The sequence below is a fragment of the Ferrovibrio sp. genome, from assembly GCF_019636075.1.
Taxonomy (GTDB): domain Bacteria; phylum Pseudomonadota; class Alphaproteobacteria; order Ferrovibrionales; family Ferrovibrionaceae; genus Ferrovibrio.
On record NZ_JAHBYG010000008.1, the window covers coordinates 55,927 to 109,396 of the forward strand.

General features: G+C 62.2%; 55 protein-coding genes and 1 tRNA gene (1 of these 56 cut by a window edge). 42 read left to right on the forward strand and 14 right to left on the reverse strand.

Translation table 11 applies throughout. The features are described from left to right. From KF827_RS05645 to KF827_RS05740, 20 genes are all read left to right on the forward strand, one after another. A protein-coding gene (locus KF827_RS05645) for a hypothetical protein (RefSeq protein WP_291001624.1) crosses the window boundary here: on the forward strand, positions 1-47 show its 3' end. The gene continues 148 nt to the left of window position 1, outside the view; only the last 47 of its 195 coding nucleotides appear in the window; its start codon lies beyond the left edge, outside the window; its stop codon occupies positions 45-47. A 103-nt stretch (positions 48-150) separates the two neighbouring features. After that, positions 151-1,065, forward strand: a complete 915-nt coding sequence (locus KF827_RS05650; protein WP_291001629.1) for a branched-chain amino acid ABC transporter permease LivH — start codon at positions 151-153, stop codon at positions 1,063-1,065. 2 nt (positions 1,066-1,067) lie between these two features. Next, positions 1,068-2,363: a high-affinity branched-chain amino acid ABC transporter permease LivM gene (gene livM, locus KF827_RS05655; protein ID WP_291001639.1), complete on the forward strand. Its 1,296-nt coding sequence runs from the start codon at positions 1,068-1,070 to the stop codon at positions 2,361-2,363. Next, entirely contained in the window at positions 2,360-3,205 is an 846-nt protein-coding gene (locus KF827_RS05660; RefSeq protein WP_291001642.1) for an ABC transporter ATP-binding protein, read from the forward strand. Before livM ends, KF827_RS05660 begins: the two co-directional genes overlap by 4 nt. Beyond that, entirely contained in the window at positions 3,205-3,915 is a 711-nt protein-coding gene (locus tag KF827_RS05665) for an ABC transporter ATP-binding protein (protein WP_291001648.1), read from the forward strand. Before KF827_RS05660 ends, KF827_RS05665 begins: the two co-directional genes overlap by 1 nt. A 16-nt stretch (positions 3,916-3,931) precedes the next feature. Next, on the forward strand, positions 3,932-4,306 hold the full coding sequence (locus KF827_RS05670; RefSeq protein WP_291001651.1) for a DUF6867 family protein: 375 nt from the start codon (positions 3,932-3,934) through the stop codon (positions 4,304-4,306). Between the two features lie 71 nt (positions 4,307-4,377). Beyond that, complete coding sequence (locus KF827_RS05675) at positions 4,378-5,478, forward strand: branched-chain amino acid ABC transporter substrate-binding protein (protein WP_291001654.1); 1,101 nt, start codon at positions 4,378-4,380, stop codon at positions 5,476-5,478. A 189-nt stretch (positions 5,479-5,667) separates the two neighbouring features. Further along, positions 5,668-6,111: a ribose 5-phosphate isomerase B gene (rpiB, locus tag KF827_RS05680; protein ID WP_291001657.1), complete on the forward strand. Its 444-nt coding sequence runs from the start codon at positions 5,668-5,670 to the stop codon at positions 6,109-6,111. A 35-nt stretch (positions 6,112-6,146) separates the two neighbouring features. Further along, complete coding sequence (glyA, locus tag KF827_RS05685) at positions 6,147-7,454, forward strand: serine hydroxymethyltransferase (protein WP_291001660.1); 1,308 nt, start codon at positions 6,147-6,149, stop codon at positions 7,452-7,454. A gap of 27 nt (positions 7,455-7,481) precedes the next feature. Next, on the forward strand, positions 7,482-7,949 hold the full coding sequence (gene nrdR, locus KF827_RS05690; RefSeq protein ID WP_291001663.1) for a transcriptional regulator NrdR: 468 nt from the start codon (positions 7,482-7,484) through the stop codon (positions 7,947-7,949). Further along, on the forward strand, positions 7,942-9,057 hold the full coding sequence (gene ribD, locus KF827_RS05695; protein WP_291001666.1) for a bifunctional diaminohydroxyphosphoribosylaminopyrimidine deaminase/5-amino-6-(5-phosphoribosylamino)uracil reductase RibD: 1,116 nt from the start codon (positions 7,942-7,944) through the stop codon (positions 9,055-9,057). Before nrdR ends, ribD begins: the two co-directional genes overlap by 8 nt. 11 nt (positions 9,058-9,068) lie before the next feature. Further along, a complete protein-coding gene (locus KF827_RS05700; protein WP_291001671.1) occupies positions 9,069-9,662 on the forward strand; it encodes a riboflavin synthase in 594 nt (197 codons plus the stop codon). Beyond that, entirely contained in the window at positions 9,659-10,810 is a 1,152-nt protein-coding gene (ribB, locus tag KF827_RS05705; protein WP_291001674.1) for a 3,4-dihydroxy-2-butanone-4-phosphate synthase, read from the forward strand. Before KF827_RS05700 ends, ribB begins: the two co-directional genes overlap by 4 nt. 2 nt (positions 10,811-10,812) lie before the next feature. Further along, positions 10,813-11,394 carry a 6,7-dimethyl-8-ribityllumazine synthase gene (locus KF827_RS05710; RefSeq protein ID WP_367273121.1) on the forward strand — a complete coding sequence of 194 codons (582 nt, stop codon included), beginning with the start codon at positions 10,813-10,815 and terminating at the stop codon, positions 11,392-11,394. After that, complete coding sequence (gene nusB, locus KF827_RS05715) at positions 11,391-11,891, forward strand: transcription antitermination factor NusB (protein ID WP_291001677.1); 501 nt, start codon at positions 11,391-11,393, stop codon at positions 11,889-11,891. Before KF827_RS05710 ends, nusB begins: the two co-directional genes overlap by 4 nt. A 3-nt stretch (positions 11,892-11,894) precedes the next feature. Next, the gene (gene thiL / locus KF827_RS05720; RefSeq protein WP_291001680.1) at positions 11,895-12,881 is read left to right on the forward strand and encodes a thiamine-phosphate kinase; all 987 of its coding nucleotides are present in this window, start codon (positions 11,895-11,897) and stop codon (positions 12,879-12,881) included. Between the two features lie 56 nt (positions 12,882-12,937). Next, entirely contained in the window at positions 12,938-13,405 is a 468-nt protein-coding gene (locus KF827_RS05725) for a hypothetical protein (protein WP_291001689.1), read from the forward strand. 12 nt (positions 13,406-13,417) lie between these two features. Then, complete coding sequence (locus tag KF827_RS05730) at positions 13,418-14,620, forward strand: MFS transporter (RefSeq protein WP_291001692.1); 1,203 nt, start codon at positions 13,418-13,420, stop codon at positions 14,618-14,620. 158 nt (positions 14,621-14,778) lie between these two features. Next, complete coding sequence (locus KF827_RS05735; protein WP_291001695.1) at positions 14,779-16,863, forward strand: sodium-translocating pyrophosphatase; 2,085 nt, start codon at positions 14,779-14,781, stop codon at positions 16,861-16,863. Positions 16,864-16,943: 80 nt separating this feature from the next. Continuing rightward, positions 16,944-17,576: a glutathione S-transferase family protein gene (locus KF827_RS05740; protein WP_291001699.1), complete on the forward strand. Its 633-nt coding sequence runs from the start codon at positions 16,944-16,946 to the stop codon at positions 17,574-17,576. A 4-nt stretch (positions 17,577-17,580) separates the two neighbouring features. On the opposite strand, the gene KF827_RS05745 is transcribed toward KF827_RS05740, so the two are convergent. Together KF827_RS05745 and KF827_RS05750 are read right to left on the reverse strand one after the other, a co-directional pair. Beyond that, positions 17,581-18,453 (reverse strand): adenosylcobinamide-GDP ribazoletransferase, encoded by an 873-nt coding sequence (locus tag KF827_RS05745; protein ID WP_291001702.1) that lies wholly within the window; start codon positions 18,451-18,453, stop codon positions 17,581-17,583. A gap of 15 nt (positions 18,454-18,468) precedes the next feature. Next, positions 18,469-18,963 (reverse strand): outer membrane protein assembly factor BamE, encoded by a 495-nt coding sequence (locus KF827_RS05750; RefSeq protein WP_291001706.1) that lies wholly within the window; start codon positions 18,961-18,963, stop codon positions 18,469-18,471. Positions 18,964-19,113: 150 nt separating this feature from the next. Between KF827_RS05750 and KF827_RS05755 the strand changes: the two genes are divergently transcribed. The 12 genes from KF827_RS05755 to KF827_RS05810 all read left to right on the forward strand — a co-directional run bounded on the left by KF827_RS05755 (position 19,114) and on the right by KF827_RS05810 (position 26,986). Beyond that, the gene (locus KF827_RS05755) at positions 19,114-19,608 is read left to right on the forward strand and encodes a ubiquinol-cytochrome C chaperone family protein (protein ID WP_291001709.1); all 495 of its coding nucleotides are present in this window, start codon (positions 19,114-19,116) and stop codon (positions 19,606-19,608) included. Positions 19,609-19,685: 77 nt separating this feature from the next. Next, positions 19,686-20,252, forward strand: coding sequence for a DUF177 domain-containing protein (locus KF827_RS05760; protein WP_291001712.1), 567 nt, complete (start codon positions 19,686-19,688; stop codon positions 20,250-20,252). 189 nt (positions 20,253-20,441) lie between these two features. After that, positions 20,442-20,630, forward strand: coding sequence for a 50S ribosomal protein L32 (gene rpmF / locus KF827_RS05765; RefSeq protein ID WP_291001714.1), 189 nt, complete (start codon positions 20,442-20,444; stop codon positions 20,628-20,630). Between the two features lie 32 nt (positions 20,631-20,662). Continuing rightward, complete coding sequence (gene plsX / locus KF827_RS05770; RefSeq protein ID WP_291001717.1) at positions 20,663-21,775, forward strand: phosphate acyltransferase PlsX; 1,113 nt, start codon at positions 20,663-20,665, stop codon at positions 21,773-21,775. A gap of 41 nt (positions 21,776-21,816) precedes the next feature. Then, positions 21,817-22,788 carry a beta-ketoacyl-ACP synthase III gene (locus KF827_RS05775; RefSeq protein WP_291001720.1) on the forward strand — a complete coding sequence of 324 codons (972 nt, stop codon included), beginning with the start codon at positions 21,817-21,819 and terminating at the stop codon, positions 22,786-22,788. A 112-nt stretch (positions 22,789-22,900) separates the two neighbouring features. Continuing rightward, complete coding sequence (locus KF827_RS05780; protein WP_291001723.1) at positions 22,901-23,224, forward strand: integration host factor subunit alpha; 324 nt, start codon at positions 22,901-22,903, stop codon at positions 23,222-23,224. A 22-nt stretch (positions 23,225-23,246) separates the two neighbouring features. Next, positions 23,247-23,792, forward strand: coding sequence for a MerR family transcriptional regulator (locus KF827_RS05785; protein WP_291001726.1), 546 nt, complete (start codon positions 23,247-23,249; stop codon positions 23,790-23,792). A 120-nt stretch (positions 23,793-23,912) separates the two neighbouring features. Further along, a tRNA-Pro gene (locus KF827_RS05790) sits at positions 23,913-23,989 on the forward strand. Between the two features lie 90 nt (positions 23,990-24,079). Then, positions 24,080-24,949 (forward strand): amidohydrolase, encoded by an 870-nt coding sequence (locus KF827_RS05795; RefSeq protein ID WP_291001729.1) that lies wholly within the window; start codon positions 24,080-24,082, stop codon positions 24,947-24,949. Continuing rightward, positions 24,949-25,341 carry a hypothetical protein gene (locus KF827_RS05800; protein WP_291001732.1) on the forward strand — a complete coding sequence of 131 codons (393 nt, stop codon included), beginning with the start codon at positions 24,949-24,951 and terminating at the stop codon, positions 25,339-25,341. Before KF827_RS05795 ends, KF827_RS05800 begins: the two co-directional genes overlap by 1 nt. After that, positions 25,338-26,492, forward strand: a complete 1,155-nt coding sequence (locus tag KF827_RS05805; RefSeq protein ID WP_291001736.1) for a cytochrome c peroxidase — start codon at positions 25,338-25,340, stop codon at positions 26,490-26,492. The genes KF827_RS05800 and KF827_RS05805 overlap by 4 nt, the downstream gene beginning before the upstream one ends. A gap of 83 nt (positions 26,493-26,575) precedes the next feature. Next, positions 26,576-26,986: a response regulator gene (locus KF827_RS05810; RefSeq protein ID WP_291001741.1), complete on the forward strand. Its 411-nt coding sequence runs from the start codon at positions 26,576-26,578 to the stop codon at positions 26,984-26,986. Between the two features lie 22 nt (positions 26,987-27,008). On the opposite strand, the gene KF827_RS05815 is transcribed toward KF827_RS05810, so the two are convergent. Next, a complete protein-coding gene (locus KF827_RS05815) occupies positions 27,009-27,374 on the reverse strand; it encodes a hypothetical protein (RefSeq protein WP_291001744.1) in 366 nt (121 codons plus the stop codon). A gap of 157 nt (positions 27,375-27,531) precedes the next feature. Between KF827_RS05815 and yajC the strand changes: the two genes are divergently transcribed. From yajC to KF827_RS05835, 4 genes are all read left to right on the forward strand, one after another. Beyond that, positions 27,532-27,873 (forward strand): preprotein translocase subunit YajC, encoded by a 342-nt coding sequence (yajC, locus tag KF827_RS05820; protein WP_291001747.1) that lies wholly within the window; start codon positions 27,532-27,534, stop codon positions 27,871-27,873. 87 nt (positions 27,874-27,960) lie between these two features. Beyond that, positions 27,961-29,580 carry a protein translocase subunit SecD gene (gene secD, locus KF827_RS05825; RefSeq protein ID WP_291001750.1) on the forward strand — a complete coding sequence of 540 codons (1,620 nt, stop codon included), beginning with the start codon at positions 27,961-27,963 and terminating at the stop codon, positions 29,578-29,580. A 14-nt stretch (positions 29,581-29,594) separates the two neighbouring features. Next, entirely contained in the window at positions 29,595-30,554 is a 960-nt protein-coding gene (gene secF / locus KF827_RS05830) for a protein translocase subunit SecF (RefSeq protein WP_291001752.1), read from the forward strand. A 37-nt stretch (positions 30,555-30,591) separates the two neighbouring features. Continuing rightward, positions 30,592-30,966, forward strand: a complete 375-nt coding sequence (locus KF827_RS05835; protein WP_291001754.1) for an Mth938-like domain-containing protein — start codon at positions 30,592-30,594, stop codon at positions 30,964-30,966. A 64-nt stretch (positions 30,967-31,030) separates the two neighbouring features. Here KF827_RS05835 and KF827_RS05840 read toward each other — a convergent pair whose 3' ends face one another. Further along, the gene (locus KF827_RS05840) at positions 31,031-31,603 is read right to left on the reverse strand and encodes a urate hydroxylase PuuD (RefSeq protein ID WP_291001758.1); all 573 of its coding nucleotides are present in this window, start codon (positions 31,601-31,603) and stop codon (positions 31,031-31,033) included. Positions 31,604-31,727: 124 nt separating this feature from the next. Here KF827_RS05840 and KF827_RS05845 point away from each other — a divergent pair, with 124 nt between their 5' ends. The 3 genes from KF827_RS05845 (at position 31,728) to KF827_RS05855 (ending at position 37,063) form a co-directional block, all read left to right on the forward strand. Continuing rightward, positions 31,728-32,573: a squalene/phytoene synthase family protein gene (locus KF827_RS05845; RefSeq protein ID WP_291001761.1), complete on the forward strand. Its 846-nt coding sequence runs from the start codon at positions 31,728-31,730 to the stop codon at positions 32,571-32,573. A 247-nt stretch (positions 32,574-32,820) separates the two neighbouring features. Further along, positions 32,821-34,602, forward strand: a complete 1,782-nt coding sequence (locus tag KF827_RS05850; protein WP_291001764.1) for a PAS domain S-box protein — start codon at positions 32,821-32,823, stop codon at positions 34,600-34,602. Between the two features lie 16 nt (positions 34,603-34,618). Further along, positions 34,619-37,063: an EAL domain-containing protein gene (locus tag KF827_RS05855; RefSeq protein WP_291001767.1), complete on the forward strand. Its 2,445-nt coding sequence runs from the start codon at positions 34,619-34,621 to the stop codon at positions 37,061-37,063. Between the two features lie 8 nt (positions 37,064-37,071). Here KF827_RS05855 and KF827_RS05860 read toward each other — a convergent pair whose 3' ends face one another. Together KF827_RS05860 and KF827_RS05865 are read right to left on the reverse strand one after the other, a co-directional pair. Next, complete coding sequence (locus KF827_RS05860; RefSeq protein ID WP_291001772.1) at positions 37,072-37,581, reverse strand: hypothetical protein; 510 nt, start codon at positions 37,579-37,581, stop codon at positions 37,072-37,074. 129 nt (positions 37,582-37,710) lie between these two features. Beyond that, complete coding sequence (locus tag KF827_RS05865) at positions 37,711-39,735, reverse strand: PhoX family phosphatase (protein WP_291001775.1); 2,025 nt, start codon at positions 39,733-39,735, stop codon at positions 37,711-37,713. A 236-nt stretch (positions 39,736-39,971) separates the two neighbouring features. Here KF827_RS05865 and KF827_RS05870 point away from each other — a divergent pair, with 236 nt between their 5' ends. Both KF827_RS05870 and KF827_RS05875 read left to right on the forward strand, forming a co-directional pair. Beyond that, positions 39,972-41,804 carry a methyl-accepting chemotaxis protein gene (locus KF827_RS05870; protein WP_291001778.1) on the forward strand — a complete coding sequence of 611 codons (1,833 nt, stop codon included), beginning with the start codon at positions 39,972-39,974 and terminating at the stop codon, positions 41,802-41,804. 171 nt (positions 41,805-41,975) lie between these two features. Further along, positions 41,976-43,076, forward strand: a complete 1,101-nt coding sequence (locus KF827_RS05875; protein WP_291001781.1) for a TRAP transporter substrate-binding protein — start codon at positions 41,976-41,978, stop codon at positions 43,074-43,076. Between the two features lie 77 nt (positions 43,077-43,153). Here KF827_RS05875 and KF827_RS05880 read toward each other — a convergent pair whose 3' ends face one another. The 8 genes from KF827_RS05880 to KF827_RS05915 form a co-directional block, all read right to left on the reverse strand. Next, complete coding sequence (locus tag KF827_RS05880; protein ID WP_367273122.1) at positions 43,154-44,548, reverse strand: TRAP transporter large permease subunit; 1,395 nt, start codon at positions 44,546-44,548, stop codon at positions 43,154-43,156. 2 nt (positions 44,549-44,550) lie between these two features. After that, positions 44,551-45,099: a TRAP transporter small permease subunit gene (locus KF827_RS05885; protein WP_291001784.1), complete on the reverse strand. Its 549-nt coding sequence runs from the start codon at positions 45,097-45,099 to the stop codon at positions 44,551-44,553. A gap of 282 nt (positions 45,100-45,381) precedes the next feature. After that, a complete protein-coding gene (locus KF827_RS05890; protein WP_291001787.1) occupies positions 45,382-46,173 on the reverse strand; it encodes an arginyltransferase in 792 nt (263 codons plus the stop codon). A 119-nt stretch (positions 46,174-46,292) separates the two neighbouring features. Then, positions 46,293-46,784 (reverse strand): RDD family protein, encoded by a 492-nt coding sequence (locus KF827_RS05895; RefSeq protein WP_291001790.1) that lies wholly within the window; start codon positions 46,782-46,784, stop codon positions 46,293-46,295. 8 nt (positions 46,785-46,792) lie between these two features. Further along, positions 46,793-47,974, reverse strand: coding sequence for a flagellar motor protein MotB (locus KF827_RS05900; protein ID WP_291001793.1), 1,182 nt, complete (start codon positions 47,972-47,974; stop codon positions 46,793-46,795). Between the two features lie 18 nt (positions 47,975-47,992). Further along, positions 47,993-48,853, reverse strand: coding sequence for a flagellar motor stator protein MotA (gene motA / locus KF827_RS05905; protein ID WP_291001796.1), 861 nt, complete (start codon positions 48,851-48,853; stop codon positions 47,993-47,995). Between the two features lie 200 nt (positions 48,854-49,053). Beyond that, on the reverse strand, positions 49,054-51,498 hold the full coding sequence (locus KF827_RS05910) for a penicillin acylase family protein (RefSeq protein WP_291001799.1): 2,445 nt from the start codon (positions 51,496-51,498) through the stop codon (positions 49,054-49,056). 203 nt (positions 51,499-51,701) lie between these two features. Further along, on the reverse strand, positions 51,702-52,283 hold the full coding sequence (locus KF827_RS05915; RefSeq protein ID WP_291001804.1) for a hypothetical protein: 582 nt from the start codon (positions 52,281-52,283) through the stop codon (positions 51,702-51,704). A gap of 214 nt (positions 52,284-52,497) precedes the next feature. Here KF827_RS05915 and KF827_RS05920 point away from each other — a divergent pair, with 214 nt between their 5' ends. Beyond that, complete coding sequence (locus KF827_RS05920) at positions 52,498-53,379, forward strand: NAD(P)-dependent oxidoreductase (protein ID WP_291001807.1); 882 nt, start codon at positions 52,498-52,500, stop codon at positions 53,377-53,379. Positions 53,380-53,470 lie beyond the last annotated feature (91 nt).

The window sequence follows — 53,470 nt, forward strand, 5'->3', positions numbered from 1 at the left end:
CGCGCAAGCTGCGCTATGTGCTGGACAAGAAGGCCGGTAAGGCGTAGCCCGGCACAAAAATCCCTTAATGCTTGCAGGTCTGGACACTTGCAGCGCCTGGCGGTTTCGGGCCATGCTTGGTTCAACAACAGGGATTCATAACGGGGAAAAATGGAATATTTTCTCCAGCAGACCATAAACGGCGTAACTTTGGGCGCGGTTTATGCGCTGATCGCCATCGGATACACGATGGTTTATGGCATTATCGGCATGATCAATTTCGCCCATGGCGAAATCTACATGATCGGCGCCTTCATCGCGGTGATCTCGTTTTCCGTTCTGGGCCTGGCCGGCGTTACCTGGGTACCTCTGGCGCTGGTGATCGTGCTCATCGTTTCCATGACCATCACCGGTCTTTACGGCTGGACCGTGGAGCGCGTGGCGTATCGGCCATTGCGCGGATCGGTGCGCCTGGCGCCGCTGATCTCGGCCATCGGCATGTCGATCTTCCTGCAGAATTACGTGCAGATCGCCCAGGGCGCCAAGATCAAGCCGCTGCAGCCGATGATCCGCGGCGGCGTGCGCCTGATGGAAGGCGAGGGCTTTTCGGTCAATGTCAGCTATCTGCAACTGATCATCATCGCCATGACCATTGCTTTGATGGCGGGATTCACCTGGCTGATCGCGGCAACCTCGCTTGGCCGGGCCCAGCGCGCCACCGAACAGGATCGGGTGATGGCTTCGCTGCTGGGGGTGAATACGGATCGCACCATATCGCTCACCTTCGTGCTGGGCGCGATGCTGGCCGCCGTGGCCGGTGTGCTGGTGACGCTGTATTATGGCGTGGTGGATTTTTATATCGGCTTCCTGGCCGGCCTGAAGGCCTTCACGGCTGCTGTGCTGGGCGGCATCGGCAGCCTGCCGGGCGCCATGCTGGGCGGTTTGCTGATCGGCCTGATCGAATCCTATTGGTCGGCCTATTTCAGCAGCGAGTATAAGGATGTGGCCGCTTTCTCGATCCTGGTGATCGTGCTGATCTTCCGGCCCACCGGCCTGCTGGGTCGGCCCGAAGTGGAGAAGGTGTGAGCATGACGGTGCAGCAGCGGATGAAGGATGCCGCTCTGGCCGCTTTGGTGGCTGCCATTCTGGCTTTGCCGCTGCTGGGCTTTGAAACCGTGGATACCGGCGGGCCGCTGGGTATCAAGACACGCTGGCATTATGTGGGCTATGCCGCCGCCGCCGTGTTCATCGGCCGGCTGCTGCTGATGCTGTGGCGCGACCGCCGGCTTGGTGCGCAAGCCGATAGTCAGGCGGGCGGCAGCGAGGCCGGGCGCGCATGGCTGGCCAAGCTCAGCCGCAAAGCCGATAGCTGGTTGATGCCGGCGCTGATCGCCTTTGCCGTGGCATTGCCGCTGATGCCGTTCGCCGACCGCACGGTGGTGGACCTGGGCACCGTGGTGCTGATCTATGTGATGCTGGGCTGGGGCCTGAATATCGTGGTGGGCCTGGCCGGCCTGCTCGATCTCGGCTATGTGGCCTTCTATGCCGTGGGGGCCTATTCCTACGCATTGCTGTCGAAAAACTTCGGGCTGAATTTTTGGGAATGCCTGCCCTTGGCCGGATTGTTCGCCGCCATGTTCGGCGTGGCTTTGGGCTTTCCTGTGCTGCGACTGCGCGGCGATTACCTGGCCATCGTGACGCTGGGCTTCGGCGAGATCATCCGCATCGTGCTGTTGAACTGGCAGCCGGTGACCGGCGGGCCGAATGGTATATCCGGCATTGCGCGGCCGAGCTTTTTCGGCTTTCCGTTCACCGCCAATCCGCCCGAAGGCACCACGGCCTTCCACGAATTATTCGGCCTGGATTTCGCCTCCACGCACCGCATCGTGTTTCTGTATTACCTGATCCTGGCGCTGGCGCTGCTGACCAATCTGTTCACGCTGCGCATCCGCCGCCTGCCGGTGGGACGCGCCTGGGAGGCGTTGCGCGAAGATGAAATCGCTTGCCGCGCGCTGGGCATCAATCCCACCAACACCAAACTCACCGCCTTTGCCATCGGCGCGATGTTCGGCGGCTTTGCCGGCAGCTTCTTCGCCACGCGGCAAGGTTTCATCAGCCCGGAAAGCTTCACGTTCATTGAATCCGCGGTGATCCTGGCCATCGTGGTGCTGGGCGGCATGGGCAGCCAGGCCGGCATCGTGCTGGCCGCCGCCTTCCTCACGCTGCTGCCGGAACTGGCGCGCGAATTCTCGCTGTTCCGCATGCTGGCTTTCGGCCTGGCCATGGTGTTGATCATGGTCTGGCGGCCGCAGGGCCTGCTGTCGCATCGTGATCCCACCATCCGGCTGAAACCCGCCGCGCATGGCGGGGGAGGCGGCGGATGAGCGCCGTGCAGCCTCTTCTGCAGGTGGATCACCTCACCATGCGCTTCGGCGGCCTGGTTGCGGTGAATGACGTATCGTTCGTGGCGCGGCCCAACGAGATCACTGCCATCATCGGGCCGAACGGCGCCGGCAAGACCACGGTGTTCAACTGCATTGCCGGTTTCTACAAGCCCACCGTGGGCCGCCTGCTGATGCGCAGCCAGGGCCAGGAATTCCTGCTGGAGCGCATGCAGGGCCACGATATCGCCGCCCAGGCGCGGGTGGCGCGTACTTTCCAGAATATCCGATTGTTTCCCAAGATGACGGTGCTGGAAAACCTGATCGTGGCCCAGCATAACCGGCTGATGCATGCCTCGGGCTACACATTGCTGGGGCTGATCGGCTGGCCGGGTTATCGCCGTGCCGAGGAAGCGGCGGTGGAACGCGCACGCTATTGGCTGCAGCGCACCGCGCTGGAAGCGGAGGCAGATTCTCTCGCCGGCAGCCTGCCGTATGGCGGCCAGCGCCGGCTGGAGATTGCGCGCGCCATGTGCACCGAACCGGCCTTGCTCTGCCTGGACGAACCGGCCGCCGGCCTCAACCCGCGCGAAAGCGCAGAACTGAACGATCTGCTGCGCTTCATCCGGGATGAGCATGGCTGCGGCGTGCTGTTGATCGAGCATGACATGAGCGTGGTGATGCGGATTTCCGATCATGTGGTTGTGCTGGATTACGGCAAGAAGATCGCCGATGGTTCGCCTGATGCGGTGCGCAACGATCCCATCGTGATCAAGGCCTATCTGGGCGAGGAATTCGAGGAGCCAGTCTCCCAGGAAGCCACCGCAGTGCAGGAGCAAAGCTGATGCTGAGCCTGCGTGGCATCCATACCTATTACGGCGCCGTGCATGCCCTGAAGGGCGTAGACCTTGAAGTGGCGGAAGGCGAGATCGTGGCGTTGATCGGCGCCAATGGTGCCGGCAAATCCACTTTGCTGATGACCATCTGCGGCAATCCAAAGCCCCGGCGCGGCAGCATCGAACTGCGCGGCCAGAACCTGATCGGCGTGCCGACGCATAATCTGGTGCGGCAGGGCCTGGCCCATGCGCCGGAAGGCCGCCGCATCTTTCCGCGCATGACGGTGCTGGAGAATCTGCGCATGGGTGCGGTGGCATCCGATCCGGCGCATTTCGACGACGATCTGGAGCGCGCCTTCACGCTGTTTCCGCGCCTGAAGGAGCGCCGCGACCAGCGCGGCGGCACGCTTTCGGGCGGCGAGCAGCAGATGCTGGCGATTGCGCGCGCGCTGATGAGCCGGCCGCGCCTGCTGCTGCTGGACGAACCCTCGTTGGGCCTGGCGCCGCTGGTGGTGCGGCAGATTTTCGAGATCATCAAGGAGATCAATCAGCGCGACGGCGTGACCGTTCTGCTGGTGGAGCAGAATGCGTTTCATGCCTTGAAGCTGGCGCATCGCGGCTATGTGCTGGTGAACGGCACCATCACCATGAGCGGCAAGGGTGCCGACCTGCTGAACGACGAGCAGATTCGCGCCGCCTATCTGGAAGGTGGGCATTGATGGAAGGTTGGCATTGATGGAAGCGGCGGCCGATAGCAATTGGGGCATATTCATCGGCTTCACGGTGATCCTCACCGGCGGCTGCGCTTTCCTGATGGGGCAGGCGGTGGCCAATACCTGGCGGCCGTTCTGGCAGATTTATCCCTATAGCCTGTTGCTGGCGGCTGCCGACCGCTTTTTGATCTTCGCGCTATTCGAGGGTGAATTGCTCGCGGTGAAACCCTATCTGTTGGCTGTGGCCGTGGTGTTCGGCCTGGCGGCTTTGGGGTTCCGCATCACCCGGGTAGACATGATGGTACGGCAATACCCATGGCTCTATCGGCGCACCAGCCCGTTCAGTCTATCGGGCAGTCTATCGGGCAGTCTTTCAGACAGTAAAGGCCGGTCTTGAGCAAGCAGGTTGCTGCGGCCCGGCGAACCCTTTAGAGTTTTAGTCAACCGCAACCTTGGGAGGTTCAGACAATGCGTAAACTTTATTCCGGTCTTGCCATGGCGGCCGCTATCGGCCTGATGGCGGGCGGTGCGTCCGCCCAGATCAAGATCGCGCTGAATGGTCCGATCACCGGCCAGTTGGCCAGCTTCGGCGAGCAGATGAAGCGCGGCGCCGAAATGGCGGTGGCCGATCTCAACGCCAAGGGCGGCGTGAATGGCCAGAAGGTGCAACTGATCATCGGCGACGATCAATGCGACCCCAAGCAGGCCGTGGCCGTGGCCAACAAGGCCGCGCAGGAAAAAGTGGCTGCCGTGATCGGCCATTTCTGCTCGGGCTCGTCGATCCCGGCCTCCGATGTCTACAAGGAAGAGAATATCCTGCAGATTTCGCCGGCTTCGACCAACCCCACCTTCACCGACCGTGGCTATGCCAACGTGTTCCGCGTCTGCGGCCGCGATGATCAGCAGGGCGTGGTGGCCGGCGATTATCTGATCGAGAAGTTCAAGGGCAAGAAGATCGCCATCCTTCACGACAAGACCGCCTATGGCAAAGGCCTGGCCGACGAGACCAAGAAGCGCCTGAATGCCAAGGGCGTGACCGAGGCGCTGTATGAAGCCATCACCGCCGGTGAAAAGGATTATTCGGCGCTGATCTCCAAGATGAAGGCGGCCGGCATCGATGTGATCTATCTGGGTGGCTATCATCCTGAAGGCGGCCTGATCACCCGCCAGGCCAAGGAGCAGGGCCTGAATGCCCCGCTGATGGGCGGCGACGCGCTGGTCGACAAGCAGTTCTGGGCGATTTCCGGCGCCGCCGGCCAGGGCACGCTGATGACCTTCGATGCCGATCCGCGCCTCAACCCGGTGGCCAAGCCGATCGTGGACAAGTTCAAGGCCGGCGGCTACGACCCCGAGGGCTACACGCTGTATACCTATGCGGCGATCCAGGTCTGGGCCCAGGCCGCCACCACCGCCAAGTCGGTGAAGACCGCCGATGTGGCCAAGGCCATGAAGGCCGGCAAGTTCTCCACCGTGCTGAACGAAATCAGCTTCGACGCCAAGGGCGACACCACCACCCCGGCCTACAAGGTCTATGTGTGGAAGGACGGCTCCTACGGCTATGTGAACTAAGCTAGGTTCGCATTTAGTTCCAGAGAGACCCGGCAGGGCGACCTGCCGGGTCTTTTTGTGCCCTAATATTTACGCAGGGCAGCCATGCGGCTGCGCTTTTCCTTGCGGCTCGTATTGGCTAGACCCACCGGATATTGTAGGGTCCCGCCCGTTATACACCCCCGACGCCATTCCGAGGTTCCTCGCCCGATGAGCAAGCCCCGCATCGCCTTTGCGGCGGATCATGCCGGTTTCGTCCTGAAGGATCAGCTCAAGGCCGAGCTGGAAGCGCAGGGCTACCCTGTGGCGGATCTGGGCACCAATGGCCCGGACAGTGTGGATTATCCCGATTTCGGCCGCCGCCTGGGCGAATATGTCGCCGCCGGACAGGCCGATTTCGGCGTTGCGGTCTGCGGCAGCGGGATCGGTATTTCGATTGCCGCCAACCGGGTTCCCGGATGCCGCGCCGCCCTGGTGAACGAGCCGCTTTCGGCCCGCCTTTCGCGCCAGCATAACGATGCCAATGTGATTGCTTTCGGCGCCCGCCTGATCGGCCAGGATCTGGCCAGCGATTGCCTGAAGGCCTTTCTTGCCACCGCGTTCGAGGGCGGCCGCCATGCCAGGCGGGTGTCCAAGATAGACGCCAGCGAATAACTGTACCCGCGAATAACCGTATCGGAGTAGCAGCCATGTCCAGCAAAGCCGCCAATGCCACTGTAACCCATGCCGGTTTCTTCGAGCGCAGCCTCGCCGAGGCCGACCCGGACTTGTTCGGCGCCGTGCGCAACGAGCTGACCCGCCAGCGCGAGCAGATCGAGCTGATCGCTTCCGAAAACATCGTCAGCCGCGCTGTGTTGGAAGCGCAGGGCTCGGTGATGACCAACAAATATGCCGAAGGCTATCCGGGCAAGCGCTATTACAATGGCTGCGAATTCGTGGATGTGGCGGAAACCCTGGCCATCGAGCGCGCCAAAAAGCTGTTCGATTGCGGCTTCGCCAACGTGCAGCCGCATTCCGGCGCCCAGGCCAACCAGGCGGTGTTCATGGCCTGCCTGAAGCCGGGCGACACCTTCATGGGCCTGGACCTTGCCGCCGGCGGCCATCTCACCCATGGCGCAACCGCCAACCAGTCTGGCAAGTGGTTCAACGTGGTGAGCTACACCGTGCGCCGCGAGGATCAGCGCATCGACATGGAGCAGGTGGCCAAGCTGGCCGCCGAGCATAAGCCGAAGCTGATCATTGCCGGCGGTTCGGCCTATCCGCGTTTTTGGGACTTCGCCAAGTTCCGCGAGATCGCCGACAGCGTGGGGGCTATCTTCATGGTGGACATGGCGCATTTCGCCGGCCTGGTGGCGGGCGGCGTGCATCCCAGCCCGTTCCCGCATGCCCATGTGGCCACCACCACCACCCACAAAACCCTGCGCGGCCCGCGCGGCGGCATGGTGCTGACCAACGACGAAGCCCTGGCCAAGAAGATCAATTCGGCGGTGTTCCCCGGCTTGCAGGGCGGCCCGCTGATGCATGTGATCGCCGCCAAGGCGGTGGCATTCGGCGAGGCGCTGTCGCCGGAATTCCGCACCTATGCGGCGGCCGTGGTGGAGAATGCCAAGGCGATGGCCGGCGCGCTGAACGAGCGCGGCTACGATCTGGTTTCCGGCGGCACCGATAATCACCTGATGCTGGTGGATCTGCGCGGCAAGGGCCTGAAGGGCAATGTGGTGGTGGAGGCGCTGGAACGCGCCCGCATCACCACCAACAAGAATGGCGTGCCCTTCGACAACGAGAAGCCCACCATCACGTCCGGCGTGCGCGTGGGCAGCCCAGCCGGTACCACGCGCGGCTTCGGCGCCGCCGAATTCCGCCGCATCGGCCAGTTGATGGCGGAGGTGATGGATGGTCTGGCGCGCCAGACCAACGACAATTCCGATGTGGAAAAGGCGGTGGCTGAGGAAGTGCTGGGCCTGTGCAAGCGCTTCCCGATCTATCCGCTGGCATAATAGGGGCGTGAAGGGGGAGGACCGGATATGCGTTGTCCGTTTTGCGGCAATGACGACACCCAGGTAAAGGATTCCCGGCCCACCGAGGATAACTCGGCGATCCGGCGCCGTCGTTTCTGCCCCAATTGCGGGGCGCGCTTCACCACCTTCGAACGCATTCAGTTGCGTGAATTGACGGTGCTGAAGAAAAACGGCCTGAAGGTGCCGTTCGACCGCGACAAGCTGGCCCGCTCGATCCAGATCGCTACCCGCAAGCGGCCGATCGACCCGGACCGCATCGAGCGTCTGATCAATGGCATCGTGCGCCGCCTGGAAAGCATGGGCGAGAACGAAATCAAGTCAGACACCATCGGCGAATTGGTGATGGATGGCCTGGCAGCGTTGGACAAGGTGGCCTATGTGCGGTTCGCCTCGGTCTATCGCAATTTCCGCGAGGCGAAGGATTTTGAGGAATTCATCGGTTCGCTGAGCGGCAGCGGCGCCGACGATGACTAAAGCACAGCGCGCCGCCGACGAACGCTGGATGCGTCTGGCGTTGGGTCTGGCAGCGCGCGGCCTGGGCAACACCTGGCCCAATCCTTCGGTCGGCTGCGTGCTGGTGAAGGATGGCGCCGTGGTGGGGCGGGGCTGGACCCAGCCCGGCGGCAGGCCCCATGCCGAAACCCATGCCCTGGCGCAAGCCGGCGAGGCCGCGCGTGGCGCCACAGCCTATGTAACATTGGAACCTTGCAGCCATCATGGCCGCACGCCGCCCTGCGCCGATGCGCTGATCCAGGCCGGGATTGCCCGCTGCGTGGCGGCGCTGGAAGATCCCGATCCCAGGGTGAATGGCCAGGGTTTTACGATGCTGCGCGAAGCCGGCATCCAGGTGGATGTGGGGTGCCTGGGCGACGAGGCGGCAGAATTGCAACTCGGCTTTCTGCTGCACCGCAGCCAGGGCCGCCCGATGGTAAGCCTGAAACTGGCCACCAGCCTGGATGGCCGCATCGCCACCCATAGCCGCGACAGCAAATGGATCACCAATCCGTTGTCGCGCCAACGCGCCCATCTGCTGCGCGCCCGGCATGACGCCATCATGGTGGGCAGCAACACCGCCTTGCAGGACGATCCGGACCTGACCTGCCGTCTGCCCGGTCTGCCGCTGCGCCCCGCCATCCGGGTGATCATGGATGGCCGGCTGCGGCTTTCCCTCACCTCGAAACTGGTTGCCTCCGCCCGCCAGCACCCGACATGGATCGTCACCCGCGAGGATGCCGATCCGGTGCGTTCGGAAGCCTTTGCCGGTTGCGGGGTGGAATTGTTGCCGATTGTGGCCGGGGCGGATGGATTTCCCGATATCCGCCGGGCATTGGAAGCCCTGGCCGGGCGTGGGATCACCCGTTTGCTGGTGGAAGGCGGCGGCCAGTTGGCAGCCAGCCTGGTGCGGGCCGATCTGGTGGACCGCCTGCACTGGTTCAGGGCCCCGATTGCCATCGGCGGCGACGGTTTGCCCGGAATCGCCGGTTTCGGGGTGGATACCGTTGCGGAAGCGCTGCGCTGGCGGCGGGTCGGCAGCGATAATTTGGACGGCGACCTGCTGGAAACCTTTGCCCGCCCGCTTTAGTAATAGGCCCCATGTTTACAGGCATCGTTACCGATATCGGCACAATCCAGGCGCGGGAGCAGCGCGGGGATACCCGTTTCCGCATCCAGACCAGCTATGACACGGCCTCGATCGATATCGGGGCCTCGATCTGCTGTTCGGGCATCTGCCTCACCGTGATCGCTACCGGGGCCGACTGGTTCGACGTGGAAGCCTCCGCCGAAACCCTGGCCTGCACCAATGCCGGCGAATGGCAGCCGGGGCGGCGCATCAACCTGGAGCGCAGCCTCAAGGTGGGCGACGAATTGGGCGGCCATATCGTGTCGGGCCATGTGGATGGCCTGGCCGAGGTGGTGACGGCCGTGCCGGAGGGAGATTCCCTGCGGCTGGACTTCCGTGTTCCGAATGCCCTGGCCGGTTTCGTGGCCGCCAAGGGCTCGGTGGCCCTGGATGGCGTATCGCTGACGGTGAACGCGGTGCAGGGCAATGTGTTTGGCATCAACCTGATCCCGCATACCCAGCAGGTAACCACGCTGGGCAAGCTGGCGATGGGCGATAAGGTGAATTTCGAAGTGGACACGTTGGCGCGCTATGTCGCCCGCCTGCGCGATTGGGTGAATACGTGAGTGACGCTGATATTTTCGATTTGAAACGCTACATCGCCGGCGCCGAAGAGATCATCGACGAAGCCCGCAAGGGCCGTATGGTGATCCTGGTGGATGAGGAGGATCGCGAGAATGAAGGCGATCTCTATATCCCGGCGCAGAAATGCGATGCCGACGCGATCAACTTCATGGCCCGCTTCGGCCGTGGCCTGATCTGCCTGTCGCTGACCCGCGAACGCTGCGAGAAGCTGCAATTGCCGCTGATGGCGCAGAACAATTCCTCGCGCCACGGCACGGCTTTCACGATTTCCATCGAGGCGCGGGAAGGCGTGACCACCGGCATCTCGGCGGCTGATCGTGCGCGTACCGTTGCGGTGGCCATCGATCCCAGCTGTGGCGCCCAGGATATCGCCACGCCCGGCCATATCTTTCCGCTGATGGCCCGCGATGGCGGCACCCTGGTGCGTGCCGGCCATACCGAAGCCGCGGTGGATATCGCCCGGCTTGCCGGCTACGACCCGTCTGGCGTGATCTGCGAGATCATGAACGACGACGGCACAATGGCCCGGCTGCCCGATCTGGTGCGCTTTGCGCAATTCCATGGCCTGAAGATCGGCACCATCGCCGACCTGATCGCCTATCGCCGCCGCCACGACAACCTGGTGGGCCGCGTTGTGGAAGGCGAAATCCAGAGCATCTGGGGCGGCGAATTCCGCATGATCGTGTATCGCAACAGCGTGGAATATGCCGAGCATATCGCGCTGGTGAAGGGCGATGTTTCGCAGGTGGCCGCGCCGGGCAGCCCGCCGGTGATGGTGCGCATGCATGCGGTGAATGTGATCGAGGATCTGCTGGGCGACCATGGCGGCCGTTCCGGCGTGCTGCATGGCGCGATGCAGATGATAAGCCAGGCCGGCCGTGGCGTGGTGGTGCTGATCCGCGAACCGCGCCCCACCGCGTTGTCTGACCTGATGCGGCGCAAGCTGGGACAGCCGGTTGAAAACCCGGCCGATCTTCGGGATTATGGCATCGGCGCACAGATCCTGCTGGATCTCGGGGTGCGCGAGATGATCGTGCTGTCCAACACCGAACGCAATATCGTCGGCCTCGAAGGCTATGGTCTTTCGGTTATAGAGACCCGGCCTATTCAGGCCCAGAAGGAGGTTTGAGCATGGTTGCGCGCGCGCCCAAAAAGCTCGGCAAGAAGAACGCGGCTAAGAAGAACCCGGCCAAGAAGGCTGGAAAACCCGCAGCCCGGCTCAAGAAATTCTCCACCGCGAAAAGCCAGCTGGCCGGCCCGCTGAGCCTGGATATCCGCAAACCCCGCGTGCTGATCGTCGAAGCCCGGTATTACGAAGACATTGCCGATGCGCTGTTCGAGGGCGCCAAGGCAGCTATCGAGGCATCGGATTTCGAATACGACCGGATCGATGTGCCTGGTGCGCTGGAAATTCCCGCCGCCATCCGTTTCGCCATGAACCGCACCGGTTCCAAGGCTTATGACGGCTATGTGGCGCTGGGCTGCGTGATCCGTGGCGAAACCACCCATTACGACATCGTCACCAACGAAAGCGCCCGTGGCCTGCAGCAGCTTGCGCTGGATTTCCAGTTGGCCATCGGCAACGGCATTCTTACCGTTGAGAATGAGGACCAGGCCTGGGATCGTGCGCGTACCGATCGCCAGAACAAGGGCGGCGATGCGGCTCTGGCCTGCGTGGCGATGATCGGCCTCAAGCAGTTATTCGCGCTATGAGCGCTGGTGCCGCCGGCAGCAGCAAGGCGCCGAATCAAGGCAAGCATAAACCGGCCGGTCGCCGTTCGGTGGCACGGTTGTTTGCCGTGCAGGCGCTGTATGAAATCGAATTCTCCGGCGCGGCAGCAGAAGGCGTGATTCACGATTTCCGCAGCCACCGCCTGGAAGCCGAGCAGGAAGGCGAGAAACTGCGCGAGGCCGATGCCGATTGGTTTGCCGATATCGTGCGCGGCACCGCCAAGAAGCAATCCGATATCGACGAGAATATCCGCGCCGTGCTGCCGCGCGTGGAATCCTTCGATCGCCTGGAAGCCATTCTGCGCTGCTGCCTGCGCGCCGCCGGCTATGAATTGCTGATGCGCATAGATGTGCCGGCGCTGACCGTGATCGACGAATATATGGGCGTGGTGCGGGCTTTCTTCTCGGCCGGCGAAATCAAACTGGCCAACGGCGCATTGGATGCCCTGGCACGCCGGCTGCGGCCGAACGAGTTCTAGGCCATGCCAGGGCCGGAACGCCTTGGCGAATTTGCGCTGATCGCCAGGCATCTGGCTCCGCTCAGTCTGGGCCTGCCGGGTGCCTTCAATCTCACCGACGATGCGGCGCTGATTTCTCCGCCCCCCGGTTTCGACCTGGTGCTGACCACCGATGCGATGATCGAGGGCGTGCATTTCCTGGCCAGCGATGGCCCGGGCAATATCGCGCGCAAGGCATTGCGGGTGAACTTATCCGATCTCGCGGCCAAGGGTGCGAAACCCTATTGCTACCAGATGGTACTCGGTTTGCCGCAGGCCCCCGACGAGGCCTGGATGGCGGCTTTCGCGGCCGGGCTTGCCGCCGACCAGGCCGAATACGGCATCAGCCTGAGCGGCGGCGATACGGTGCGCCAGCCCGAGCGTATCCTGGTTTCCATCACTGCCATCGGGTTGGTGCCGAAAGGCTGCATGCTGCGCCGAAATGGCGCACAGGCCGGCGATGCCCTTTATGTTTCCGGCAGCATCGGCGATGCCGCGCTGGCTTTGCGTGCGCGGTTGCATGGTCAGGCATTCCCTGCCGCCGCCTTGGCTTATTTCGGCACACGGCTTGATTTGCCGTCGCCGCGCGTGAATCTTGGCCAGAGATTGCAGGGCAGGGTGCATGCCGCCCTCGATGTGTCCGATGGCCTGGTGCAGGATGCCGGCCATCTGGCGCATGGCGCGGGTTTGGCGGTACGGATCGACGCGGCGCGGGTGCCGCTATCGGCGCCGGCAGCCGAATGCGTGGCGCGGCAACCGGATTTGCTTGCCGGCATGCTGACCGGCGGCGATGATTACGAAATCCTGTTCGCCGCGCCGCCTGAACTGGATGCCGCCTTGCCAGATCTGGCCAACAGCAGCGGCGTGGCCATCACGCGGATCGGCACATTTCTGCCTGGTAGCGGGGTGCAGGTTATGGCGGCCGATGGCAACAGACTGGATGTGCCGGCGGGCGGCTTTCAACATTTCTGAACTGGGATTAAAATACCCCGTGCTTCCTGATTTAGAGTCGTTGAAAGAGGCTGGCTTTGGGCCGCAAGCTGATACTGATCATCATCGCTATTCTGGTGTTGCTGGCCTTGGCCGGCGGCGGTGTGGTGGCGTATCTGATCGTATTTGCCAAACAGCCCGAGACCGAGCATGCCGACGAGCCGCCGCCGCCGGCGCCGGTAAAACGTCCGGCCTTTATTCCGATGGATCCGTTCAGCGTCTGGGTTCAGCCCGAGGGGCAGAAGCAGCCGCGCGAAGTGATTCTGATCCTGCATCTGGAAGCACCGCCGGACAATGTGCCCGCGATCAATGCCAAGATGCATATCCTGCGCGACCGCTATATCCGCGAATTGCTGAAGAGCGAGCCATTGAAAGTGCCGGCGCGTTTCGAAGCCAAGGATCTGGCCGATATCAAGCAACGTCTGCGCGGCCCCACCGACGAGGTGATGGGCAAGGATGTGGTAACCCAGGTTCTGCTGCTGAATATCGTGGCGCCGCTTAAATAGGATTTGCAAACGATGTCTGCGGTGATGACTGAGGCCGGCGCCAAGCGCAATGTGTTCATTCTGGCTGTGTGCATGGCCTTGGGCAATTCGGCCACCACCTTGCAGGTTACGCTAGGCGGCCTAGCCGGATTCCTGCTGGTGGATGACAAGGCCTATGCCACATTGCCGGTTACCTTCGTGGTGGGCGGCACGGCACTGGCCACTATTCCGGCTTCGATGTTCATGCGCCGCTATGGCCGCAAGCTCGGCTTCATGATTGGCTGCTTGATCGGTACGTCGGGCTCCTTCATCGCCGCCACGGCGATTTATCTGCAGACTTTCTGGCTATTCTGCCTGGGCGCGATGATTTTCGGCGCTTCCACCGCCTTCGTACAACTCTATCGTTTCGCCGCTGCCGATATCGCGCCTCCGGCTTTCAAAAGCCGAGCGATTTCCTGGGTGATGGTGGGCGGCCTGGTGGCAGCCTTCATGGGGCCTGAAATCGCCAAGCATACCCGCGAGATTCTGTCGCCCTATCTGTTTCTCGGCTCTTACATCGCAGCCGGCATCCTGCCTTTGCTGGTGCTCTGCGTGCTGACCTTGGTGACCATTCCCAATCCGACCATGGCCGAATTGAAGGAAACCGGCCGGCCGCTATCGGAGATCGTGCGCCAGCCAACATTCGCGGTGGCCGCGCTGGCCGGCATGTTCGGCTATGGCGTGATGAACCTGATGATGACGGCAACGCCGCTGGCGATGCAGCTTTGCCAGCATCCGTTCGACGATGCCGCCACGGCGATTCAATGGCATGTCTTCGGCATGTTCTTCCCTAGTTTTTTCACCGGCCACCTGATTGCCCGTTTCGGCGTGCTGCGGGTGATCGTGGCCGGCGCCATACTCAATGTGATCTGCATGGCGGTGGCGCTGGCTGGCGTGGAGGTGATGCATTTCGTGGTATCGCTGCTGCTGCTCGGGGTGGGCTGGAACTTCATGTATATCGGCGGCACCACATTGCTGACCGAGACCTACCACCCGGCGGAGCGGGCCAAGACCCAGGCGCTGAACGATTTCCTGGTCTTCGGCACCGTAGCCCTGGCCTCGCTCGGTTCCGGCAAGCTGCTGTATCACTGGGGCTGGGAATGGATCAGCTATTCCGGTCTGCCCTTCGTGATCATGGCCGGGCTGGCGGCGATCTGGCTGTTGATGCAGCGCAACCGGCGCCCCGGCCTGGTTTAATCGGCTGGCTAAAAACCCCATAAAACCCGCCATCCGGACAGGGTAGGGGGCATTGCGCGGTATACGGCTATCTGGCATTGTCGCCACGGAATGCGGCCCGATGCAGAGTCGGACCGCCAAGTGCCAAACGTATAAATTGAGGAAACAAGGGGAACACCATGACCGAGTTGTGGTTTGCCATTGCTTGCGGCGTCATCGCCCTGGCCTATGGCTTCGTCACGTCGAAATCCGTGCTGTCGGCTTCGCCCGGCAATGCGCGCATGCAGGAAATCGCTGCCGCGATCCAGGAAGGCGCCTCCGCTTACCTGAACCGCCAATACCGCACCATCGCCCTGGTGGGCGTGGTGGTTTGCGCGATCCTGCTCTTCACCCTCGGCCTCAAGGTCGCCATCGGCTTCGTGATCGGCGCGGTGCTGTCGGGCGTGGCCGGCTATGTCGGCATGAACGTTTCCGTGCGTGCCAATGTGCGCACGGCCGAGGCTTCGCGTCAGGGCCTGGCGCAGGGCTTGGACCTGGCCTTCAAGTCGGGCGCCGTCACCGGCATGCTGGTGGTTGGCCTGGCCCTGCTGGGCGTGGCCATCTACTACATGGTGCTGCTGCAGACCGGCGCCGGCTCGCGCGAGATCATCGATGCGCTGGTGGCTCTCGGCTTCGGTTCCTCGCTGATTTCGATCTTCGCCCGTCTGGGCGGCGGTATCTTCACCAAGGGCGCCGATGTGGGCGCCGACCTGGTGGGTAAGGTGGAAGCCGGTATCCCGGAAGATGACCCGCGCAACCCGGCCGTGATCGCCGACAACGTGGGCGACAATGTGGGCGATTGCGCCGGCATGGCCGCCGACCTGTTCGAGACCTATGCGGTGACCATCGTCGCCACCATGGTGCTGTGCTCGATCTACTTCGTGGCCGATCCGGCCACGGCGGCGAAGTTCATGCTGTATCCGCTGGTGATCTCGGGCGCCTGCATCATCACCTCGGTGATCGGCACCTACTTCGTCAAGCTGGGCGCCTCGCAGAACATCATGGGTGCGCTCTACAAAGGCCTGATCGTTACCGGTATCCTTTCGGCCATCGCGCTCTATCCGATCACCGGCTGGGTGCTCGGCGGCATGGATGCCAGCTTCACCGTGTCGGGCAAGACCTTCACGGCGATGAGCCTGTTCTGGTGCGGCATCATCGGTCTGGTCGTCACCGCGCTGATCGTCTGGGCGACGGAGTATTACACCTCCACCGAATATCGCCCGGTGCGCAGCGTGGCGCAGTCGTCCACCACCGGCCATGGCACCAACGTGATCCAGGGCCTCGCGGTGTCGATGGAAGCCACCGCTCTGCCGGCTTTGTTCATCGTCGGCGGCATCATCGCCACCAATCTGCTGGCCGGTCTGCTGGGCATCGCAATCGCGGTGACCACCATGCTGGCTCTGGCAGGCATGGTGGTGGCACTGGATGCCTATGGCCCGGTTACCGACAATGCCGGCGGCATCGCCGAAATGTCGGACCTGCCGAAGGACGTGCGCAAGACCACCGACGCGCTGGATGCCGTGGGCAACACCACCAAGGCCGTGACCAAGGGCTATGCCATCGGTTCGGCCGGCTTCGGCTCGCTGGTGCTGTTCGCCGCCTACACGGAAGATCTGAAGCACTTCTTCAAGGGCGTGACGATCGACTTCTCGCTCAGCAACCCCTACGTCGTGGTGGGCCTGCTGATCGGCGGTCTGCTGCCGTATCTCTTCGGTGCCATGGGCATGACCGCCGTGGGCCGCGCCGCCGGTTCGGTGGTGGTTGAGGTGCGCCGGCAGTTCAAGGAGATCAAGGGCATCATGGAAGGTACGGCGAAGCCGGATTATTCCAAGGCCGTCGATCTGCTGACCGCTGCCGCGATCAAGGAAATGATCATCCCCAGCCTGCTGCCCGTGCTCAGCCCGATCGTGCTGTATTTCGTGATCAGCTGGATCGCCGGCCAGGCCGCTGCTTTTGCGGCAGTGGGTGCGATGCTGCTGGGCGTGATCGTCACCGGCGTCTTCGTGGCGATTTCCATGACCGCCGGCGGCGGCGCTTGGGACAACGCCAAGAAGTACATCGAAGAAGGCAATCATGGCGGCAAGGGCTCGGACGCCCATAAGGCTGCCGTGACCGGCGATACCGTCGGCGATCCCTACAAGGACACGGCCGGCCCGGCGGTGAACCCGCTGATCAAGATCACCAACATCGTGGCCTTGCTGCTGCTGGCGATGCTGGCGCACTAAGCTTCGCTGCAAATGCAACGGAAAAGGCCGGGTGCAAACCCGGCCTTTTTCTTTTGCGGCTTTCATGGCAGGCTGCCGCCATGACCATGATCCTGATCGGACAATACGACTCCCCCTTCGTGCGCCGGGTGGGCATTGCGCTCACGTTGTATGGCCTGCCATTCAAGCAGCAGCCATGGTCGGTATTCGGCGACCCCGACAAGATCCGGCCGTATAATCCACTGGTGCGCGTACCCACGCTGGTGCTGGCGGATGGCTCATCGCTGATCGAGAGCCACAGCATTCTGGATTATCTCGATAACCTGGCGCCGGCCGGAGAGCGGCTTTTTCCGGCTGCCGAACCGGCGCGGCATCTGGCGCTGAAGATTGCCGCGCTGGCCACCGGCATGGCGGAGAAGACCGTCAGCCTGTTCTACGAAAAGCGCCTGCACGATGCCGTGTCGGATATCTGGGTGCAGCGCTGCCGCCAGCAGATCGGCGGCGTGCTGGATGTGCTGGAGGCCGAGCGCGCAGCGAAGCCGACGCCGCATTGGTTCGGCGAGCGGATCGGCCATGCCGATATCGCGGTGACCGTGGCTTTGCGGTTTCTCAACGATGCCCATCCCGGGCTGTTCGACCTGAAGGAATATCCGGCCCTGCATGCGCATTGGCAGCGGCATGAGGCGCTGCCGGCGTTTCAAGCCATTCAGCAGGCTTTCAAGCCGTCGGCCTGATCGGTCAGACCGGTACGGCCATCACGCTCAGGCAGAGCAGCACGAAGATTTCCGCGCTTTGCTGCACGCCGCCCAATGGCTGAGCGGCCTGGCCGCCGAATTGCTGCCGCAGCAGGCCGATGGCGGCAAGCGTGAGCAGGGTGAGGCCGATGGCCATCACCACGAATAGCCGCCAGCTCAGCAGCAGGGCGGCCAAAGCCACCACGATGCCGGTTCCGATCAGCGCGGCGCGCAGGGTGACATGGCCGTCCAATTCGGCATCTTCTTCGCGCGCCGAGGGCAGCGCATTCCATACCCAGGCCATCACCACCCGCGAGGCGGCGCCAGACAGAATGAAGGCGATGGTGACAGCCACGCCATAGCTGGCCGTGGCCTCGAAATCATCGCCCACCGCGATCAGCTCGCTGGCCAGTTCGGCCAAAGCGCCATGGCGCAAGCTCAACACCGCGATCAAGGCCAGCAGGCCGGCGGCGGCCAGGCGGTTTTCGCTGAGTTGCGCTACCCGCTTCTGCACGGTATCGCCCAGCATTACGGCATCGGCGGTGGCTGCCAGGCCGCGTTCATGCAATGCGCCGGTGAGTACGATCTGGGCGCCGATGGCCAGAATCAGGCTCACGGTAACCCCCAGACCAAGCCAGGTTGCGGCAATGAAGACCAGGCCCGATACCAGGCCGATCACGGCGCCAACCGGGGCAAAGGCCCAGGCGGCTTCGGCCACGCCATCCTTGCCGGGATGTTCGGCCGGCAGCGGCAGGCGGGTGAGGATGGTCAGCGCCAGCAGAAATTCATGCCAGCGCGCGCGCAGACCATGCCGCGCGCTTGGGGATGCGGATTCGGGCGGCGTTTCGGATGGCGGTGGGGGCGTGTCGGGCGCCATGATGCGGCGGCTCGGTTACTTGGTGCTTGCGCCGGAATTATTGAATCGGCCGAAATTGCCCAGCAACTGCTCAAGCACGGTGATTTCCCGGCCTTTGGTGGGGGTCTCGCGGCTCACGAAGTCGACCTGGCGGCCATCCTTCATGCCATAGCGCTTCACTTCCTTCACCTTGCCTTCCTTATCGAAAGCAATCGACAGCACCTGCTGGTCGATGGTCTCGGGCGCCAGGAAGGCCACAGCCTCGGTTTCCGCCGAGATGTAATACCAAGTGGTGCCCCATTGATCGAAGGTGGAGGTGGTGGAGGGCGAGCCGAGCAGGGTGGCAATCTGATTCTGGTTGCTCACGCCGGCCTGAATGCTTTTCAGTGCGTCTTCATCGATCTTGGCGCCCCGGAAATCGACACGCGGCGCGCAGGCCGCCACACCAGCCGCCAGGGCCAGCACGCAGACCAGACTTTTCCAACGCGCCCGATTTTTCCAGCGCAGGTTATGGAAACGCGGCAACAGCATCGTCCGAGACTCGCTCTTAAGGGTGTGGGATATTATCCTGTTCATGCCCGGAAGGCAAACACACACCGCTATTTGGGCGTATGGAGATAGTTAAATCAAATGCTTAAGAATGTTTTCTCACTTTTTGGTCGAGGTGACGAGTCCGCTCCCGTGCGCGCATTGCATGCCGCCATCGTGGCGCAGGCGCGGCAACCGGCTTTTTATGCCGGCCATGGCGTGCCCGACAGCCTGGATGGCCGGTTCGACATGGTGGTGCTGCATGCCTATCTGGCGTTTCGCCGGCTGCGGGCGCTGGGAGACTCCGGCGAAGCCGTATCGCAGCAGCTTTTCGATCTGATTTTCGATGACATGGACGCCAACCTGCGCGAAATCGGGGTGGGTGATCTCAGTGTCGGCAAGAAGGTGAAAAAGATGGCCCAGGCGTTTTTCGGCCGGGCCAGCGCCTATGATGCCGGGCTGGAGGCGGGAGCCGGGCCAGAGGTTCTGGAACAGGCCCTGCGCCGGAACGTCTATGGAACCGTGGCCGACCCGGCCCAGGCGGACCTGGCCTGGCTGGCGGGCTACACCCGATCCGCCCTGGCCGATCTGGACGGTCAGCCGGCCGAGGCATTGCTGAACGGGCGGATCGGCTTCCCCCGGATTTAGCCTGTATAAAAAGCGTTGACCAAGCGCCCCGGCGCTCTTATGGTCCGCCGCCTTGACCGGCTCGGAGTCGTAGGATCGTGCCCAAGGCGCCTGTGCAGAGTGAATTTTCCCATGTCGTGGAGGTCGTGCAGATCGGCCCGGCAGGGGTGAATGCACGCTTGAAGGCAAGCCCGGCAGAATGCGCGGCTCTGGCTCAGCGGTTGCGGATTCCGGCGGTATTCAGCCTGGAAGCCGAGGTTCGGCTGGAGCCTGCGCCCGAAAACGGGCAGTTCCGCCTGATCGGCACTCTGGTTGCCGATGTGGAGCAGACCTGCGTGGTTTCGCTGGAGCCGGTTAAGGAGCATGTGGAGACGCGTTTCGAGCGGATTTATGCGCCGCCCGAGACGATCGAACCATTGCAGGCGAGCGTGGACGATGAGGAGCCGGACTGGCTGGACCCGGATGCGGTAGACCCGCCCGATCCGATCGAGGATGGCCGGATCGACATGGGCGAGGCGGTGGCCGAGGAATTGGCCTTGTCGCTGGATCCCTATCCCCGCAAGCCGGATGCGGATTTTCCGGCCGGCTACCGGCCAGAGCCGGAAGACGAGGCCGTGGTGAGCCCTTTCGCCGCCCTCGCCAAGCTGAAAAAGGGCCCGGGCTGAAAACAGCCAGGCCGAAAAAAGGCTGTTGAATTGTTACCGGCAAGCCCTTGGTCCCCGGGGCGCCCGAGAGTATAAGGACGGGGATTTTTACAGGTCGGTTGTGCTGCAGGCCCGCCAGGGTCACAGCCGGCAGGCCGCCGCTTCCATGGCAATCGCTGCCATGGTGAAGCGTAACGAGAGAGACGTGTCATGGCTGTTCCGAAGAAAAAGAAGTCCAAGTCGCGGCGCGACATGGGTCGTTCGCACCACGCGCTCAAGAGCGCTGCGCATCATGAATGCCCGAATTGCGGCGAACTGAAGCGCCCGCACCATGTTTGCGGCGCTTGCGGCCATTACGATGGCCGTGAAGTGGTTGCCAGCACGGAAGCTGCAGCCTGAACGCCAAAGTAAACGGGTAAGGATTTCGGCGCGTGCCCGCAACCTTGACCCTTGCGCTCGATGCCATGGGGGGCGACCACGCCCCCGAAATGGTGATCAAGGGCGCAGCGGGCATTCTGCCGAGATTTCCGCAAGTGCGTTTTATCCTGTTCGGCGATGCCGGGCAGATAGAGCCCCTGCTGAAGCGCTATCCGGCGCTGCAGGAGCGTAGCGAAATCCGCCATACCAGCGAGAAAGTGGCCAGCGACGATAAGCCGAGCCATGCTCTGCGTCGTGGCCGCAACTCATCGATGCGCCTTGCGATCGATGCGGTTGGGCGTGGCGAGGCCCAGGCCGTGGTATCTGCCGGCAATACCGGCGCGCTGATGGCTTTGGCGAAATTCGTTTTGCGTACCCTGCCGGGTATCGACCGTCCGGCGCTGGCATCCTTCCTGCCGACCATGCGCGGCGAGTTGGTGATGCTGGATCTGGGCGCCAATGTGGAATGCGATTCCCGCAACCTGGTGCAGTTCGCCGTGATGGGCGCCAACCTTGCGCATTCCGCGCTGGGCCGGCATCGTCCGCGCGTCGGCCTGCTCAATGTGGGTGCCGAGGAGTTGAAGGGCAATGACGAAGTGCGCGGCGCTGCCGAGTTGCTGCGCGCGGTGCAGGATGCGCCGTTCGATTTTCGCGGTTTCATCGAAGGCGACGATATCGCCAAGGGCGATGTGGATGTTGTGGTGACAGACGGTTTCACCGGCAACGTGGCGCTGAAGACCGCCGAAGGCACCGCCAAGCTGATGGGCAGTCTGCTGAGATCCGCCTTCCAGCGTTCGATCTTCACCAAGATCGGCTATCTGTTTGCCTCGGCCGGCCTGGCCATGCTGCGTGCCCGCATGGACCCTCGCTTTTACAATGGCGCCGTGATGCTGGGCCTGAACGGTATCGTGGTGAAAAGCCATGGCGGCACCGACGACGTTGGCTTCGGCGCGGCACTGGAAGTCGCCATCGACATGGCGCAGGATCGGCTGATTGATCGAATCCGGGCAGATTTCGCCGGCGCCTTTGCCGAGGCATTGGCCGTGAAGCCGCCAGAACAAATTACCACTGGGCAAATCGCTGAGACAGTTACTACCGCGTCAGTTGCCGCCGCTCCCGTTGAGTGAGCAGGTGGGTCGATGAAGAGAGAACGGGTAGGGGAGGCAGTATGATCCGGTCCGTCGTTGCCGGGGTGGGCGCGTATCTTCCTGCCCGCATCCTCACCAATGCCGAATTGTCCACCATGGTGGATACCACCGACGAATGGATCGTCGAGCGCAGCGGCATTCGTCAGCGCCATATCGCCGCCGAAGGCGAAAAGACTTCCGATCTTGCCTTGGAAGCGGCCAAGCGGGCGATTGCCCATGCCGGTATCCAGGCCACCGATATCGACCTGATCGTGCTGGCAACCGCCACGCCGGACGAAACCTTTCCCGCCACCGCCTGCCGCGTGCAGGCAGCGTTGGGCATCCATCATGGCGCGGCCTTCGACGTGCAGGCGGTCTGCTCGGGTTTTGTCTATGCCATGGCGGTGGCGGATAATTTCATCAAGGCCGGGCAGAGCAAGATGGCGCTGGTGATCGGCGCCGAAACCTTCTCGCGCATCCTGGATTGGAACGACCGCACCACCTGTGTGCTGTTCGGCGATGGCGCCGGCGCGCTGTTGCTGCGGGCCGATGCGGGCCAGGGCGATATCAAGGATCGCGGCGTGCTGAGCACGCATCTGCATTCCGATGGCCGGCACCATGATTACCTGTATGTGGATGGCGGCCCGTCCAGCACCCAAACCACCGGCCATCTGCGTATGCTGGGCAAGGAAGTGTTCCGCCATGCCGTGGTGAACCTGGCCGATGTGGTGAAGGAAACCCTGGCGGCCACCGGGCTTTCGGCCAGCGATATCGACTGGCTGGTGCCGCACCAGGCCAACAAGCGGATCATCGATGGCACCGCCAAGAAGCTGGGCATGGGCACCGACAAGGTGGTGCTGACGGTGGAGCGCCATGGCAATACTTCCGCGGCCTCGGTGCCGCTGGCACTGGCCGAAGCGGTGAACGATGGCCGTATCAAACCGGGCGATCTGGTGCTGCTGGAAGCCATGGGCGGCGGCTTCACCTGGGGCAGCGCCCTGGTGCGTTGGTAGGCTTTATACGGAAAGCCTCGATTCCTCCCGATTCTCCAATACCTCGTATTGACGCGCCCCACCGCATAAGTTAGCGTCTTGCCAAGACAAATTCTAATCGAGGGGGCGGCGCATGACAGGGAACACTCTGACGCGCGCGCAATTGGCTGAAGCGATTTACCAGGAGGTCGGGCTCTCCCGCAGCGAGTCGGCTGCGTTGGTGGAGACTGTGCTGAATGAGATCATTGAAAGCCTGATCGCAGACAACATGGTGAAAATCTCGTCCTTCGGCACCTTCCAGGTGCGCTCGAAGGGCGGGCGTATGGGCCGCAATCCCAAAACCGGCCAGGAAGTGCCGATCGACCCGCGCAAAGTGCTGGTTTTCCGCGCCAGCCATGTGCTGAAGGAAAAGATCAACGCCGGCATGCATACCCGCAAGAAGCCTGCTTCCGAGTAATTCCCTGTGATTTTCAAGCGCTGTGGCTAAGCTTCCCAAAACCGAGACCGCCGCCGACAAGCCGGAAAAAAAGGCGCAGGGCGCTTTCCGCACCATAGGCGAAGTGGCCGAGGAACTGGGCGTGGCCCAGCATGCCTTGCGGTTCTGGGAAAAGAAATTCCATCACATACGCCCCGTGAAGCGCGCCAGCGGCCGCCGCTATTATCGCGTGGAAGATGTTGAGCTGCTGCGCGAAATCCGCAGCCTGCTGCATGATCAGGGCTATACGATCCGCGGCGTGCAAAAGCTGTTGCGCGAAGGCGGCCTGGCCAAGGCGGTGAAGGCCAAGGTGCAGGGCAAGGCGGTCGAGGTCGAGGCCGCCCCGGAAGCGCCTGCCAAGCCGGAGAAGGCCGGGAAGCCAGCAAAGAAGCCGCAGCCGGTGGACCTGCGCCCGGTTACCGATCCGCGTCAGGTGATGATGCCTTTCGATATCCTGCTGGACATGAACGGCCTGAAGCAGACCCTGCGCAGCACGCTGGGTGCGCTGGAAAGCCTGCACGCCGAGTTGAGCGCCCGCCAGCGGCGCTAAAGCTTTCCGAAACAAGCGGTTCAAAGCCCCCGGCGCGGTTGCGCGGGGGGAGGGCCGTGGCTATAGTGCGCCCCGTTTCGCCGCCCCGCCTGCTTTCCCGGCCGGGCAGCTAAACACGGTCGGAGCGTAGCTCAGTCTGGTAGAGCACTACGCTGGGGGTGTAGGGGTCGCTGGTTCGAATCCAGTCGCTCCGACCATTATTTTCTCCCTTATATCTCAAGCATTTTATTGGGCCGCCGGGGCTGGGCGGTATAGTCTCGCCGCATTCTGTCGGCGGGAGATAATGCATGCGCCTCGGATTCATTGGCTTGGCCTTGACTGGCCTGACCTTGACTGGCCTGGGCTTGACTAGCCTGGTCTTAGCGGGGCCGGCCCGCGCCGCCGACATGCCGATTTTCGATGCCCATCTGCATTACAGCCATGATGCCTGGAATGTGGTGCCGCCGGCCGAGGCGGTGAAGATTCTGCGCCAGGCCGGCTTGCGCAAGGCGATGGTATCCAGCTCGGATGACGAAGGCACCCAGAAGCTGCATGCCCTGGCGCCCGATCTGGTGCTGCCGGTGCTGCGGCCCTATCGCAAGCGCAGCGATATCAGCACCTGGATGCGCGACGACAGCGTGATCGATTATCTGCAACAGCGCCTGGCGCGGTATCGTTATGTCGGGATCGGCGAATTCCATATCTATGGCGCCGATGCCGATCTGCCGGTGGTCCGCCGCATGGTGCAACTGGCCAAGCAATACAAACTGTATCTGCATCTGCATGGCGATGCCGAGGCCGTGCAGCGGGTTCTCGTGCAGGATCAGCAAGCGCGCATCCTGTGGGCGCATTCGGGGTTCGACCAGCCCGACAAGGTGAGCGCAATGCTCGACAAGCATCCAGCCCTTTGGGCCGACCTGGCCTTCCGCAACGATCAGGCCAGCGTTGATGCTGCTGGCAAGGGCAAGGTGGCACCGGCTTGGCGCGATGTGTTCATGCGTCATGCCGATCGCTTCCTGGTGGGCACGGATACCTTCGCGCCCGAGCGCTGGTATTACGTGATCGAGCACGCGAAATATTCCCGTGCCTGGCTGGCCGATCTGCCCAGCGATGTGGCCGACAAGATCGGCTGGCAGAATGGCGAGCGGCTGTTTGCCAAGATGCTGGAGGCCGATTGATGCGATGGCCGGTTCTGCCGGCAGCCTTGCTTCTGCTGCTGATGTTTGCCGTGCCGGCCTGGGCCTGCCTGCCGGGTTTCGAGGCCGCCACCACGCTGACCGGCAATGGCCAGAGCCTCAGTTTTCGCAGCGACCCAGCGCCGATGCCGCTGGGTAAGCCATTCGCGCTGGAGATTGCGGTTTGTCCGCCGCCGCGCGGCCTTGCCGTGGATGCCCATATGCCGGCCCATCGCCATGGCATGAATTACCGCCCCAGCATTCGCGATCTGGGGGGCGGCCGCTATCGCGCCGAAGGCCTGATGCTGCACATGCCCGGCGCCTGGGAATTCGTGTTCGACATCGAAGGCGGCGCGGGCCGCGCAAGGCTGACCTCGGCCTATACGGTGCGATGAAGCGCCTGCTGTTGCTGCTGCTATGCCTGCTGGTCCAGCCAGCCTGGGCAATCGATTTCAGCGCCGATGAACGCGCGCTGATCGAGAGTTTCGGGCCCTGGCCGCCGCCCATGCAGCCCGATCCCAGCAATCGCGTATCGGGCAGGGCAGAGGCCATCGCTTTCGGACGGGCGTTGTTCTTCGAGCAACGGCTGGGCGGCGATGGCAAACAAAGCTGCGCCGATTGCCACCTGCCGGCCAAGGCCTGGAGCGATGGCAAGCCGGGCACCGGCGGACTGCTGCGCAACACGCCCAGTCTGCTGGATATACGCTGGAACCGCTGGTTTGGCTGGGATGGCGCGCAGGATACGCTCTGGGCGCAAAGCCTGCGGCCGTTGCTCGATCCGGTCGAGATGAATTCCAGCCTGGCTGCCATAGCTGGTCTGTTGCGCAAGGATGCCACGCTGGCCTGCGGCTATCGCCAGGCTTTCGGTACCGCGCCGGAAGCGGATGACGAACGGGTTGCGGTGAATGCCGCCAAGGCACTGGCGGCATTTCAGGAAACCCTGATCTCGGCGCCAACGCCATTCGATGGTTTTCGCACGGCAATGGCCGCCAACCAGCCGGTACCGGCTGAATTTTCCGCCGAAGCGCAACGCGGGCTGAAACTGTTCGTCGGCGAGGGGCAATGCGCGGTCTGTCATTTCGGACCCGGTTTCACCAACCGCGAATTCCATGATATCGGCATACCCTATGCGGTGCGGCCAGGCTTGGTGGATCCCGGGCGGCATCTTGGTATCCGCCGCCTGCGCGACAGCCACTACACATTGCTCGGCCCATTCAGCGACGATCCGGCACGCAGCACCGGCACGGAAACCCGCCATGTGGACCTGCTGCATCGCAATTGGGGCGAGTTCCGTGTGCCCAGCCTGCGCAATCTGGCTCATACAGCGCCGTACATGCATAACGGCAGCCTGGCCACGTTGCGCGATGCCGTGCGGCATTATTCCGAACTGAACGAGGAGCGCCTGCATGCCGATGGTGAAAAGCTGCTGCGGCCGCTGAACCTGTCGGACACGCAGATCGACGCGCTGGTGGCTTTTCTGCTCAGCCTCAGTGCTGCTCTGCCGGATTTTCCCGAGGCCGAGCCGGTCTGCCGAGTTAAGCCCTGAAATAGCTAAAGTTGGGCGGGCTGCGCGTTCCGTGAGATAGAGGGGTATTGCCATTCCCGGGGCGGTCGTAGTATGCGAAGCCTATGCCGCCCGCCTTGCCAACCGAACTGACGACCTGCCGCATCCTGATGGTGGAAGACGAACCCGTCGCCCGGCGGGTGAATGTCGACACCCTGGAAGAGCTTGGCTTTTCCAATATCCGCCAGGCGATGGATGGGGCGGAGGCGCTGGATATCCTGGATGCCACCCGGGTACCGATCGACTTGGTGATCTGCGACCTGGTGATGCCGAACATGGATGGCTTCGCTTTCGTGGAAAAGGTACGTAAATCCAGACGCTTCTACCGCGATGTGCCGATCATCATGGTTACCGGGTCGGCGGATGCCACGGCTGTACTGCGGCTGAAAAGCCTTGGGGTGAACGGCTATCTGGTGAAACCGATCTCGGCCGATGCCATCCTGGAGCGGATCAAATACGTGATGCGGTTCCGCTGATCGAGGCTTTTAACTGCCAGCCCTAGCTGATCGGCCGGCAATCCCGATAGGGCCCGCCGGCCACCCCCACCGCGCTGGCAATCCCATTCTCGATGCGTAAAACTACAATGCCGTCGCTGTAGATTTGGCCGCTTTCGGCCGGGCGGCTGGCCAGGCTGTAGCGCCGGCTGCCGGTATCCAGCTGGGCCAGGCTGGCATCCCGGTTGAGGGCCAGCGAAAACCCGCCGCCGCTGGCACAGGCATAGCGGATCGTGGCAGTGCCATCTTCGGGCTGGCTGGCGCAGGCGGCCAGAAGCAGCATCGGCACGGCCAGGATTGGGCGGTGGAACGGCAGGTATGACATGGCGGCCAGATTAGCCCCGAAAACCCCCAGCCAAAAGCCCTGCATGAAGCACCGGCTGAAGCCCGCGCCAAACCGCACAGAAGATTGATCGCCAAGGTTTTTTTGCCATGGCGCGGATAAGCGCCAAATCCTTGCAATCGGGGCCGGCGCCGCTATAGTCCGCCTCTCGTTTTCGCCCTCAAGTTTCCATGCGGAGAAGACCATGCTGATTTCTGATGCCTATGCCCAAGCGGCCGGCGGTGGCACCACCGATATTCTCACCTCGATGCTGCCCTTGGTGCTCATCTTCGTGGTGTTTTATTTCCTGCTGATCCGCCCCCAGCAGAAGAAGATGAAAGAGCATAAGGCGCTGATCGAAGCGGTGCGCCGCGGCGATACCGTCACCACCTCAGGCGGCATCATCGGCAAGGTGGCCAAGGTGAATGAAGACGGCACCGCGATGATCGAGATCGCCGAGGGCGTTCGCATCAAGGTGGTAAAGAGCACCATTGCCGAAGTGCGCGCCAAGGGCGGCGACGAAGACGATAAGCCGGAAGCCAAGTAAGCCCGGCCCGGCAGCCCGGCCAGAACGAACTGGCTGGGCTTTCGGCGGGTATTCGGCTGCGGCACCAATCACGGGAAACCTGACGGCATGCTTTATTTCGCGCGATGGAAGGTCTGGTCGATCATCCTGATCTGCCTTGCAGGCGTTATGTTCAGCCTGCCTAACCTGTTCACCCGCGAACAGCTGAACCGTCTGCCGTCCTGGCTGCCGACCCATCAGGTCAATCTCGGCCTGGATCTGCGCGGCGGTGCGCATCTGCTGTTGGAGGTGGATACCGCCTCGGTGGTGCGCGAGCGGCTGGAAAGTCTGGTGGATGGCGCGCGCGCCGAATTGCGCAGCGCCAATCTGCGCTATACCGGCATCTCGATCACCGGCAGCAATGCGGTATCCGTGCGGCTGCGCGAACCGGCCGATGGCCCGCGTGTGCGCGAAGCCTTGCAGAAGCTGGCCCAGCCGATGCAATCCTCGATGCTTGGCATCGGCGGCGGCCAGCCGGATGTGATCATCGAACAGGGCGAGGGCGTGGTGCGCCTGGTGCTGTCGGAACAGGCCGTGCTGGAACGCACGCGTTCCGCCGTGGCGCAATCGATGGAAATCGTGCGCCGCCGTATCGACCAGACCGGCGTGAATGAACCCACCATCCAGATTCAGGGCCGCGACCGCATCCTGGTGCAGCTGCCCGGCGTGGATGAGCCCGAACGCATCAAGCGCCTGCTGGGCACCACCGCCAAGCTGACCTTCCATCTGCTGGATAACACCGCCGATCCCAACAGCGTGACCGCGCCGATCGGCTCGATGATCCTGGATTCAGACAAGGATGTTGATCCCTCGACCGGCCGGCCGATGCGCTTCGTGGTGAAGCGCAAGGTTGAAGTGTCGGGCGACATGCTGTCGGATGCCCAGGCCGGCACCGATGCCCGCAGCGGCCAGCCGGTGGTGAATTTCCGTTTCAACACGGCGGGTGCCAAGCGGTTCGCCGAAATCACCCAGGCCAATGTGGGCCTGCCTTTCGCCGTGGTGCTGGATAACAAGGTGCTCACCGCGCCGCGCATCAATGAACCAATCCTTGGCGGCTCGGGCCAGATCAGCGGCAACTTCACCTTCGCCTCGGCCAATGAACTGGCCGTGCTGTTGCGCGCCGGTGCGCTGCCGGCGCCGTTGAAGGTGGTGGAAGAGCGCACGGTCGGTCCCGATCTGGGCGCCGACTCTATCCGCGCCGGCCTGCTGTCCATCCTGATCGCTGCCATATTGGTGCTGCTCTATATGGTTCTGGCCTACGGCCTGTTCGGCCTGTTCGCCAATATCGCGCTGATCGCCAACCTGCTGCTGACCCTGGCTGCGATGTCGCTGCTGCAGGCTACGCTTACCCTGCCGGGCATTGCCGGCCTGCTGCTCACATTGGGTATGTCGGTGGATGCCAACGTGCTGATCAACGAGCGTATCCGCGAAGAGACCAAGCTGGGCAAATCGCCGATGGCCGCGATGGAGACGGGCTTCAAGCGCGCTTTCAGCACCATCGTAGACGCCAACGTCACCACCTTGCTGAAGATGCTGATCCTCTATGCGCTGGGCTCCGGCTCGGTGAAGGGCTTCGCCGTCACCATCTCGCTGGGCATCATTACATCCATGTTCACCGCCACCGTGGTGGTGCGTCTGATGATGGTTTCGTGGCTGCGCAGCCGCAAAGTCACGGCATTGCCGGTTTGAGCGGAGAATAGGCCATGTATAAACTCCGCCTCGTTCCCGATAACACGAACTTCCAGTTCATGAAGGGCCGCATCATCGGCCTGGCCGTGTCGGCTTTCCTCAGCGTGGTTTCGATCATCCTGTTCTTCCATCCCGGAATGAATTACGGCATCGACTTCCGTGGCGGCCTGGTGATCGAGGCGCGTCTGCCGCAGGATGCCGATTTCCCGGCCTTGCGCGACATGATGCATAGCCTGGACCTGGGCCAGGTGGCGTTGCAGGAATTCGGCTCCAAGCAGGATGTGCTGATCCGTATCGGCCGTCAGGAAGGCGACGATGCCGCTGCCCAGCGCGCTGCCGATAAGGTGCGCGCCGCGTTGAACCAGGCTTATCCAGGCGCTGAGTTGCGCCGCGTGGAGGCGGTGGGCGCGTCGGTGTCCGACGAATTGTTCCGCGATGGCATGCTGGCCATGGGCTTGGCGGTGCTGGCCATGCTGGCCTATATCTGGTTCCGCTTCGAATGGCAGTTCGGTGTCGGTGCCGTAGCCACGCTTTTGCTCGACGTGACCAAAACCGTGGGCTTTTACGTCATCACCGATATCCAGTTCAATCTGGTGGCCATCGCCGCGATTCTCACCATCATGGGATTCTCGGTGAACGACAAGGTGGTGGTTTATGATCGCGTGCGCGAGAATCTGCGCAAGTACAAAACCATGCCGTTGCGCCAGTTGATCGATCGCAGCATCAACGAAACTTTGAACCGCACCATCAACACCTCGATCACGGTGTTCCTGTCCACGCTGCCGCTGGCCTTGTTCGGCGGCGAGGCGGTGGAGGGCTTTGCCATCGTGCTGCTGTTCGGCATCGTGCTGGCCACGTCGTCGTCGATCTTCATCGCCGCGCCGATCCTGCTGTTCCTGGGCGAGAACCGCCTGCGCCGTGGCACGGCGGAAGAGCAGGAAGCCGACGACAAGAAGAAACGCCCCGCCACCTGAGGCGGCCGCACCTGAACCCTTCGAAAGGAGGCCGGCCATGGATCTGTTGCCCCGCGCCGCGCCTGACCGCCAGACCATCGCTGCCTATGGCGATGGGGGCTTTCGGATTTCCGGCGTGCATTGGCGCCAGCCCATGCTGGTAATGCCCTGGCTGAGCCAGCCTTGGGCAGTGAACGCCCTGGCTGATGCCGCGATTGCCAATCTAGAGCCTCTGCTGGATCAGCAGCCTGCCGTGGAGTTGCTGCTGGTGGGCTGCGGCACCAGCGTGGCCGCCTTGCCTAAGGGGCTGCGCGCGGACTTGAAAGCCCATGGCATCGCCTTGGAACCGATGGATACCGGCGCGGCCTGCCGCACATATAATCTGCTGATGCTGGAAAGCCGCCGCGTGGCGGCTGCCTTGTTGCCGGTCTGAGTTTCTACACGGCATGAAAAAGCCGCCGGGTTTGCGCCCGGCGGCTTTTTTTGTTGGATGCGGCTTAGCCGATATTCTGCTGCGCCACCATGCAATACAGCATCGGCAGCGACAGCACGAAGTTGGTGCGCGAGGCCAGCATGGCGATGCGAGCGGATTTCGGCTTGGCAGCATCTTCTGCCGGCACGATGCCCAGCGCGATCTTCTGGTTCGGCCAGATGATGAACCAGACATTGAAGGCCATGAACAGGCCCAGCCACATGCCAACGCCGATGGTGCGGCTGCCAGCCTTCAGCATGAAGGCATCATGGCCATAGCCGTTGAGCACAGACAGCACCAGGCCGGTGACAACCGTGGCCAGCGCGGCCCAGCGGAACCAGAACAGCGCTTCCGGCGCGATGAACTTGCCCACGGCGGGCTTCAGTTCGTTGGGGATTTTCGGCATGGTCGGGATCTGCACGAAGTTGAAATACCAGAGCAGGCCGATCCACAGCACGCCGGACAGCACATGCAGCCAGCGGATGATGAAGGTGAGGAAGGCGCGGTCGGCGGTGCCATGCAGCACCAGGAATGCCACCACCACCAGGGCTACTCCAAGGCCGAGCGCCTTGTAGAGGTTTTCAAGCAGTTTAGCCATGTCAGGCTCCTTGTCGCGTTGTCGCGGTTTTTGCTGGTTATATATTCTGCAGACGAATCAAGCGCTGGCAGGCTAGCATAAATTATTGTAGCGACAAGATATCTTCGATTTGAGGACGTTAAGCATGTCTCACTCCGTGCCGGATGAATGCGCGGAAAATTGCCGGCGCCACGATCCCGATCGCTGGCTTACAGCGCTGTTTGCCCCCGATGCCCGGCGGCCGGCGCTGCTGGCGCTGTATGCTTTCAATCTGGAAATCGCGCGGACTGCAGAGCAGGTAAGCGAACCCATGCTGGGCGCGATCCGCCTGCAATGGTGGCGGGAAACCCTGGAGGGTATCCGTGCCGGAAAGGCCAGGCGCCATCCCGTGGCCGAGGCATTGCAGGCTGCGGGCGCCGCGCAATGGTCGGAAGCCGATTTCAACAGCCTGATCGATGCCCGTGAGCGCGATCTGGACCCCGAACCGATGGCCGATATGGCCGCCTTGCTGCGCTATGCCGAAGCCAGCTCGGCGCCCTTGCTGCGGTTGGCCGCCGCAGCGATTGGCGCACCGCTGGACCAGGAAACCAGCCGCTATGCCGGCCAGGCCTACGCGCTGATCGGTCTGCTGCGCGCGGTGCCGTTTCATGCCGCGCAGGAGCGGGTGCTGATACCGGCCACATTGCTGCGCGAGCAGGGGCTGGACCCTGAGGCGGTGTATCGGCAGGAACTGGGCCCGCAGGCTTTCGCCGCCTTCCGCCAAGTGGGGCTCGAGGCCCAGCGGCTGCTTACCATGGTTCGGCGGCGGCCGGTCGCGCGGGCGCAATTACCCGTGCTGCTGCCGCTTACCCTGGCCGCGCGGCATCTGCGCCGATTGCAGGCCGCTGGCTATGATCCAAGGCTTTTGCCATCATCGGATGGCGAAGCCGCCGGAGCGGATGTCGGACGCTATTTCGCGCTGCTATGGGCGGCGCTGCGTGGCCGGATTTAAGTTTTCCAAGAATTATCTTTCAGGTTGTAAATGCGCCTTGATGGCGCCTGTAGGCATTTGTTTTTCAACGATTAAATTGAATAAGGTAGAGTTTTGAATAGAAAGTGATTTTACATTTACAGCGTTTGAGTGGTAGCCTGATACGTGTTTATCACCTTTGCCCGATGCTGATAGCTTAAATTCTATCTATTGGTGTTTCTTCGGATAGCCTGCCGATAGACGGGCGTCCAGGCCCTGGGAGGTCAGAATGACCGTTTCGGAATCATCCGGCATGGCTTTCGATACACCATCGCTTGCCGATTCGTTGCGCATGATGATCGAGGCCGCGCCCAATCCGATGGTGATGATCGGCGCCGATGGCGTCATCGTGCTGATCAACAGCCAGGCGGAACGGGCCTTCGGCTATACGCGCCAGGAATTGCTTGGCCGCCCCGTGGAAATTCTGGTGCCGGAGGAATTCCGGCCCAATCATCCACACCACCGCAAGGGTTTCTTCGCTACGCCGCAGCCGCGCCCGATGGGCCTGGGCCGCGATCTTCATGGTCGCCGCAAGGATGGCAGCACCTTTCCTGTCGAGATCGGTTTGACGCCCATCGAGGCCGATGGCGTGCGCTATGTGCTGTCTTCCATCATCGACCTGACGCTCTGGAAAAAACAGGAAGAGCGTTTCCGCCTTGTGGTTGAGGCCGCGCCCAATGCCATGGTGATGGTGAATAATCGCGGCCTGATCGAGATGGTGAACACCCAGGCGGAAAACGTGTTCGGTTATCCGCGCGAAGAGATGATCGGCCAGCCCATCGAGATATTGGTGCCGCAGCGTTTCCATGCCCACCATCCCGATTACCGCAATGCCTATTTCAGCAACAGCACACCGCGTTTCATGGGGGTGGGGCGCGATTTGTATGGCCGCCGCAAGGACGGCAGCGAATTCCCGGTCGAGATCGGCCTCAATCCGATCGAGACCGATGAAGGCGTGATGGTGCTGTCTGCCATCGTGGATATTTCCGACCGCAAGCAGAAGGAAAAGCGCCTGCGTCTTGTGGTTGAGGCAGCGCCCAATGCCATGGTGATGGTGAATAATCGCGGCCTGATCGAAATGGTGAACACCCAGGCGGAAAACGTGTTCGGCTATCCGCGCGAGGAGATGATCGGCCAGCCCATCGAAATGCTGGTGCCGCAGCGCCTGCGCGAACACCACCCTGCCTACCGCAATGCCTATTTCAACGACACCACGCCGCGACCGATGGGAGCAGGGCGCGATTTGTATGGTCGCCGGAAGGACGGCAGCGAATTCCCGGTCGAGATCGGCCTCAATCCCATCGAGACCGAAGAGGGCATGATGGTGCTGTCTGCCATCGTGGATATTTCCGACCGCAAGCAGAAAGAAGAACGCATCGCCGCCAGCCTGAAGGAAAAGGAGTTGATGCTCGGCGAGATTCACCATCGCGTGAAAAACAATCTGCAATTCATCCGCAGCCTTATCGATCTGCAGGCCTCCAAGATCGAGGATGAGGGCGTGCGCGCCATGCTGACCGATTGCAAAAACCGCATCAACTCGATGGCGCTTGTGCATAACCTGCTTTACCAGTCGAAGGATTTTTCTCTGATCGATTTCCAGCAATTCATCCAGCAGGTGATCCACACCCTGAAGGCCAGTTTTGTGCTGAGCGACCGGCGGGTGGATCTGTTGGTTGATGCCGAACGCTTAAGCCTGCCGATCGATGTGGCGATTCCCTGCGGTTTGATTGTGAACGAGCTGATCGCCAATTCATTCAAGCATGCCTTCCCCGAAGGCCGCGGCGGCCGCATTACCGTACAGGCCGGCCTTGCCGAGAAGACGGATGCCGAGGGCAAAAATGTCGTGATCTCGGTGAGCGACGACGGCATCGGCATTCCCGAGGACAAGGATGTAACCAGCGGCGACACGCTGGGTCTCACATTGGTTTATCTGTTGACCGATCAGATCGGCGGGGCATTGGCCGTGAATCGCGCCAATCCGACGCGCTTCGAATTGCGTTTCTCGATCTGACGATAGGAGGAAAGCCATGCGCGCCGCACGTGTTGCCGTTGTGGAAGATGAGCGGGTTGTAGCCTATCACCTGAGCCAGCAATTGAAGCGCATGGGCTACACCATCGCTTTCATGGCATCCTCGGGTAAGCAGGTGCTGGAACGCATGGCGGAGCAGCAGCCCGATGTGATCCTGATGGATATCAGCATCGATGGCGATATGGACGGCATCGAAACGGTATCGCGCTTTGCACCCGACAGCATGATTCCGGTGATCTATCTGACCGCCTATTCGGAAGAGGAAACGCTCAGCCGCGCGCGCCAGACCAAGCCGTTCGGCTACCTGTTGAAGCCGTTTTCCGAGCGCGAGCTGCATGCCACCATCCAGATGGCGATGGAGCGCAAGGATGTAGAGATTTCGCTGCGTGAAAGCCGCGAACATCTGAACCTTGCGCTGGATGCCGCCGGCATGTCGCCTTGGGAGTTCAGCCTGCAGGAACGCCGCTTGCGGATTTCCGGGGCGGATCGCATCGAATTGTCGGCATTGGCCGAGAATGACGATGGCGACCTGGATATCCAGGCTGTGATGCACATGGTGCCGCGCGAGGATCGCCGCATGCTGCATACCAATTTCCTTGGCGATACGGCTGCCGACAAGGTTGCAGGACTGGATTTCCGGCGCCGTACCCAGGATGGCAAGGTGCAATGGCTGCGCGCCCAGGGCCGGCGGCGGCGCAGCGATGGCATGGGCGACAAGATCGTTGGCGTGATCCGCGATGTAACCGCCACCAAGGCCGAGGAAGAACGGCGCCGCCAGGCCGCAACGATCTTCGAAGCCACCCGCGAAGGATTGTTGATCCTGGACAAGGATTTTCGCGTGGTGACGGCCAATCCAGGCTATCAGGAAATGACCGGCTACAGCGAGGAGGATTTGCTCGGCAAGCGCCCGGCCGTGCTGGATAGCCTGGCCGTGGATGAGGATACCCAGGTGCGCATCGTCGACTCATTGCTGGAAACCGGGCAATGGCGCGGCGATCTGCATACGCGTGGCAAGGATGGCGGGGTGATCTACCTGTTCGCCAACATCATCGCGTTGAAAAGCGAAGCAGGGCAGGCGGCGCATTACGTGGTGGCCTGTTCCGATCTCACCGCGATCCGCAAAGCCGAGAAGGATCTGCAATACCTGGCGCATTTCGACCGCCTGACCGGCCTGCCGAACCGCGCCCTTGCCACCGACCGCCTGGAACATGCCATCACCCGTTGCCGGCGCGAGCGCCATAAACTGGCCCTGCTGTTCATCGACCTGGATGATTTCAAGCGCATCAACGACACATTGGGCCACCGTGCCGGCGACGAGGTGCTGAAACTGGCCGCTGAGCGCATGCGCAAGCAGATACGCAACATGGATACCGTCGCGCGCTTTGCCGGCGACGAATTCATGGTGATCCTGGAGCGGATCGACGAAGTGGAGAATGCCGCTGCCGTGGCGCGCAAACTGATCGGTGCGCTGGCCAAGCCGATGCTGATAGAAGGGCGCAATATCAGTATTGGTGCCAGCATCGGTATCGGCATTTACCCCAGCGACGGCCAGGACCAGGACACGCTGATCCAGGCCGCCGATACGGCGATGTATGCCGCCAAGAATGCCGGCCGGAACGGCTTCACATTCTATAGCGCGCAGATGACCGAACAGGTGCGCAACGTGATGCTGCGCGAACAGGAATTACGCGAGGCGCTGCGCAGCAATCAACTACGCCTGCATTTCCAACCGCAAATCCGGTTGAGCGACACTGCCATCGAAGGCGTGGAAGCCTTGATCCGCTGGCAGCATCCGGAAAAGGGTTTGCTGGCGGCAGGTGATGTGATCCCGATTGCCGAGCGTAGCGAATTGATCGTGGATATCGGCGAATGGGTGTTGATGGAAGCCTGCCGGCAGATTGCCGAATGGCAGGCCATGGGCTTGCCGCGTTTCCGCGTGGCGGTGAATGCTTCGGCCGTGCAGATGCGGGATGGCCGCCTGCTGCGGGCCATCGATGCCGCGATCAAAACCCATGGCATCGCGCCAGGCATTCTGGAAATCGAGATCACCGAAAGCGTATCGCAGGACGACCCCGACAGCATCGCAACCCTTATCGCCTTGCAGCGTATGGGAGTGAGCGTATCAATAGATGATTTCGGAGTGGGCTATTCCTGCTTGTCGTCGCTGAAAAAGCTGCCGATCCAGCGCCTCAAGATAGACCGCGCCTTCATCAAGGGCCTGCCGGAAGACCGCAACGATGTGATGATCGCAGAGACCATCATCGCCATTGCCCACCGGCTGAATCTGGATGTGGTGGCGGAAGGGATCGAAACCGCCGAGCAGGCGGATTTCCTGCGCCGCAATAATTGCGAAGTAGCGCAGGGCTTCCATTATTCGCGGCCGCTGCCGGCCGATGCGGTGGTGGCTTTCGTGCGGAATTGGCCCGGCGGCGTGGCGTCGTAACCGCCGCTTCAGGCTTCCTCGATCTGGGTTTTTTCCACGGCTTTGCGCAGGGTTGCCAGCATTTCCTTCTCGGTCTCGCCGCCGGCGCCGGTCACGCCCTGGGCCAACACCAGATACAGCGCATCGATATGGATCGAAATCACCTGGAATTGCTGGGTGTTGGGCAGGCCGATCTTATTGATGAAATGCTGCAGCGATTTGGCCAACGCGCTGAGCAGCGGAAAGCCGAACGTGCCGCCCATGCCTTTCACGTCGAAAGCCAGATCGGCGATGTTGGACATGATGAAGATGCGTTGGAATTCGTCTTCCTCGGCTTCCCGCACCAGGGCGCGCATGGCGCGCAGCTTGCCCAGCACATCCTTCGAGAAGGTGTCGGTACTTTGGGCAATGGCGGTTTCGATACGCGACCGCACCTCATCATTGATGTTGAGGTCGAGGCCGGTCTTAAAGTTGACCGCCTTTTGCCGCAAGGCCTGAGAGGCCTTGATGAAAACGGGTTTTTCCTTGCGAGCACGCATGCGCTGGGATTGCTTACGGTCTGATGTCTATCAATTTCCTATATATATCCCGATTTCGCTCAAAAGTAAGGCCCCTGATGCGGCGGGAAGCCGGCATCAGGGGCCTTGTTATCTACAAATAATGGCCGTTTAGCTGCCTAAAACGCCGCCGCCGCGCTTGGTGATGGCAATCACCGAGGGCCTGGGAGGCATCTTCTCGTTGAAATCGGGCCAGCGGGTGGCAGGGTCTTCAAAGGTTGAGCCCTTGCCCGATTGGGTGAATTTCTCGCCGCCATCGGCGGCCGGATGCTGCACGGCGACGAACAGGGTGCGATCGTCAGGCGCGAAGGTGGGGCCGCAAATCTCGGCGCCCACCGGGTTGCGGTAGAACATCTTGGACAGACCGCGCTGTGGGCCCTCGGTTTCCACCGCCCAGATACCGTCGGCGGTGCCGCTGGCCTTGGCCCAGGCCTCGCCCTGATCGGTGCCGACCCAGAAACGCCCTTGGCTGTCGAAAACCGCATTGTCGGGGCAGGCGAACCAGCCATTGGCACTGGTGCCGGCATGGTACTTGCCGGCCACTTTGGGATCGTTCGGATCCCCGGCTTGCAACAGCAGGCTCCAGGCGAAGCGGCTGGCGGCATGGTCGTTACCGGTCGGCACCATCTCCACGATCTGGCCCCATTCATTGGCGGCGCGGGTATTGGCGGCATCCAGTTGGTCGGCCTTGCGGCGGCTGTTGTTGGTCATGATCGCATAGACCTTGCCGGTCTTGGGATTCACCTCGATCTCCTCGGGCCGATCCATCTTGGTGGCGCCCAGCAGATCGGCGGCGCGGCGCGCCTCGATCAGCACATCGGCCTGGCTCTCGAAGCCGTTGGCGACGGTAAGCGGCCCCTGTCCATGCAGCAGCGGCAGCCATTCGCCGCTGCCATCGGCATTGTAGCGCGCCACATACAGCGTGCCGCTATCCAGCAGATTCATGTTGGCGGCGCGGTTGGCGGGATCGAACCGGCCTGCGCTGACGAAGCGATAGACATACTCAAACCGCTCGTCATCGCCGGTATAAACCACCACGCGGTTATCGGCCGCCAGCGTAACCGTGGCGCCTTCATGCTTGAAGCGGCCGAGCGCCGTGCGCTTCTTCGGCGTGGCGGTGGGATCGTAGGGATCGAGTTCCACCACCCAGCCGAAGCGGTTCGGCTCGTTGGGTTCCTTGGCGATGTCGAAGCGATCGACATACTTGCCCCAGGCATACCAATTGTCTGGCACGCCATAGCGCTTGTGATTGCGCGCTTCGGCACTCTCGGTATCCAGCTTGCCCCAGAAATAGCCGTGGAAATTCTCCTCGCCGGAAAGCACCGTGCCCCAGGGCGTGACGCCGCCGGCGCAATTATTCAGCGTGCCGATCACGCTGCGGCCGCCGGGATCGGCCTTGGTGCGCAGGCGCGGATGGCCGGCCACCGGGCCGGTCACGTCGCAAAGCGAGCCGATGCCGTCGATGCGGCGGTTATACTTGCCGCGCAGCACCTGCCATTTGCCGGCGGGGTTTTTCTGAATCTCCACCACGCTGAGGCCATGGGCGGCCATTTCGATGGCCACCAGATCGGCGGTCATGCCGGCGAATGCCGCTTCCTTGGTATCCTGGCGGCCGAGGCCGGGGAACATCAGTTCCTCGTTGGTATATTCGTGATTCACGAAAAGCAGGCCGTGATTGCCGTTATTGGAACCCAGCGGCAGCGGCATGAATGCGGTGTAATCGTTGTTGTAGCCGAATTGTTTGCGCTGCGCTTCGGCGCTCTGGTTATAGGGATCGAATGCCGGAGCATCCGCGGACACCGGGTCGCCCCAGCGGATCACCACATCCACATCATAGCCTTCCGCCACATGATGGGTGCGATCCACGCCATGGCTGATTTCCTTGAAGTGAAAGCGGCTGGGGGTTTCGGCGGCGGCAGGCAGGCTATTGCCGGCAGCGGCAAGCCCCGTGCCGGCGGCAGCGAGAGCGGTGCCGGCCAACAGGCCTTTCAACACATCGCGGCGGCCATAGCGGCGCGCGATAACGCTGGCGATGGTGTCGTTGCTGCTGGGATTGATGCCGGCATCCTGCGAGGCCTCGTAGGCCTGGGCGCGGGAAACACCTGGAGGAAGCTGGCGAGACGGATCATGCGACATGGCTGCTAACCTTAAAAGCTGGGGCGGAACCGGTAGGCTTTAGGCGACGGACCCTAGCCAAAGCGCACGACACTCCGATGACAGATCGGTTGCATCGGCATGACAGCTATTCGCTTGCCTGGATTAGACCAATGTAGAATCCGACAGGCCGATGCAACCTTGGCTGAAAGCTGGGTGGCTGCTTATAATTCCTAGAAACGGCAGCAATATGCCGTGTGGGGAAGGGGGGATCGGGGATGTTTGCAACTCTACCGGCCGGGCTGCGCTGCGTTTATCCAGCAACACTGATCGTTACGGCTGCGGCGCTGCTGCTTTGGCAGGGTGGAACCACCATGGCAGGCATCGGCTTTGCGCTGGCGGCTGCGCTGGCTCTGCCATGCCTGCTCGGCAACCTGCGGGCCGAAGCCGGCTTGCGCACGGAGGCAGACGTGCAGATGCAAATGGAGCGCAGCCGGGCCGAGACGGAACGACAGGGTTTGTTGGCCGAACTGGCTGCGGCGCGCCAGGCCGCAGACCAGGTGCGGCAACAAAGTGCGCAGGACAGCAGCGAGCTTTCCGGCTTATGCGAAGCCATAGCCGATGGGGTGCTGGATCGTCGCGCTGCCTCGCAAGCCGAACTGGCGGCGCATTTCAATGCCATGGCCGATACGCTGGACCAGGTGGTGGGCGAATTGCGCCAGGCCTTCGACCGCATGGCGGAAGGGGATCTCTCGCAACCGATGGAATACAGCCAGGGCGGCGCCTTCGGAGCCATGCGCGATGGCTTCGATCAGGCCATGCACCGGCTGGGCGAGGTGATCGGCACCATCCTGCAGGCGGCCAACCAGATTTCCGCCGCCACGGTCAGCCTCACACGCGAGGCCGGCAGCCTGGCCCAAAGCGCCGAGGCGCAATCGGATTCCTTGAGCCATACGGCGGCCGATGCGCAAAGCCTGAATGAGGCCGCCATGGCCAATGCCGATGCCGCCAAGCGCGCCAGCCGGCAAGCCAGCGAAACCCGCGCCACCGCCGAAGCCGGCGTGAAGGTGGTCAGCCGATCGATAGCGGCGATGAATGAAATGGCCGAGATGTCGCAACGGATTTCCGAGATCACCACGCTGATCAACGAAATCGCCTTCCAGACCAATCTGCTGGCGCTGAATGCCAGCGTGGAAGCGGCGCGGGCCGGCGAGGCCGGCAAGGGCTTTGCCGTGGTGGCGCAGGAGGTGCGTGCGTTGGCCCAGCGCTCGGCCAGCGCATCGCGCGATATCGGCGCGATCATCAAGCAATCGGGCGACACCGTGCGGTCTGGCGTCGGCCTGGTTTCGGAAACCGGTACGGTGCTGCAACAGATTGCCGGCGCCATCGACAGCATGGGCCAGCAGTTGGAAGATATCGAACGCGCCTCGGGCGACCAGCTAGCCCGCGCCCAGGGCGTGAGCCGCACCATCGTAGAAATGGATCAGGCCACACGCGGCTATCTTGCCGTGGTGCAGCGTAACAAGCAGTCGATCCAGGATATCGACGCCCAGGTAGCCAGCCTGGCAGCGCAAACCGCTTTTATCACCACCCCGGACGACCGCCCCTTCGTGCAGGCTGCCCTGGAGGCGGCAGGGCGGATCGAGGCTTTGTTCGAGGCGGCCATCGCGCGCGGCGAGATGCGGCTGGACGATTTCTTCGATGACAGCTACCGCCCGGTGCCCGGCAGTAACCCGCAGCAATTCCTCACCCGTTTCGTGGCCTTCACCGATGCCAACCTGCCGGGCATACAGGAACCGGTGCTTGCCTCGAACGCCGCCATCGCCTTCTGCGCGGCGGTGGACCGCAATGGCTATTTGCCCACCCATAACCTGAAATACAGCCAGCCTCAGGGCAATGATCCGGTTTGGAACGCTGCCAATTGCCGCAACCGCCGCATCTTCAACGATCCGGTGGGGCTGGCCTGCGGCCAGAGCACCAAAACCTATCTGCTGCAATGCTATCGCCGCGACATGGGCGGCGGCAATTTCGTGCTGATGAAAGATGCATCGGCGCCGATACGCATACAGGGGCGCCATTGGGGCGGGTTCCGCATCGGATTCAAAGTGTGATTTTCAGGCAGGGTTAAAAATCAGCCAGTTTCAAGTTCCCGTGAAACCTTGAAAAAAGCTGTAAAAACCGGGACTTGGATTGAATGAGGCTTGCCTCTGTTCGGCAAAGTTGCCAAAATCCGGCCAACGTCAACGTGTAGCGTTGACTTCACTTGGGAGGATATCCAAACAATGAAACGTCGTCTTTTTCTGAAGGGCGCCGCCCTGGCTGGTGTTGCCGGCGCTGCCACTTCTGCCGCTTTCCCGACTCCCGCCCTGTCGCAGGGCCGCCTGCAGTGGCGCATGGTCACCACCTGGCCGAAGAATTTCCCCGGCCTGGGCGTGGGCGCTGAGCGTCTGGCCAAGCGCATCAACGACATGTCGGATGGCCGCCTGACCGTGCGCGTGTTCGCCGCTGGCGAACTGGTGCCGGCGTTGCAGGCGCTGGATGCCGTGATCCAGGGCTCGGCCGAAATGAGCCATGGCGCTGCCTATTACTGGCAGGGCAAGAATCGCGGCCTGTCGTTCTTCACCGGCGTGCCCTACGGCATGACCTCGCGCGAACTCGCCGCCTGGGTGCGCTTCATGGGCGGCCAGCAGATCTGGGACGAGATCTACGACAAGTTCGGCGTGAAGGGCTTCCTGTCGGGCGATACCGGCACTCAGGCCGGTGGCTGGTTCCGCAAGGAACTGACCGGCGTGGCCGACATCAAGGGCCTGAAGTTCCGCACGCCTGGCCTGGGCGGCCAGACCTGGGAAAAGCTGGGCGCCACCGTGGTGAACCTCGCCGCCGGCGAAATCTTCCAGGCCCTGCAATCGGGCGCCCTGGATGCCGCCGAGTTCGTGGGGCCGTATAACGACCTTGCGCTGGGCTTCCACCAGATCGCCAAGAACTACTACTTCCCGAGCTTCATCGAGCCGGGTCTGGCCACCGAGGCCGTGGTGAACAAGAGCAAGTTCGCCGCGCTGCCGAAGGACCTGCAGGCGATCGTCGAGAATGCCTGCCAGGCCGAATACGACCACACCGCTTCCGACTTCTATGCCAACGATCCGGTGGCCCTGAAGACCCTGGTGGAAAAGCATGGCGTGAAGGCCCTGCAATTCCCCGAGGAAATCCTCAAGGCCGGCGCCGACGCGGCGAAGGAAGTGATCACCGCCGTGCGCAACAGCGACGATCCGCTGACCAAGAAGACCGCCGAGAGCTTTGTCGCCTCGCTGGAAATCCTGCGCACCCGTACCCGCGGCACCGACAGCCCGTTCCTGGTCGCCCGCGAGAAGTACTTCAAGCTCTAAACCTCTGCCGCAAGGCAAAAGAGAAGGGCCCGTCTTACGACGGGCCCTTTTTTATTGTGTGCGGTTATGGCCGCTGGTTATTTGCCGAAGATCACTTTCGGCAGCCAGGTGGCCAGTTCCGGGAAGGTATAGAGCGCAGCCATCGCTACCACCTGCAGCGCCACGAAAGGAATGATACCCTTGTAGATCTGGCTGGTCTTGATGCTGGCGGGTGCAACGCCGCGCAGATAGAACAGCGAGAAGCCGAAGGGCGGCGTGAGGAAACTGGTTTGCAGGTTCACGCCCACCATAACGCCCAGCCAAACCGGATCGACATCCATCGCCAGCAGGATCGGCGCGGTGATCGGGATCACGATGAAAATGATCTCGAACGTGTCGAGGATGAAGCCAAGCACGAACATCAGCGCCATCACGAAGATGACCGCGCCGAGCTGACCGCCGGGCAGGCTCTTGAGCAATTCCTCCACCAGCGCGTCGCCGCCCATCATGCGGAACACGATGGAGAATACCGAAGCGCCGAAGATGATGATGAACACCATCGAGGTGATTTCGGCTGTCGAGCGAGCGGAATGCCGCAGCACATCCAGGCTAAGGCGACCGCGCATGGCCGCCATCACCGTAGAGCCGATGGCGCCCACCGAGGCCGCCTCGGTGGCTGTGGCAATACCGGCCAGGATGCTGCCCAGCACGGCTACGATCAGCACCAGCGGCGGGATCAGCGCCACTGCCACATCGCGCCCCAGGGTGCGGCGTTCTTCCGCCGTCACTTCAAGGGCAGGGCAGCTTTTGGGATCGGTGATCGCCTTGAAGATCACCCAGCCGGCATAAAGCGCCACGAGCAGCAGGCCGGGCAGGAAGGCGCCGGCGAACAGGTCGCCCACCGAAACCACCTGCGGCGCGAAATTGCCCTTGGCCATCTGCACCTGGGCATTCATGCCGGCAAGCATGTCGCCCATGAAGATCAGGATGGTGGAGGGCGGGATGATCTGCCCCAGCGTGCCGGATGCGCAGATAACGCCGGTGGCCAGCTTGGGATCGTAACCCGCACGCATCATGGCCGGCAGGCTGAGCAGACCCATGGTGACCACGGTAGCGCCCACCACGCCGGTGGAAGCGGCAAGCAATGCGCCCACCAGCACCACGGAGAGGCCGAGGCCGCCGCGCAGGGTGCCGAAGAGACGGCCCATGGTGGTGAGAAGCTGTTCGGCAATCTTCGAGCTTTCCAGCATCACGCCCATGAAGATGAATAGCGGCACGGCCACCAGCACTTCATTGGTCATGCTGCCGACATAGCGGCTGGCGATGGCGCCGAAATTCGAAGGATCGAATGCGCCGAAGGCCCAGCCGACCACCGCGAAGATCAGCGACGTGCCGGCCAGCGAGAAGGCGACCGGGTAGCCCAGCATGAGCACGCCGATGATGCCGAAGAACATCAGTACGGCGAGAATTTCGCCGATGAATACGCTATCCACGATCAGCCCTCCACCTTGTAGCGGAGGTCTTCAGGCAGCAAATCCTCCTTGTCGGCCAGAACCAGCAAAGACCGCATCGCTATGGCCAGCCCCTGGAGCGCGATCACCGCAGCAAAAACCAGGATGAAGGATTTCAGGACATACAGGCCATGCAAGCCACCGGCATTGCTGGATTGCTCGGCGATGCTCCACGAGCTCATCACATAGTTCCAGCTGTAATAGGTCACCACCCAGGCGAAGGGCAGCAGGAACACGAAGGTGCCGATCAGGTCGATGATCGCTTTCCGCCGGACCGTAGCCGGGCGATAGAAGATATCGACGCGGACATGGCCTTCACGCAGCAGCACATACCCGGCGATGCCGGTGAACATGATGCCGTTCATCCAGACATACAGATCCTGCAGCCAGACGAAGCCGGTGTTTAAGAAATAGCGCAGCACCACCACGGAGAAGCAAACCAGCACAATGCCCAGCGAGAGCCAGGAGAAGGTTTTGCCGATCGCCGTGTTGAACGCGCTGATGGTCCTGACCGCCAGTGCGAGAGCTTTCACAGTGTTTTCCTTCCATTGTCGCCGCCAGCCATTGGCAGACGAGTGGAGCCAAATCGGTAAACAGGCACTTTGGGGGAAGGGAACTGCAAATCCCGCCTACAGGGCAATATGTCCTGGTGGCAGGATCCATACTGGTGTTGTTTGCAAGCGCGGCGAATACCTCGCCACATTGCCTCCCCCTCACGGTTTACCCGTTCTTTGGGCGGTTTAATAACCCCATAGTGTCCTCGACACCACGCCCAGGGGCACAAAAATTATTGGTTATGCGTTGGTTATGCGATTTCAGGGCAGGGTGAATTGCGGCGACAGCCCTAACGATTGTTCGTATTTTGGGCTGTTTTCGGATTGGCCATGCGGCGGCGCCAGGAACCAGCCGCTGGGGGTAAGCATTTCCAGCGGGCGGAATTTCGCCTTGTAGGCCATCTTGCCGCTATTGGCGATCCAATACCCCAAATAAAGGTAGGCCCGACCGGTCTCGCGGGCCTGTTCGATATGCCACAGGATGATCAGGCTGCCGGGGCTGCTGCGCTCGAAATCGGGATCGAAAAAGCTGTAGACCAGGGAAATGCCGTCGCTCATCTCGTCGGTCAGGCAGACCCCAAGCAGGCGGCCATCGGCAAAGCGGAATTCGGTCAGGCCGGTGCGCACCGGGCTGTCCTCCACCATGGCACGGTAATCGGCGAATTCCATGTCGGCCATGCCGCCGCCCTCATGCCGGGCGGTCACATAGCGGCGAAACACCATGTAATGCTCGCGGGTGGCATAGGCCGGCAATTGCCGGGTGACGATATCGCCGCGCCGGCGCCAGAGTCGCTTTTGGCTGTCGCTGGGCTGGAAATCGGCGACCGGCACCCGCACCGGTATGCAGGCATTGCAATTCTCGCAGGCCGGCCGGTAGGCCAAATCCTGGCTGCGGCGAAAACCGGCCTGGCTGAGCGCGTTGTGCAGCCCATCGGGATCGTCGCCGGCCAGCAGGGTCACCACCTTGCGCTCCATCAGCCCCGGCAGGTAGGGGCAGGGCGTGGGAGGCGTGGCAAAGAAATGCCGCAGCGGGATTTGCAATCGGTGTTTCACATGAAAACCTTAGCGCAAGTCATCGCCGGAATGACAGGGGAAAACTCAATCTTGTCGATCACGGCCAGTGATCAGGCCAGTGACCAGGGCAGTGACCAGGGCAGTAATCAGGCCTGTGATCACGAACTGCGGCGCAGCACCAGGGTGCCGCAGATGATGTCGTGCAGGCAGCGCCCCTTGTTGTGGAACAACGGCACCACCAGGATCAGGCCGCCGGTGATGCCGATGGAGAAATAAAACACAATGGTGTGCAGCAGGGCCTGCAGGTAACCCGGGCGGCCGCCATGCCAGACCCGCACTTCCAGGCCGAACATACGCATGCCGATGGTGGCCGAGGCCGGGCCGCCGATGGTGAGGGTGTGATAGGCAATCGGCACGAAGGCAGCCAGGGCCAGCAGCGGTCCGTAAAGCAGCCCGAAACTGAGCAGGCCGATCAGGCCGCTGGCCAGGTGATACACGATGGCGATGCCGATCAGGATCAGCACATCCACGATATAGGCCATCGCACGGCGCGGCAGCACGCCCTCGAACAAGGCCGGATCGAAATTGGCATAGGGCGGCGTGCCTACGGAAAACGGCGCGGGGGAAAGCGGTGCGGGAGGCTCGGCCATGTCTGCCTTCAGCGGGCGGGGGTGATGCGGATGCCGCCACCATCGGCCGGGGCGCTGGTGCGGGTAGGACCGGTGAGGCCAGGCGGCGGCGGCGGCGCGGGCGGCGGAACCAGGCCGCGCTGCGGCAGCGAGCCGCCACGATTGGTGCCGCCTCCGCCATTGGTACCGCCGGCTCCTGGGGTACCGTTGCTGCCATTGCCGGTATTGGCGACCTTGGCATCGCTCAGCACCATGATGGCGATGCGGCGGTTGCGGGCATCCAGCGGGTTATCCTTGATCAGCGGATCCTGATCGGCATTGCCGGTCACCTGGCGGATGCGGTCGGCCGGCACGCCGGCTTCGATCAACGCACGCCGGCTGGCATTGGCGCGGTCGGTGGACAATTCCCAATTGGAATAATTGCCGGCACCGCGGAAAGGCTGGGCGTCGGTATAGCCGCTGATCGCCAGTTTGTTGGGCAGCTTGGCCACGGCCTGCGCCACCTGCTGCATCAGCCGGCGGGTACGGTCGCTCATGCCCGAACTGCCCGAGGGGAACATCGAGGATTGTTCCTGGTCCACCAGCTGGATGCGGAAGCCTTCGGGCGTGGTGTCGAACACGATCTGCTTGGCCAGTTCCGACAATTGCGGATTGTCCTGGATCGCCTGCCGGATCGCCTGTTCGGTTTCCTGGAAGCTTTCGCGTTCCAGTTCCGCCACGCGTTCAGCGGCAGCCTGGGCATCGATCTGACCCTCGCGCATGAACTGGCCCGGGCCGGCGCCGGTATCGGTGCGATCAGGCGATTGCACGCCCTGCTGACCCGGAGCCGGCGGCGGCTGGCGCGCATCCTGGTATTTCTCATCGTATTGCGGCTGGTCGGGCTGATCGGTCTTTTCCGACGATGGCCCGACGATCATGGTGGGCAAGCCGAAGGAACTGATCTTGCCGCCATCCTCGATGATGGTGCGGCCGCCCATCACGCCGCCGGCACCGGAAAAGCTGCGGCTCACCGAAGCCGGGGAGAAATAATCCGCCACGCCCTTCTTCTGCTCGTCGGTGGTGACATTCAACAGCCACAGCAGCAGGAAGAACGCCATCATCGCGGTCACGAAGTCGGCATACGCAACCTTCCAGGCGCCGCCATGATGCCCATGGCCGCCTTTCTTGATCTTCTTGACGATGATTGGGCGTTCGCCTTCGGCGGCAGCCATGCCATCACCCTCCGGCGATTAAATCGCTTGCACCTTGCTGGTGGCCTCTTCCACTTCGTAGAAGCTCGGCCGCACACTCGACATCAGCGATTTGCGTGCGAATTCCACCGACACGGCAGGTGCATAGCCCTGTAGATGGGCCAGCAAGCCGGCCTTCACGCACATCAGATATTTGCTGTCATGCTCCTGGGTGGCCTTCAGCGCCGCCGCAATCGGCGACACGATGCCGTAGGAGAGCAGAATGCCGAGGAAGGTGCCCACCAGCGCGCCGCCGATCAGCTTGCCCAGCACTTCCGGCGGCTCGGAGATCGAGCCCATGGTTTTGATAACGCCGAGCACGGCGGCCACGATGCCGAGCGCGGGAAAGCTTTCGCCGAAGGCCGATACACCGGCCTGGGCCAGATGGTCTTCCTGATGATGCACTTCCAGTTCCATATCCATCAGCGATTCCATCTCATGCGGATTTTCGCTGCCCAAGGTCATCAGGCGCAGATAATCGCAGAGGAAGTCCATCGTGTGATGGTCGGCGGTGAATTTGGGAAACTGGTTGAACAGTTTGCTCTCTTCCGGCTTTTCGATATGCGCTTCCAGCGCCAGCATGCCTTTCGACTTGGCAAGCTTGAAAACCGAATAGAGCAGGGAGAGCAGTTCGAGGTAGTCGTCCTTGGTATGCTTGGGGCCCTTGAAGGCCTGCTTGAAACCGCCCAGAGCCGACTTCAGCACCGGCTTCGGATTGCCCACGATGAAGGCGCCCACGGCAGCACCGCCGATGATCACCAACTCGAAAGGCTGATACAGCACGGCCAACTTGCCGCCCATGGCCATATAGCCACCCAGCACGCAAGCAAGGCCGACGACTGTGCCGATAACGATCAGCATTCAGCAATTCCCCTCAAGACTACCGGCCCGGGTTGTCTGCCTCCGGATGCAGGCTCGCCCGGAAGCGATGCGGAGACAAACGAGTCGAAACCATGTTTCAAGTCGGTTTTATAATAGGTTCCGGGTAAACAGACTATTGAATTGATGGTGATTTTGCAGCCGGCCCGGCCCTGGCGCGGTTTTAGCCGCGGGCCGAATGTTCACTTTCCGGGCTGCAAAACCAGGGTTCCCAGCGCGCCGGCATCGATATCCGCCGCCTTGGTGGTCATCGGCAGGAACATCACTTCGGCCCAGATTGGTGCAAGATTGCGGAAATACGGCGAAAGCGGGTGGCCCGACTGGCCGGTGGAATGCGCGAAAATCGAGCGATTCAGGTCTGCCAGATCGTAGATCGCGCGCAGGCTGGCGGCGTGATTGTTGGCGTAGGGTTCCTTAGCATTGGCCATGTTGTTACGCCCCACATTCACGGTAAAGGTGTCGCCGGGGGTGGGCACCTGGGCCTCGAAGAACGGCCGCAACAGCGCCACGTTGCTGAATGGCCGATGGCTGGATTGGGCGAAATGCGCATCGCCCCAGCGCCAGCGCTGGGGATCGCGGCCATAGCGCGCACGGAGGTCGTCTAGCGCCAGATCCAGCGCTTCTGCGATCAAGGCGGCGCAGGTGGTGTTGGAATTCTGGCTGACGCTATCCTGGCACCAGCGGCCCTGGCCATCCTTGTTGGCCAGCACATTGCGTATGAAAAGCGGACGATGCCGCCACAGCCGCTCGAAATCGGCACCCAGATCATCGGCCAAGATCAGCCGTGTGAGTTCACGATACCAAGCCTGGAAAATCAGCGGCTCGGGGCGATTGACCGTCATGGCGCCATTCCAGTTGGCCACCAGGCTGTGCAGCGCCGGCAGGTCGCTGTTGCGCGGATCGGGCTTCGGCGGAGCCGCCAGCATCAGCGGCAGGATTTCCGCCGCCATCAGCGACAGCGTGTCGCCCTGGATCTGCTTGAAGCTTTCCACCGAATGCACATTGCGTTCGCGCAGCAACTGCTCGATGCGGATGGCGCGATAGGGCTCGGTCCATTCGCTGGTCAGGTAATGCGGATAGCTGTCGGGCACGATCTTATGATTGGCGGTCACGATCTGGCCGGAGGCCGGATTGTAGCTGCGCGGCAATTCATCGAAGGGGATGAAGCCAGACCAGTCATAACGTGCATCCCAGCCGGGCGAGGGGGCTAGGCCCTTGATGTCGTTCTCCGGCTTGCGGATCGGGATCAGGCCGGGCAGCAGCAGGCCGATATTCCCCTCTTTGTCGGCATAGACCATGTTCTGCTGCGGCGACACGTAGCGCCGGAAATTCTCGACGAAGCCATTCCAGTCACGCACGCTGTCCAGGCCGGTCAGGCTGTCGGCGGTGGCGTCCTCGTCGCGCAGCGCGGTCCAGGCAAAGCTGAGTGCATAGCCCGGTTCCATCAGGCGTGCCGCCACGCCGTGGGCATCGGAGATCACCGGGCCGTGGCGGGTTTCGCGCACGGTGATGACCACATCCGCCTGGCCCTTCACCTTCAGCACTTCCTCGTGACTGACGAAAGGCTTGCTGCCGTCCGGCGCGATATAGCGGGCGGGATCGGCGGGATCGATCTTCTCGATGAACAGATCCTGGGTATCCGGGCCGGTATTGGTGAAGCCCCAGGCAACATGGCCGTTATGGCCCAGCACCACGCCGGGCACGCCGGGCAATGTGGCGCCGATAGCCTCGCCGGAGGGCGAGGCCATATGCGCGAAATACCACAGCGAGGGCGTGGACAGGCCAAGATGCGGATCGTTGGCCAAGAGCGGTGCGCCGGTTACCGTATGCTTGCCATGCAGCACCCAGTTGTTGGAACCGATGCCCTCCGGCTTCGGCTCGGGCAACACGCGCATCAATTCGGATATATCCATCGCCTTGGCGACCTGGCGATACAGATCGCGCAGCGCACCGCCTTCTTCCAATCCGGCCAGGGCAACCGGCGCATCGCCGGGATAGGGCGGAAAGAATTCGCGCAATTGCTGGGCATTGAATTTGCGCGACAGGCCCAGGCGGGCGAGTTCGTTGCCCCAATTGCCGCTGAGATCCCAGGCCATCACCTTCAGCCAGCTCAGCGAGTCAACCGGGCTCCAGGGAGCCGGCTTCACGCCGAGGATCAGGAATTCAGGCGGCAGCGGGCCGCTCTGCTGAGCGAGAAAGGCATTCACGCCATCGGCATAGGCATCCAGCAGGGCGCGGGTTTCCGGCTTCAGGCCAGGCAGCGCTTTTTCAGCGGCTCGCCGCATGCCGAGCGTGCGCAGGAACTTGTCGTTATCCAATGCCGCCGGGCCGAATATTTCCGACAACCGCCCCGCGGCAACGTGACGGTTCACTTCCATCTGCCACAGGCGGTCCTGCGCATGGGCATAGCCGAGGCCGAAAGCGGTATCGTTGCGGTTCTGGCCGAAGATATGCGGCACCGCATTGCGGTCGCGCTGGATGCGTACCGGCTGGCCCAGGGATGTGCCGGTAAGGGCTACCTCGCCGCCATATTGCGGCAGGGAGGCGCGACCAACGAAATACGCAGCGCCGCCGGCAACACCGACGAGGAGCAGGAGAACCAGTAAGATACGAAAAATCCAGCGCATGGAATCCCGCGAGTTCAAATACGAGGCGGGAGACTGATTATCAGATTCCAGGGCGGAAATGCCTCAAAAAAGTATAAAAAACTTTGCGCTGGCGAAGAGCGGCGGATTTGATGAAAAGGCAATCGGAACAGACCGCAGACAAAAGCCTGCCTGGATTAAACCCATGGGCTGAATAACCGGGCCAGGTTAGGGTCAGGTTAGGGTCAGGCAACCGCGACTTGACGCGAGGAAAGCCCGCTGACCAGGGAATTGGCCGTGGCGCTGAAGGCAGCCAGGGCAGGGTTGCCGCCGGTGCCGCCGGACAGACCGATGCCAGACGAGCCGCCGCCAGACGAACCGGTGCCAGACACGGTGACGCTGCCGCCGCCACTGCCATTGCCGATCACGCCGATCGGGGCCGCCGCCGGATCCTGGCCCGCGCCGATGATGCGGGGCTCCTGGTCGGCTGCACCGTTATCACCAAAGCTGGTCTCGGGCAGATTGGCGGCATATTCCTTCACCACGCGCGGCGAGGGATATTGCCGCAGCACGTCGCCGGTTTCAGAATCGCGGTATTGCAGCAAGGTCAACCGCGTCGAGGAATCGAAGCGGATGAACGGGCTGAGATAATTGGCGACGAACTTCGGGGGACCATCATCTGCGTTGCCGCGGACGACAGTTGAAGACGCAGAAAAGCTGGACGCTTTTGCGCTGGAACTCTCGTTGTAACTCTCGCGGGCTTCACGCGCTACCGCGCCGCTACTGCCCGCGTTGGCGACCAAAGCGCCAATGCTATTCAGCGGCATTATGGGTTTCTCCCATGCGGAAACATAGCTTCTCTGTAACTGATATATGATAAATAAAAGGTTAATTCAAGCGCTAATTGTTTCTGTTTTCCCCGGATTACCCTTGGGAATGTTCCGAGTCGGAAAACCGGAGCTGTTGCCAAGCATTCTGCGCCATGCAACAGTATTATCAAAATGTAATATATCCATATAAAACACAATGTTAGGGGAAACCATGGCAAAGGTCGCATTCATCGGATTAGGCGTGATGGGTTACCCGATGGCCGGACATCTGGTGAAAGCCGGGCATAGCGTCACGGTTTGGAACCGCACTGCCGAGAAGGCTGGGAAATGGGCAGCGCAGCATGGCGGCACGGCCGCGGCATCGCCCAAAGAGGCCGCAATGGGGGCCGAATTCGTGATGGCCTGCGTTGGCAACGACGACGATCTCCGCTCGGTGGTTTATGGCGATACCGGCGCGTTTGCCGGCATGCAGAAGAATGCGGTTTTTGTTGACCACACAACGGCTTCCGCAGATGTGGCGCGCGAGCTTTACGCCAAAGCCAAGGCGGCTGGTTTGGGCTTTGTGGATGCCCCGGTTTCAGGTGGCCAGGCCGGTGCCGAAAACGGCCAGCTTACCATCATGTGCGGCGGTGAAGCCGAGGTCTACGAGCGCGTAAAACCGGTGATCCAATCCTATGCCAAGATGCAGGCCCTGCTGGGCGAGGCCGGCGCCGGACAACTGACCAAGATGGTCAATCAGATTTGCATCGCCGGTCTGGTCCAAGGCCTCTCGGAAGCCCTGGCATTCGGCCGGGCTGCCGGCCTTGATATCGTGAAGGTTGTAGAGGTGATTTCCAAGGGAGCCGCCCAATCCTGGCAGATGGATAATCGCCACAAGACCATGGCGGAAAGCAAATTCGAGTTCGGGTTTGCGGTTGATTGGATGCGCAAGGATCTGGGTATCTGCCTGGCCGAGGCGCGCCGCAACGGCGCTTCGCTGCCGGTGACCGCCGCCGTTGATCAGTATTATGCCGAAGTGCAGCAGATGGGCGGCGGCCGCTGGGATACCTCCAGCCTGATCGCGCGCCTGGAGGCCAAAAAGACCAAGCGCTGAGGGGCGCTTGATCGGCGCTTAAGCCACATTGTATCCACACAAGATTCCGGTTTGCAGGAACCGGCGCGCGCGCTATATCCCCCACGCGCCG

Bases quoted from the DNA above. Each gene is read 5' to 3' on its own strand.
- KF827_RS05650 (WP_291001629.1), top strand. From the start codon at position 151: ATGGAATATTTTCTCCAGCAGACCATAAACGGCGTAACTTTGGGCGCG.
- livM (WP_291001639.1), top strand. From the start codon at position 1,068: ATGACGGTGCAGCAGCGGATGAAGGATGCCGCTCTGGCCGCTTTGGTG.
- KF827_RS05660 (WP_291001642.1), top strand. From the start codon at position 2,360: ATGAGCGCCGTGCAGCCTCTTCTGCAGGTGGATCACCTCACCATGCGC.
- KF827_RS05665 (WP_291001648.1), top strand. From the start codon at position 3,205: ATGCTGAGCCTGCGTGGCATCCATACCTATTACGGCGCCGTGCATGCC.
- KF827_RS05670 (WP_291001651.1), top strand. From the start codon at position 3,932: ATGGAAGCGGCGGCCGATAGCAATTGGGGCATATTCATCGGCTTCACG.
- KF827_RS05675 (WP_291001654.1), top strand. From the start codon at position 4,378: ATGCGTAAACTTTATTCCGGTCTTGCCATGGCGGCCGCTATCGGCCTG.
- rpiB (WP_291001657.1), top strand. From the start codon at position 5,668: ATGAGCAAGCCCCGCATCGCCTTTGCGGCGGATCATGCCGGTTTCGTC.
- glyA (WP_291001660.1), top strand. From the start codon at position 6,147: ATGTCCAGCAAAGCCGCCAATGCCACTGTAACCCATGCCGGTTTCTTC.
- nrdR (WP_291001663.1), top strand. From the start codon at position 7,482: ATGCGTTGTCCGTTTTGCGGCAATGACGACACCCAGGTAAAGGATTCC.
- ribD (WP_291001666.1), top strand. From the start codon at position 7,942: ATGACTAAAGCACAGCGCGCCGCCGACGAACGCTGGATGCGTCTGGCG.
- KF827_RS05700 (WP_291001671.1), top strand. From the start codon at position 9,069: ATGTTTACAGGCATCGTTACCGATATCGGCACAATCCAGGCGCGGGAG.
- KF827_RS05710 (WP_367273121.1), top strand. From the start codon at position 10,813: ATGGTTGCGCGCGCGCCCAAAAAGCTCGGCAAGAAGAACGCGGCTAAG.
- nusB (WP_291001677.1), top strand. From the start codon at position 11,391: ATGAGCGCTGGTGCCGCCGGCAGCAGCAAGGCGCCGAATCAAGGCAAG.
- thiL (WP_291001680.1), top strand. From the start codon at position 11,895: ATGCCAGGGCCGGAACGCCTTGGCGAATTTGCGCTGATCGCCAGGCAT.
- KF827_RS05730 (WP_291001692.1), top strand. From the start codon at position 13,418: ATGTCTGCGGTGATGACTGAGGCCGGCGCCAAGCGCAATGTGTTCATT.
- KF827_RS05735 (WP_291001695.1), top strand. From the start codon at position 14,779: ATGACCGAGTTGTGGTTTGCCATTGCTTGCGGCGTCATCGCCCTGGCC.
- KF827_RS05740 (WP_291001699.1), top strand. From the start codon at position 16,944: ATGACCATGATCCTGATCGGACAATACGACTCCCCCTTCGTGCGCCGG.
- KF827_RS05745 (WP_291001702.1), bottom strand. From the start codon at position 18,453: ATGGCGCCCGACACGCCCCCACCGCCATCCGAAACGCCGCCCGAATCC.
- KF827_RS05750 (WP_291001706.1), bottom strand. From the start codon at position 18,963: ATGCTGTTGCCGCGTTTCCATAACCTGCGCTGGAAAAATCGGGCGCGT.
- rpmF (WP_291001714.1), top strand. From the start codon at position 20,442: ATGGCTGTTCCGAAGAAAAAGAAGTCCAAGTCGCGGCGCGACATGGGT.
- KF827_RS05775 (WP_291001720.1), top strand. From the start codon at position 21,817: ATGATCCGGTCCGTCGTTGCCGGGGTGGGCGCGTATCTTCCTGCCCGC.
- KF827_RS05780 (WP_291001723.1), top strand. From the start codon at position 22,901: ATGACAGGGAACACTCTGACGCGCGCGCAATTGGCTGAAGCGATTTAC.
- KF827_RS05795 (WP_291001729.1), top strand. From the start codon at position 24,080: ATGCGCCTCGGATTCATTGGCTTGGCCTTGACTGGCCTGACCTTGACT.
- KF827_RS05800 (WP_291001732.1), top strand. From the start codon at position 24,949: ATGCGATGGCCGGTTCTGCCGGCAGCCTTGCTTCTGCTGCTGATGTTT.
- KF827_RS05805 (WP_291001736.1), top strand. From the start codon at position 25,338: ATGAAGCGCCTGCTGTTGCTGCTGCTATGCCTGCTGGTCCAGCCAGCC.
- KF827_RS05810 (WP_291001741.1), top strand. From the start codon at position 26,576: ATGCCGCCCGCCTTGCCAACCGAACTGACGACCTGCCGCATCCTGATG.
- KF827_RS05815 (WP_291001744.1), bottom strand. From the start codon at position 27,374: ATGCAGGGCTTTTGGCTGGGGGTTTTCGGGGCTAATCTGGCCGCCATG.
- yajC (WP_291001747.1), top strand. From the start codon at position 27,532: ATGCTGATTTCTGATGCCTATGCCCAAGCGGCCGGCGGTGGCACCACC.
- secD (WP_291001750.1), top strand. From the start codon at position 27,961: ATGCTTTATTTCGCGCGATGGAAGGTCTGGTCGATCATCCTGATCTGC.
- secF (WP_291001752.1), top strand. From the start codon at position 29,595: ATGTATAAACTCCGCCTCGTTCCCGATAACACGAACTTCCAGTTCATG.
- KF827_RS05835 (WP_291001754.1), top strand. From the start codon at position 30,592: ATGGATCTGTTGCCCCGCGCCGCGCCTGACCGCCAGACCATCGCTGCC.
- KF827_RS05840 (WP_291001758.1), bottom strand. From the start codon at position 31,603: ATGGCTAAACTGCTTGAAAACCTCTACAAGGCGCTCGGCCTTGGAGTA.
- KF827_RS05845 (WP_291001761.1), top strand. From the start codon at position 31,728: ATGTCTCACTCCGTGCCGGATGAATGCGCGGAAAATTGCCGGCGCCAC.
- KF827_RS05850 (WP_291001764.1), top strand. From the start codon at position 32,821: ATGACCGTTTCGGAATCATCCGGCATGGCTTTCGATACACCATCGCTT.
- KF827_RS05855 (WP_291001767.1), top strand. From the start codon at position 34,619: ATGCGCGCCGCACGTGTTGCCGTTGTGGAAGATGAGCGGGTTGTAGCC.
- KF827_RS05860 (WP_291001772.1), bottom strand. From the start codon at position 37,581: ATGCGTGCTCGCAAGGAAAAACCCGTTTTCATCAAGGCCTCTCAGGCC.
- KF827_RS05865 (WP_291001775.1), bottom strand. From the start codon at position 39,735: ATGTCGCATGATCCGTCTCGCCAGCTTCCTCCAGGTGTTTCCCGCGCC.
- KF827_RS05870 (WP_291001778.1), top strand. From the start codon at position 39,972: ATGTTTGCAACTCTACCGGCCGGGCTGCGCTGCGTTTATCCAGCAACA.
- KF827_RS05875 (WP_291001781.1), top strand. From the start codon at position 41,976: ATGAAACGTCGTCTTTTTCTGAAGGGCGCCGCCCTGGCTGGTGTTGCC.
- KF827_RS05895 (WP_291001790.1), bottom strand. From the start codon at position 46,784: ATGGCCGAGCCTCCCGCACCGCTTTCCCCCGCGCCGTTTTCCGTAGGC.
- KF827_RS05900 (WP_291001793.1), bottom strand. From the start codon at position 47,974: ATGGCTGCCGCCGAAGGCGAACGCCCAATCATCGTCAAGAAGATCAAG.
- motA (WP_291001796.1), bottom strand. From the start codon at position 48,853: ATGCTGATCGTTATCGGCACAGTCGTCGGCCTTGCTTGCGTGCTGGGT.
- KF827_RS05910 (WP_291001799.1), bottom strand. From the start codon at position 51,498: ATGCGCTGGATTTTTCGTATCTTACTGGTTCTCCTGCTCCTCGTCGGT.
- KF827_RS05915 (WP_291001804.1), bottom strand. From the start codon at position 52,283: ATGCCGCTGAATAGCATTGGCGCTTTGGTCGCCAACGCGGGCAGTAGC.
- KF827_RS05920 (WP_291001807.1), top strand. From the start codon at position 52,498: ATGGCAAAGGTCGCATTCATCGGATTAGGCGTGATGGGTTACCCGATG.